Annotated in this window: 49 protein-coding genes and 1 tRNA gene (1 of these 50 cut by a window edge); 34 read left to right on the plus strand and 16 right to left on the minus strand. The window is 63.9% G+C overall.

The window, feature by feature from the left end; all coding sequences use genetic code 11:
• Positions 1-205: 205 nt before the first annotated feature.
• The gene (locus F4827_RS30195) at positions 206-1,399 is read right to left on the minus strand and encodes a M20 aminoacylase family protein (protein WP_183731592.1); all 1,194 of its coding nucleotides are present in this window, start codon (positions 1,397-1,399) and stop codon (positions 206-208) included.
• Positions 1,400-1,589: 190 nt separating this feature from the next.
• Between F4827_RS30195 and F4827_RS30200 the strand changes: the two genes are divergently transcribed.
• Both F4827_RS30200 and F4827_RS30205 read left to right on the plus strand, forming a co-directional pair.
• The gene (locus tag F4827_RS30200; protein ID WP_183731589.1) at positions 1,590-3,668 is read left to right on the plus strand and encodes a molybdopterin-dependent oxidoreductase; all 2,079 of its coding nucleotides are present in this window, start codon (positions 1,590-1,592) and stop codon (positions 3,666-3,668) included.
• A 149-nt stretch (positions 3,669-3,817) separates the two neighbouring features.
• A complete protein-coding gene (locus F4827_RS30205; RefSeq protein WP_183731585.1) occupies positions 3,818-5,491 on the plus strand; it encodes a long-chain fatty acid--CoA ligase in 1,674 nt (557 codons plus the stop codon).
• A 169-nt stretch (positions 5,492-5,660) separates the two neighbouring features.
• Here the strand turns inward: F4827_RS30205 and F4827_RS30210 are convergent, their stop codons facing one another.
• Complete coding sequence (locus tag F4827_RS30210; RefSeq protein ID WP_183731582.1) at positions 5,661-6,836, minus strand: porin; 1,176 nt, start codon at positions 6,834-6,836, stop codon at positions 5,661-5,663.
• A gap of 361 nt (positions 6,837-7,197) precedes the next feature.
• Between F4827_RS30210 and coq7 the strand changes: the two genes are divergently transcribed.
• The 18 genes from coq7 to lpxC all read left to right on the plus strand — a co-directional run bounded on the left by coq7 (position 7,198) and on the right by lpxC (position 27,794).
• Positions 7,198-7,890: a 2-polyprenyl-3-methyl-6-methoxy-1,4-benzoquinone monooxygenase gene (gene coq7 / locus F4827_RS30215; RefSeq protein ID WP_183731595.1), complete on the plus strand. Its 693-nt coding sequence runs from the start codon at positions 7,198-7,200 to the stop codon at positions 7,888-7,890.
• 377 nt (positions 7,891-8,267) lie between these two features.
• On the plus strand, positions 8,268-8,696 hold the full coding sequence (gene mraZ / locus F4827_RS30220) for a division/cell wall cluster transcriptional repressor MraZ (RefSeq protein WP_028214080.1): 429 nt from the start codon (positions 8,268-8,270) through the stop codon (positions 8,694-8,696).
• A gap of 18 nt (positions 8,697-8,714) precedes the next feature.
• Complete coding sequence (rsmH, locus tag F4827_RS30225; RefSeq protein WP_183731579.1) at positions 8,715-9,668, plus strand: 16S rRNA (cytosine(1402)-N(4))-methyltransferase RsmH; 954 nt, start codon at positions 8,715-8,717, stop codon at positions 9,666-9,668.
• On the plus strand, positions 9,665-10,027 hold the full coding sequence (gene ftsL / locus F4827_RS30230; protein WP_167069465.1) for a cell division protein FtsL: 363 nt from the start codon (positions 9,665-9,667) through the stop codon (positions 10,025-10,027). Before rsmH ends, ftsL begins: the two co-directional genes overlap by 4 nt.
• A complete protein-coding gene (locus tag F4827_RS30235; RefSeq protein ID WP_183731576.1) occupies positions 10,024-11,937 on the plus strand; it encodes a penicillin-binding protein 2 in 1,914 nt (637 codons plus the stop codon). The genes ftsL and F4827_RS30235 overlap by 4 nt, the downstream gene beginning before the upstream one ends.
• Positions 11,934-13,508: a UDP-N-acetylmuramoyl-L-alanyl-D-glutamate--2,6-diaminopimelate ligase gene (locus F4827_RS30240; protein ID WP_183731574.1), complete on the plus strand. Its 1,575-nt coding sequence runs from the start codon at positions 11,934-11,936 to the stop codon at positions 13,506-13,508. The genes F4827_RS30235 and F4827_RS30240 overlap by 4 nt, the downstream gene beginning before the upstream one ends.
• Positions 13,505-14,917: a UDP-N-acetylmuramoyl-tripeptide--D-alanyl-D-alanine ligase gene (gene murF, locus F4827_RS30245; RefSeq protein ID WP_183731570.1), complete on the plus strand. Its 1,413-nt coding sequence runs from the start codon at positions 13,505-13,507 to the stop codon at positions 14,915-14,917. The genes F4827_RS30240 and murF overlap by 4 nt, the downstream gene beginning before the upstream one ends.
• Positions 14,918-14,936: 19 nt before the next feature.
• Positions 14,937-16,106 (plus strand): phospho-N-acetylmuramoyl-pentapeptide-transferase, encoded by a 1,170-nt coding sequence (mraY, locus tag F4827_RS30250; RefSeq protein ID WP_183731567.1) that lies wholly within the window; start codon positions 14,937-14,939, stop codon positions 16,104-16,106.
• A 76-nt stretch (positions 16,107-16,182) separates the two neighbouring features.
• Positions 16,183-17,703, plus strand: coding sequence for a UDP-N-acetylmuramoyl-L-alanine--D-glutamate ligase (gene murD / locus F4827_RS30255; protein ID WP_183731564.1), 1,521 nt, complete (start codon positions 16,183-16,185; stop codon positions 17,701-17,703).
• A complete protein-coding gene (gene ftsW / locus F4827_RS30260; RefSeq protein WP_183731562.1) occupies positions 17,700-18,980 on the plus strand; it encodes a putative lipid II flippase FtsW in 1,281 nt (426 codons plus the stop codon). The genes murD and ftsW overlap by 4 nt, the downstream gene beginning before the upstream one ends.
• Positions 18,977-20,083 (plus strand): undecaprenyldiphospho-muramoylpentapeptide beta-N-acetylglucosaminyltransferase, encoded by a 1,107-nt coding sequence (gene murG, locus F4827_RS30265; RefSeq protein ID WP_183731559.1) that lies wholly within the window; start codon positions 18,977-18,979, stop codon positions 20,081-20,083. Before ftsW ends, murG begins: the two co-directional genes overlap by 4 nt.
• Positions 20,080-21,474 (plus strand): UDP-N-acetylmuramate--L-alanine ligase, encoded by a 1,395-nt coding sequence (murC, locus tag F4827_RS30270; RefSeq protein WP_183731556.1) that lies wholly within the window; start codon positions 20,080-20,082, stop codon positions 21,472-21,474. The genes murG and murC overlap by 4 nt, the downstream gene beginning before the upstream one ends.
• 5 nt (positions 21,475-21,479) lie before the next feature.
• A complete protein-coding gene (locus F4827_RS30275) occupies positions 21,480-22,433 on the plus strand; it encodes a D-alanine--D-alanine ligase (protein ID WP_183731554.1) in 954 nt (317 codons plus the stop codon).
• A 43-nt stretch (positions 22,434-22,476) separates the two neighbouring features.
• Positions 22,477-23,232, plus strand: coding sequence for a cell division protein FtsQ/DivIB (locus F4827_RS30280; RefSeq protein WP_183731551.1), 756 nt, complete (start codon positions 22,477-22,479; stop codon positions 23,230-23,232).
• Between the two features lie 27 nt (positions 23,233-23,259).
• Entirely contained in the window at positions 23,260-24,492 is a 1,233-nt protein-coding gene (gene ftsA, locus F4827_RS30285) for a cell division protein FtsA (protein WP_027817993.1), read from the plus strand.
• 156 nt (positions 24,493-24,648) lie between these two features.
• A complete protein-coding gene (gene ftsZ / locus F4827_RS30290; RefSeq protein ID WP_103707223.1) occupies positions 24,649-25,845 on the plus strand; it encodes a cell division protein FtsZ in 1,197 nt (398 codons plus the stop codon).
• 266 nt (positions 25,846-26,111) lie between these two features.
• Positions 26,112-26,621 carry a peroxiredoxin gene (locus F4827_RS30295; RefSeq protein WP_183731548.1) on the plus strand — a complete coding sequence of 170 codons (510 nt, stop codon included), beginning with the start codon at positions 26,112-26,114 and terminating at the stop codon, positions 26,619-26,621.
• Between the two features lie 255 nt (positions 26,622-26,876).
• Positions 26,877-27,794 (plus strand): UDP-3-O-acyl-N-acetylglucosamine deacetylase, encoded by a 918-nt coding sequence (gene lpxC, locus F4827_RS30300; RefSeq protein ID WP_183731545.1) that lies wholly within the window; start codon positions 26,877-26,879, stop codon positions 27,792-27,794.
• Between the two features lie 79 nt (positions 27,795-27,873).
• Here the strand turns inward: lpxC and F4827_RS30305 are convergent, their stop codons facing one another.
• Positions 27,874-28,392 (minus strand): DUF721 domain-containing protein, encoded by a 519-nt coding sequence (locus F4827_RS30305; RefSeq protein ID WP_183731542.1) that lies wholly within the window; start codon positions 28,390-28,392, stop codon positions 27,874-27,876.
• Between the two features lie 406 nt (positions 28,393-28,798).
• On the opposite strand from F4827_RS30305, the gene secA reads away from it, so the two are divergent.
• From secA to F4827_RS30325, 4 genes are all read left to right on the plus strand, one after another.
• Positions 28,799-31,603 (plus strand): preprotein translocase subunit SecA, encoded by a 2,805-nt coding sequence (gene secA, locus F4827_RS30310; RefSeq protein ID WP_183731539.1) that lies wholly within the window; start codon positions 28,799-28,801, stop codon positions 31,601-31,603.
• A 183-nt stretch (positions 31,604-31,786) separates the two neighbouring features.
• Complete coding sequence (gene argJ / locus F4827_RS30315; RefSeq protein ID WP_183731535.1) at positions 31,787-33,037, plus strand: bifunctional glutamate N-acetyltransferase/amino-acid acetyltransferase ArgJ; 1,251 nt, start codon at positions 31,787-31,789, stop codon at positions 33,035-33,037.
• Between the two features lie 31 nt (positions 33,038-33,068).
• The gene (locus tag F4827_RS30320; RefSeq protein ID WP_183731532.1) at positions 33,069-33,941 is read left to right on the plus strand and encodes an ATP-binding protein; all 873 of its coding nucleotides are present in this window, start codon (positions 33,069-33,071) and stop codon (positions 33,939-33,941) included.
• Positions 33,938-34,366 (plus strand): NUDIX domain-containing protein, encoded by a 429-nt coding sequence (locus F4827_RS30325; protein WP_183731530.1) that lies wholly within the window; start codon positions 33,938-33,940, stop codon positions 34,364-34,366. The genes F4827_RS30320 and F4827_RS30325 overlap by 4 nt, the downstream gene beginning before the upstream one ends.
• 76 nt (positions 34,367-34,442) lie before the next feature.
• Here F4827_RS30325 and F4827_RS30330 read toward each other — a convergent pair whose 3' ends face one another.
• From F4827_RS30330 to F4827_RS30370, 9 genes are all read right to left on the minus strand, one after another.
• Positions 34,443-34,640 (minus strand): DNA gyrase inhibitor YacG, encoded by a 198-nt coding sequence (locus F4827_RS30330; protein ID WP_027817984.1) that lies wholly within the window; start codon positions 34,638-34,640, stop codon positions 34,443-34,445.
• Between the two features lie 72 nt (positions 34,641-34,712).
• Entirely contained in the window at positions 34,713-35,468 is a 756-nt protein-coding gene (gene zapD / locus F4827_RS30335) for a cell division protein ZapD (protein ID WP_027817983.1), read from the minus strand.
• Positions 35,469-35,641: 173 nt separating this feature from the next.
• Positions 35,642-36,244 (minus strand): dephospho-CoA kinase, encoded by a 603-nt coding sequence (gene coaE, locus F4827_RS30340; protein ID WP_183731528.1) that lies wholly within the window; start codon positions 36,242-36,244, stop codon positions 35,642-35,644.
• A gap of 12 nt (positions 36,245-36,256) precedes the next feature.
• The gene (locus F4827_RS30345; RefSeq protein ID WP_183731526.1) at positions 36,257-37,234 is read right to left on the minus strand and encodes an A24 family peptidase; all 978 of its coding nucleotides are present in this window, start codon (positions 37,232-37,234) and stop codon (positions 36,257-36,259) included.
• Positions 37,235-37,262: 28 nt separating this feature from the next.
• Positions 37,263-38,477, minus strand: a complete 1,215-nt coding sequence (locus F4827_RS30350) for a type II secretion system F family protein (RefSeq protein ID WP_183731524.1) — start codon at positions 38,475-38,477, stop codon at positions 37,263-37,265.
• Positions 38,474-39,769 carry a GspE/PulE family protein gene (locus F4827_RS30355; RefSeq protein WP_183731522.1) on the minus strand — a complete coding sequence of 432 codons (1,296 nt, stop codon included), beginning with the start codon at positions 39,767-39,769 and terminating at the stop codon, positions 38,474-38,476. Before F4827_RS30355 ends, F4827_RS30350 begins: the two co-directional genes overlap by 4 nt.
• Before the next feature lie 120 nt (positions 39,770-39,889).
• The gene (locus F4827_RS30360; protein ID WP_183731520.1) at positions 39,890-41,215 is read right to left on the minus strand and encodes an HlyC/CorC family transporter; all 1,326 of its coding nucleotides are present in this window, start codon (positions 41,213-41,215) and stop codon (positions 39,890-39,892) included.
• A 176-nt stretch (positions 41,216-41,391) separates the two neighbouring features.
• A tRNA-Pro gene (locus F4827_RS30365) sits at positions 41,392-41,468 on the minus strand.
• A 39-nt stretch (positions 41,469-41,507) separates the two neighbouring features.
• Positions 41,508-42,500 (minus strand): polyprenyl synthetase family protein, encoded by a 993-nt coding sequence (locus F4827_RS30370; protein ID WP_167069421.1) that lies wholly within the window; start codon positions 42,498-42,500, stop codon positions 41,508-41,510.
• Between the two features lie 264 nt (positions 42,501-42,764).
• Between F4827_RS30370 and rplU the strand changes: the two genes are divergently transcribed.
• The 4 genes from rplU (at position 42,765) to proB (ending at position 45,881) form a co-directional block, all read left to right on the plus strand.
• Complete coding sequence (gene rplU / locus F4827_RS30375) at positions 42,765-43,076, plus strand: 50S ribosomal protein L21 (protein ID WP_007180329.1); 312 nt, start codon at positions 42,765-42,767, stop codon at positions 43,074-43,076.
• A 26-nt stretch (positions 43,077-43,102) separates the two neighbouring features.
• Entirely contained in the window at positions 43,103-43,366 is a 264-nt protein-coding gene (gene rpmA / locus F4827_RS30380; RefSeq protein WP_183731518.1) for a 50S ribosomal protein L27, read from the plus strand.
• Positions 43,367-43,562: 196 nt separating this feature from the next.
• Positions 43,563-44,681 carry an Obg family GTPase CgtA gene (gene cgtA / locus F4827_RS30385; RefSeq protein WP_183731516.1) on the plus strand — a complete coding sequence of 373 codons (1,119 nt, stop codon included), beginning with the start codon at positions 43,563-43,565 and terminating at the stop codon, positions 44,679-44,681.
• 81 nt (positions 44,682-44,762) lie between these two features.
• Positions 44,763-45,881, plus strand: coding sequence for a glutamate 5-kinase (proB, locus tag F4827_RS30390; RefSeq protein WP_183731514.1), 1,119 nt, complete (start codon positions 44,763-44,765; stop codon positions 45,879-45,881).
• Positions 45,882-45,959: 78 nt separating this feature from the next.
• Here proB and F4827_RS30395 read toward each other — a convergent pair whose 3' ends face one another.
• The gene (locus F4827_RS30395; RefSeq protein WP_183731512.1) at positions 45,960-46,523 is read right to left on the minus strand and encodes a CNP1-like family protein; all 564 of its coding nucleotides are present in this window, start codon (positions 46,521-46,523) and stop codon (positions 45,960-45,962) included.
• Between the two features lie 161 nt (positions 46,524-46,684).
• A complete protein-coding gene (locus F4827_RS30400) occupies positions 46,685-47,359 on the minus strand; it encodes an RNA pyrophosphohydrolase (RefSeq protein ID WP_183731510.1) in 675 nt (224 codons plus the stop codon).
• Between the two features lie 240 nt (positions 47,360-47,599).
• On the opposite strand from F4827_RS30400, the gene F4827_RS30405 reads away from it, so the two are divergent.
• Both F4827_RS30405 and F4827_RS30410 read left to right on the plus strand, forming a co-directional pair.
• Positions 47,600-49,342, plus strand: coding sequence for a proline--tRNA ligase (locus tag F4827_RS30405; protein ID WP_183731508.1), 1,743 nt, complete (start codon positions 47,600-47,602; stop codon positions 49,340-49,342).
• Positions 49,343-49,386: 44 nt separating this feature from the next.
• Positions 49,387-49,986: a MarC family protein gene (locus tag F4827_RS30410; RefSeq protein WP_027817971.1), complete on the plus strand. Its 600-nt coding sequence runs from the start codon at positions 49,387-49,389 to the stop codon at positions 49,984-49,986.
• Between the two features lie 106 nt (positions 49,987-50,092).
• Here the strand turns inward: F4827_RS30410 and F4827_RS30415 are convergent, their stop codons facing one another.
• Entirely contained in the window at positions 50,093-50,644 is a 552-nt protein-coding gene (locus F4827_RS30415; RefSeq protein WP_183731506.1) for a hypoxanthine-guanine phosphoribosyltransferase, read from the minus strand.
• A gap of 148 nt (positions 50,645-50,792) precedes the next feature.
• Complete coding sequence (gene ffh / locus F4827_RS30420; protein ID WP_027817969.1) at positions 50,793-52,160, minus strand: signal recognition particle protein; 1,368 nt, start codon at positions 52,158-52,160, stop codon at positions 50,793-50,795.
• A 99-nt stretch (positions 52,161-52,259) separates the two neighbouring features.
• Between ffh and F4827_RS30425 the strand changes: the two genes are divergently transcribed.
• The 4 genes from F4827_RS30425 to F4827_RS30440 form a co-directional block, all read left to right on the plus strand.
• Positions 52,260-53,207 carry an inner membrane protein YpjD gene (locus F4827_RS30425; protein ID WP_183731503.1) on the plus strand — a complete coding sequence of 316 codons (948 nt, stop codon included), beginning with the start codon at positions 52,260-52,262 and terminating at the stop codon, positions 53,205-53,207.
• A gap of 35 nt (positions 53,208-53,242) precedes the next feature.
• Positions 53,243-53,581 carry a PP0621 family protein gene (locus F4827_RS30430; RefSeq protein ID WP_183731501.1) on the plus strand — a complete coding sequence of 113 codons (339 nt, stop codon included), beginning with the start codon at positions 53,243-53,245 and terminating at the stop codon, positions 53,579-53,581.
• Entirely contained in the window at positions 53,578-54,201 is a 624-nt protein-coding gene (gene ampD / locus F4827_RS30435) for a 1,6-anhydro-N-acetylmuramyl-L-alanine amidase AmpD (RefSeq protein WP_183731499.1), read from the plus strand. Before F4827_RS30430 ends, ampD begins: the two co-directional genes overlap by 4 nt.
• Positions 54,202-54,724: 523 nt before the next feature.
• A protein-coding gene (locus F4827_RS30440; RefSeq protein ID WP_183731495.1) for a ribonucleoside-diphosphate reductase subunit alpha crosses the window boundary here: on the plus strand, positions 54,725-57,463 show its 5' portion. The gene runs 276 nt beyond the window's last position; the window shows 2,739 of its 3,015 coding nt (coding positions 1-2,739); it begins with the start codon at positions 54,725-54,727; its stop codon lies off the right edge, out of view.

A 57,463-nucleotide genomic window follows, 5' to 3' on the forward strand; every position in this document is an offset into this window, starting at 1 on the left:
CCACGCCGATGATAGTGCGGATTGCCCGTGTGAAAGTAGGTAATCGTCAGGCTCCTTATGCAGTACGTCCAGAACCCCGGTGTCTCCGAAAGAGAACCGGGGTTCTGGCGTTTACGCGCGTGGAAAAATACGCGCTAAAAGAAGCGCAAACGAAAAAAGCCGTCCACAAGGGACGGCTTTTTGCATTTAAACAACCACGCAATACTCACTGCTGCGAGAGAAACTTCGTCGCCAATTGGACCCAGTACGAAGAACCAACCGGCAGTAGTTGGTCGTTGAAGTCATAACTGGCGTTGTGCAACATGCAAGGGCCGACGCCGTGCCCAGCATCACGATGCCCGCCGTCACCGTTGCCGAGAAACGCGTAGCAGCCCGGTTTCTCCAGCAGCATGAACGAAAAGTCTTCGGCGCCCATGGTCGGTTCGACTTTGTCGTCGACACGATCGTCGCCCACGACTTCGCGCATTACCTCTGCTGCAAACTGCGCTTCCGCACTGCTATTCACCGTCGGCGGATAGTTGCGCAGGAAACTCACTTCGACGGAACAGTCATACGCCTCGGCGGTGCTCTCGGCGATCTTGCGCAGGCGCGCCTCGATCAGATCGAGCGTTTGCGTCGTAAACGTGCGCACCGTGCCAGCAAGCCACGCTGTATTCGGCACCACGTTGACGGCATCGCCAGCATGAATCTGTGTAATCGACAGCACCGCGGTATCGAGCGGCTTCTTGTTGCGCGTGATGATGCTCTGCAACCCATTCGCGATCTGCACCGCCGTAAAGACCGGATCACGCCCGTTATGCGGCAGCGCGGCATGCGAGCCGATACCGCTAATATCGATACGAAACTCGTTGCTCGAAGCCATGATCGGCCCTTCGGTCACGCCAAAGAAGCCGGCCGGCATGCCGGGCCAGTTGTGAATCCCGAATATCGCGTCGACCGGAAAGCGCTCGAACAGGCCATCCTTGATCATTGCCTTGGCGCCCGCACCGCCTTCCTCGGCGGGCTGGAAAATGAAGACGATCGTCCCGTCGAACTGCCCATGTTGCGCAAGATATTGCGCAGCGCCCAGCAGCATCGCCGTATGACCGTCGTGTCCGCACGCGTGCATCTTGCCGTCGTTATGCGAGCGATGATCGAAGGTGTTGAGTTCCTGAATGGGTAGCGCATCCATATCGGCGCGCAGTCCGATCGAGCGTGTACCGTTGCCGCGTTTGAGCACGCCGACGACGCCGGTTTTGCCCAGCCCCCGATGCACTTCGATACCCCATTCGGCGAGCTTCGAGGCAACCAGCTCGGAGGTTCGGGTCTCTTCGTATCGCAATTCGGGATGGGCGTGGATCGTTCGTCGCAGGCCCTGGATTTCGCTCTGGGCGGCCTGGATTTCCGGGATCAGTTTCATGGCTGACTCGTGGCTGGCGTATTGCACAATATGCGCAGAATAGGAGTGCCCGCCACTTCTGACGGCGGGCATCGTCAGGCCATTTTACGCCCAAGCCTTTTTTTCGCGGCAAGCGCCCAGGCACGCAGCGGTGGCGCACGCCGAACATAATAAAATCACGCTATCGATAGCCCCTAGCCACACGAATCCCATGAACGCCCGAGCCGAATATGCCCGCGCAGCCTGTCCCCACGACTGCCCCGACACCTGCGCAATGCGCGTCACCGTCGAAAATGGCCGGGCGATCAAAGTGAGTGGCGATCCCGACCACCCGCCCACCCAAGGCGTGCTGTGCACGAAGGTCAGCCGCTACGCCGAACGTGTGCACCATCCCAAGCGCCTGACACAGCCGATGAAGCGCGTCGGCGCCAAGGGCGAAGGGCGTTTTGAGCCGATCAGCTGGGACGAGGCCTGCGAAATCGCAGCCACGCGTCTCGGGGAAATCGCGCAGCGCGCGCCTGAAGCGATCCTGCCGTACAGCTACGCGGGCACCATGGGGCTCGTGCAGGGCGACAGCATCGCGCAGCGTTTCTTCCACAAGCTCGGCGCGTCGCGGCTCGATCGCACGATCTGCGCGGCGGCGGGCGCGGCGGGCCTGCGCTACACCTATGGCGCTAGCCTCGGCATGCTCACCGAGTATTTCGCCGAAAGCGAAGTGATCCTGATCTGGGGGGCGAATCCGATCGCCTCGAATCTGCACTTCTGGACCCGTGCGCAGGAAGCGAAGCGCAACGGCGCCAAGCTGATCGCCATCGACCCCTATCGTTCGCTGACGGCCGAGAAGTGCCATCAGCACATCGCGCCCAAGCCCGGCACCGATGGCGCGCTCGCACTCGGCATGATGCACGTGCTGATCACCGAAGACAGGCTCGATCACGATTACATCGCCGCCTATACACATGGCTACGAGCAACTGAAAGCGCGCGCGCTCACCTACACGCCTGCGCGTGTGGCGCGGATCTGCGGCATCGAAGAGGCGACCATCGTCGATCTCGCGCGCCTCTACGGGTCCACGCGCAAGGCGTCGATCCGCATGAATTACGGCCTGCAGCGCGTGCGCGGCGGCGGCAACGCGGTGCGCGCGATCGCCTGCCTGCCCGCGCTGACGGGTGCATGGCGCGAGCGCGCGGGCGGCGTGCTGCTGTCGTCGTCGGGCTGGGCGCCGGTCGACGCGAACGCGCTGCAGCGTCCCGACCTGATTCCTGGCTGGCCCAAGCATCAGCCGCGCATCGTCAACATGAACCAGATTGGCGACGCGCTCACGAACATGGGCGACGCTGAATTCGGCTCGAAAATAGAAGCGATCGTCGTCTACAACTCGAACCCGGTGGCGGTTGCGCCCGATTCGGCAAAAGTGGCGGCGGGCTTCGCGCGCGCGGACCTCTTCACGATCGTGCTGGAGCAGTTCCAGACCGACACCGCCGATTACGCCGATCTGCTGCTGCCCGCCACGACCCAGCTCGAACATCTGGACGTTCACAAGTCCTACGGACACACGTACGTCATGGCGAATCTGCCGGCCATCGCGCCGGTGGGCGAAGCGCGTCCGAACACGGAAATCTTCCGTTCGATCGCGCGCGCCATGGGGCTGACCGAGCCGGCGCTGTTCGAGAGCGACGAAGAAGTGGCCGCGCAGGCCTTCGACTGGAGCGATCCCGCTTTCAACGGGGCGGGATGGTCGACGCTCAAGGACAAAGCGTGGATCAAGCTCGACATCGCCGATGCGCCGTTCGCCAACGGCGGCTTTCGCACGCCCACGGGCAAGTGCGAGTTCTACAGCGAGGCGCTCGCGCAAGCTGGTCTCGATCCGCTGCCCGACTATCTGCCGCCGTACGAATCGGCCGAACACGCGCCCGAACTGGCCGCGCGTTATCCGCTCGCGATGATCTCGCCGCCCGCGCGCAACTTCCTGAACAGCACGTTCGTGAATGTCGAAAGCCTGCGCGCAACCGAAGGCGAACCGCACGTCGATCTCAATCCTGCCGACGCCGCCCTCCGCAACATCGCCGATGGCGATCAGGTGCGCGTTTTCAACGATCGCGGCTCGATGCGTGCGCGTGCGCGCGTCTCCGAACGCGCGCGTGAAGGTCTGGTGGTTGGACTGTCGATCTGGTGGAAAAAGCTCGCGCCGGATGGCCGCAACGCCAACGAAGTGACGAGCCAGGCGCTCACCGATCTGGGCGGCTCGGCGACGTTCTATGACTGCCTCGTCGAAGTCGAGCGCGCGTAAACCCTTAACCTGTCAAAGAAAAATCGTCCCCCTGCGTATTTCGAGGGGGCTTTCTAACTCGCTGATTCGCGGCAGAAAAGCGCAGGGCGCATGCTACGATCGGCGTTTTAGCACGACCATTCGAAAAATACCTGAGGAGGAGACGCCGCATGGATAAAGTCTGGCTGAAATCGTACCCGCCCGGCGTGCCCGCGGAAATCGACGCGAGCCAATACGCGTCCATCACGGCGCTGCTCACGGAGAGCTTCAACGCCAATCGCTCGAAGCCCGCGTTCGCGTGCATGGGCAAGTCGATCACTTACGGCCAGCTCGACGATCTATCGAAACGGCTTGCTGCGTGGTTCCAGTCGCGCGGCATCGAACGCGGCGCGCGCATCGCCATCATGATGCCGAACGTGCTGCAGTACCCGGTTGCGCTGGCTGCGATCCTGCGTGCGGGCTACGTGGTCGTCAACGTGAACCCGCTCTACACGCCGCGCGAGCTTGAGCATCAACTCAAGGACAGCGGCGCGGAAGCCATCATCATTCTCGAAAACTTCGCGAATACGCTTGAGGCCGTGATCGCACAGACGCGCGTGAAGCACGTCGTGGTGGCGGCGATGGGCGATCTGCTGGGCGCGAAGGGCTTGATCGTCAATTTCGTCGTGCGCCGCGTGAAGAAGATGGTGCCGGCGTGGAGCCTGCCGGGCCACGTGAAATTCAACGATGCGCTGGCGAGCGGCGCGCGCGCCAGCTTCAAACCCGTCGAACAGAAGCCCAGCGACGTCGCCTTCCTCCAGTACACGGGCGGCACGACCGGCGTCTCAAAGGGCGCGACGCTGCTGCATAGCAACCTGATCGCCAACGTCCTGCAATCGGCAGCGTGGACCGAGCCCGCGCTCGCCCGCCTGCCCGAGGGCAAGCAGGCGGTGACGGTGGCGGCGTTGCCGCTTTATCACGTGTTTGCGCTGACCGTCTGCGGGCTGCTGACGATGCGCACGGGCGGCCTCGCCGTGCTGATTCCGAACCCGCGCGACATCGCCGGCATGATCAAGGAACTGCACGGTTATTCGATCACGACATTCCCGGCCGTCAACACGCTCTACAACGCGATCCTCAATCATCCCGACTTCGACAAGCTCGACTTCTCGCATCTGCTGGTCGCCAATGGGGGGGGCATGGCGGTACAGGAAGCTGTCGCCAAACGCTGGTACGAGCGCACCCAGACGCCGATCGTCGAAGGCTACGGTCTGTCCGAAACTTCGCCGAGCGTGACCTGCAATCCGACCACGGCGACCGAGTACACGGGCACTATCGGCCTGCCGCTGCCGTCCACGGAAATTTCGATCCGCGACGATAGCGGCAACGAACTGCCGGTGGGCGAAGCGGGCGAGATCTGCATTCGCGGCCCGCAGGTGATGGCGGGCTACTGGCAGCGTCCGGAAGAAACGGCGAAGGTCATGACCGCCGACGGCTTCTTCAAGTCCGGCGACGTGGGCGTGATGAACACCCGCGGCTATGTGAAGCTCGTCGACCGCAAGAAGGACATGATTCTGGTGTCGGGCTTCAACGTCTATCCGAACGAAGTCGAAGACGTGGTCGCGAAACTGCCGGGCGTGTTCGAAGTGGCGGCGGTCGGCGTGCCCGACCAGCACTCGGGCGAGGCAGTGAAGCTCTATATCGTGCGCAAGGACCCGGCGCTCACCGACAAGGACGTGTTCGACTATTGCAAGACGCAGCTGACCGGCTACAAGCGTCCGAAGCTCATCGAATTCCGCAACGACCTGCCGAAGAGCAACGTCGGCAAGATCCTGCGCCGCGAACTGCGCGACGGTCGCGTATAAGCCGCCCGGCGCGAAGGCGTCTCGCCCAGCAAGAGCCAAGGCCTGCCCGTGAGGGTGGGCCTTTCTTTTTCTTTCTTTTGGCGGCTTTGTTGCTCCACGCCGACAACTCGCCCGCAGAAAAGAAAAAAGGCGCCCGAAGGCGCCCCTGAGACTGAAACGGCTGTTTTTCTTAGAACTTGTGGCGGATGCCAACGCGCGCCGTGAACTGGTTCTGGTTCGACGAACCGGTCAGGCCGTTGATGCCGGCCGTCGCTGGAACGGTTTCGCCAAGGGCGTTGATCGTGTCGCCCAGAGCGTGCTGGTAGACGCCCGTGATGTAGACGTCGGTGCGCTTCGACAGGAAGTAGTCGACGCCGACTGCACCCTGGTGATACTGGGCGCGCGAGCCGCCGTTGATCGACACGCCGCGCGTGTAGTCGTAGGCAGCGCCGACCAGCAGGGCCGGGGTCAGCTGATACTTGAAGTTGACTTCGGCGTTGTTGAACGTTGCCGACTGGCCCTTGTAAGCGGCGAGCGCGTAGGTCGAGCCCAGGTTCGCGAAGCGGATGTTCGAGTACGTGACGCCGAACGTCGCTGCGCCGAACGTGTAGGCGCCGCCTGCGCCGATCACCTGGTAGGTGTTGGCCGACGTGAAGCCTGAGTAGACCGGCGAGGCCACAGCCGCATTGGCCGCAGCAGCCGTGCCGCCGTCGTTGAACAGGCCGCCCGATGCTGCCGGCGTACGTGCGTTCAGGTAACCGAGGCCGAGGGACAGCGGGCCGTTGTTGTAGCCTGCGCCAACCGAGAAGATCTGGTTGTGCGAGAAGTCGCCCGCCGTGCCGCCGAAGCTGTACGTGCCGCCAAACGTCAGGCCAGCGTAGTTGGCGCTGGTGTACTTGACCGTGTTGTTGGTGCGGTACGCATTGTTGAAGTTGTCGATGTCGCCCGGGTGAGCGGCGATGTAGCCGCCCCATTGGTCGCCGGCTTCGAGCGGGCCAACGTAGTCGACCACGGAGTCGTACTGGCGACCCAGCGTGACCGAGCCGAACTGCGAGCTGTTCAGGCCCACATAGGCTTGACGACCGAACATCAGACCGCCCTGACCGAGCTTGCCGTTGTTGACGTCAAAACCGTTTTCGAGCACGAAGATCGCCTTCAGACCGCCGCCCAGGTCTTCAGCACCGCGCAGACCCCAGCGGCTGCCTTGCAGGACGCCGCTCGACAGGTTGTACAGGTGCTTGCCGCCCGAGTTCGTGTTGATGTTGAAACCTTCGTCGATGATGCCGTACAGCGTGACGCTGCTCTGAGCGTGGGCGACGCCCGCAAACGCACCCATCGCGGCGAGCGCGAGAAGCGACTTCTTCATTGAATGATCTCCAGTGTTTTACTGCTCTTATGCATCTTTTTAACAAGGCCTATTTATTTGTCTTGCGGTGGCCTTGCCTGCTAACTTCGCGAGAAGTTGGCATGTAATGTAACAAAAGGGTTAGGGGCGACAAAGGAAAAGCCTGGTGCACCTAAGTACCTGTTTCGTTTACACAACATGGTCTAGAATATGCACCTGGATATCGGCGCAGCCCCTTATTGACGGGCCTGCGCGTGTTCCTGTAGCGACTTTGAACGGCCGGTCGGTCGGCCTTTGAGCGGCGCTTCAGGCGGTCCATTCGAGCGGGCCATTCATGTGGCCCGTTTCGACCCGTTTCGCCGTGCGCATGGAGGAAGGCTGGATGACGTTTGACGATTTGATTACCGAATTCGATCGCGGTCTGCGCTCGATTACTGGCGTGTCGCGCATGTCGCGGCCGATGCCGCAACCTTCTCCCGACGCGCTGTCCGCGCAGGTCGCAACCGCCGACGCTGCCGCCGCCACCGGCGGTTCGGTCGCGGCGTCGCCGCCCGGCGAACTCACGCCCGCCGAGCGCTCGCATGCCGCCGGTCTCATGCGCGTGAATCATGTTGGGGAAGTCTGCGCGCAGGCGCTTTATCAGGCGCAGAAACTCGCGACGCGTTCGCCCACGCTCAAGGCTTCGTTCGAGCAGGCCGCGCGCGAGGAAGAAGACCATCTCGCGTGGACCGCGCGTCGGCTCCAGGCGCTCGATTCGCGCCCGAGCCTGCTCAACCCGCTCTGGTACGCCGGCGCGCTGGCAATCGGTCTCGCGGCCGGGCGTCTGGGCGACAAGGTGAGCCTGGGCTTCATGGCCGAAACCGAGCGCCAGGTCGAACACCACCTCGATAGCCACCTCGACGCGCTGCCGCCCGCCGACCTCGAATCGCGAGCGATCGTCGAACAGATGCGCACCGACGAGATCGCTCACGCGAAGTCGGCCACGGACCTCGGCGGTATCGAATTGCCGTTGCCGGTGCGCTCGCTGATGCGCGCGGCATCGAAAGTGATGACCCGAACTGCCTACTATATTTAAGCTTCAATTTGAGATGCTCACGCGGACCGGTATGCTTCGCCGGTCTGCGATTTCCCCCTCTCTTAATCCCTCCCAAGCCCCCGCACCATCGCGCTTTTCACCGCGCATTTCACGTATCACCTTCACAACCTTCGTTAGCTCGTTCATTCATAACGTTTTTTGGTTTTAGCGCCGACTTGAACAGGTGCCGCTAAGTCCTTGTTCTAGCGGATAAATTTCGTCAAAAAACGTGCGGCCCACCTTGACCCTCGAAAGGCCTTCCTCTAAAGTGGGAGACAGTGTGAGAAAGTGTATTTTTGTGTGATTTCAAAGATGTATTCGGGTAAATTTCCTGAGATTTAGACGGGCGGCGAACGACGCCGCGAGAGGGGAGCAAATTGTTCCAGGGGGCGTCGGCGCTGACACTCGATGCGAAAGGACGGATGTCGATTCCGTCGCGCTATCGGGACGCGCTACAACAACAGGCAGAAGGCCGGGTGACGATCACCAAGCACCCGGACGGCTGCCTGTTGCTATTTCCGCGCCCCGAATGGGAAGTGTTCCGTGCCAAAGTCGCCGCCTTGCCGATGGACGCGCACTGGTGGCGTCGCATCTTTCTCGGCAACGCCTCCGATGTCGATGTCGACAGCGCGGGCCGCGTGCTCGTCTCACCTGAATTACGTCTTGCAGCGGGAATGGAAAAGGAAGTCATGCTGCTTGGCATGGGTAGTCATTTTGAGTTGTGGGATGCGCAGACCTACGCCGCGAAGGAACAGGCGGCGATGGCTCAGGGCATGCCCGACGCCTTGAAGAATTTCACGTTCTGATCGCGGGTTAAAAACGCTATGGCATCTGCGATGGGACAAGGATTGCAGCATCGCACGGTGCTGCTCGATGAAGCGGTCGATGCGCTCGTGACGCGCGCGGACGGCGTCTACGTGGACGGCACGTTCGGGCGCGGCGGCCACAGCCGCGCCGTGCTTGGCCGGCTTGCGGAAGGCGGCCGGCTGATCGCGTTCGACAAGGACCCGCTGGCGATCGCCACTGCCGAACAGGTGGGCGACGCGCGGTTCTCGATCGTGCACGAAAGTTTTGCTTCACTGCGCGACGCCATGGCGCAGCGCGGGGTAGGGCGTGTGTCGGGGATTTTGCTGGACCTGGGCGTGTCGTCGCCGCAAATCGACGACCCGGAGCGCGGCTTCAGCTTCCGCGCCAATGGTCCGCTCGACATGCGGATGGACCCGACGCGCGGCGAGTCCGCAGCCGACTGGCTCGCGCGGGCCACGTTGCAGGAACTGACGGAGGTGATTCGAGATTATGGGGAAGAACGGTTTGCTTTTCAGATTGCAAAGGCGCTTGTTGCTCGCCGGGCAGAGTCCGACCGTCTCGGGCCTCTCGACAGCACGGGCGAGCTTGCCCAAATCGTGGCTAACGCCGTCAAAACCCGTGAGAAGGGTAAGGACCCGGCAACCCGCACCTTTCAAGCTATACGGATTCACGTCAATCAAGAGCTTGCGGAGCTGCAGGTCGTTCTAGAAGCAGCACTGTCGTTGCTGGAACAGGGGGGGCGGCTCGTGGTCATCAGCTTTCATTCGCTGGAAGACCGTATCGTCAAGCGGTTCATGCAGGCTAACGCCACGACGCCGGCAATCGACCGCCGTTTGCCGATTCGTGCCGTCGATCTGCCCAGTCCGCCCCTGAAGCTGCTCGGCCGCGTGTTCGCCAGCGACGAAGAAGTCGCCGCGAACCCGCGCGCCCGTTCGGCCGTGATGCGCATTGCGGAGCGCATCACGCCATGAATCGCCTGAACATCTTCCTGCTGATCGTCGTCATGGGCTGCGCGTTGTCGGTCGTGAACGCCACCAATCAGCAGCGGCAGATCTTCATCCAGTTGCAACGCGCGCAGTCGCAGGAGCGTCAGCTCCAGCAGGACTACGCGCAGCTTCAATATCAGCAGAGCGCGCTGTCACGGACGTCGCGCGTTGAACAGCTCGCTACCGATTCGCTCAAGATGCAGCCCGTGACGACCGGACGCACGCAATATCTGACGCTCGCACCTGGCGCGGCCACCGCAGTGGACGCGCCTGTGCCTGTTTCCGCGCCTGCAACGGCGTCGGCCCCGGCCAGCGCCAACGGCCGCCGTGGAGGCACGCGATGAAAAAGGGCAACAGCCGCAAGAGCGTCGCCTTCAGCGCCAATCCGATCCTCTCCGTGCGCCTGCCGATGTGGCGCTCGAAGCTCGTCGTCTTCATGCTGTTCATGGCGTTCGTCGCGCTGGCTGCGCGCGCGTTCTGGATTCAGGGACCGGGCAACGCCTTCTATCAGAAGCAGGGCGAAAGCCGCTATCAGCGCACTATCGAACTGCCCGCCACGCGCGGCAAGATTCTCGACCGTAACGGCCTCGTGCTCGCGACGAGTTTGCCCGTGCGCGCGATCTGGGCGATTCCCGAAGCCGTGCCCGACGATCTCGGCGCGGACAAGCTCAATCAGCTCGGCAAGCTGCTCGATATGTCGAACAAGGACCTGCGCGCAAAGCTCTCGGAAGACAAGACCTTTGTCTACGTGAAGCGTCAGGTGCCGCTCGACGTCGCTCAGCAAATCACTGCGCTCGACATTCCGGGAATCTATCAGCGCAACGAATACAAACGTTTCTATCCGGAAGGTGACGTCACTGCCCACCTGATCGGCTTCACCAATGTAGAAGACGAGGGCCAGGAAGGTGTCGAACTCTCGGACCAGAAGATTCTGGCGGGCGTGCCGGGCATTCGCCACGTCATCAAGGACCGTATCGGGCACATCATCGAAGATGTGGATGAAACCGTCGTGCCGCACGATGGCAAGGACGTCGAACTGTCGATCGACAGCAAGATTCAATACATCGCGTATTCAAACCTGAAGGCCGCGGTTGAAAAGTTCAAGGCCAAGGCGGGCGCGGCGATGGTGGTGGACGTGCGCACGGGCGAAGTGCTCGCGCTCGTGAACTATCCCACCTACAACCCGAACGACCGCTCGCACCTCACCGGCGAGCAGCTGCGCAACCGCATCCTGACGGACGTGTTCGAGCCGGGCTCGATCATGAAGCCGTTCACGGTGTCGCTGGCCCTCGATTTGCACCGCGTCTCGCCGACTACACTGGTGGATACGGGCGCGGGCCATTTCACCCTCGACGGCGCGACGATCACCGACGACGCCGGTTTCGGCGTGCTCACCGTGGGCGGCGTGATCCAGAAGTCGTCGAACATCGGCGCGACCAAGATCGCGATGACGCTCCGGCCCGAAGAAATGTGGAACATGTACACCAGCATCGGTCTCGGGCAAGCGCCGAAGGTCGGGTTCCCCGGCGCGGCGCCCGGGCGCCTGCGTCCGTGGAAAAGCTGGCGCCGCATCGAGCAGGCGACCATGTCGTACGGCTATGGCCTGTCGGTGTCGCTGTTCCAGCTTGCGCGCGCCTACACGGCCATCGCGCATGACGGCCAGATCCTGCCGGTGTCGATCTTCCGTCATCCGGGCGACGATCAACCCGTGGTCGGCACCCAGGTGTTCGCGCCCAACACCGCGCGCGAAGTGCGCACGATGCTGGAGAGCGTGGTGTCGAAGCAGGGCACTTCGCCCGACGCCGCGGTGCCCGGTTACCGCGTGGGCGGCAAGTCCGGTACGGCGTACAAGCACGGCCCGCACGGCTACGACCGCTCGAAGTACCGCGCCTCGTTCGTCGGCATGGCGCCGATGCCGAATCCGCGCATCGTTGTCGCCGTGACGGTGGATGAACCGACCGCCGGCAGCCACTTTGGCGGCGCGGTGTCGGGCCCGGTGTTCTCGGGCATCGTCGGCGATACGCTGCGCTCGCTCAACGTTCCGCCCGATATGCCGGTCAAGCAGCTCGTCGTGTCCGACGACAGCGCTTCCGCGCCTGTCGTCGCCAATGCGCCCTCGAATGCAAGCTCGAATGCGCCGAAAGCCGCGCCCGCGAAGCGGGTCGCCAACGCCGGCGCCGTCAAGGCCCCGGCCGGCGCGCACCACATGACCGTGGCCGATAACGCCAAAACCCGACCCGGAGTCGTCCGATGAGCGCCACGCGCACCCAGCATCCCGCGCAACGGCAGATCGCGGACGCACTCGCGTGGCTGCGCGCGCGCGTTTCGCCGACCTCGCCCGCAGCCAATCTGCACGCCGATACCCGCTCGCTCCAGCCGGGCGATGTATTTCTCGCCTACGCCGTGGAAGGCGCGGATAACCGCTCGCATATCGAAAGCGCGCTCGCGCGCGGCGCGGCGGCGGTGCTGTATCAGCCGGAAGGCTATGCCGGCTCGTTTGATTTCAGCCAGGCGCAGAACGCGCTGGCCGTGCCGCAACTCGACGTGCTCGCAGGCGAAATTGCCAGCGGATGGTACGGCGATCCGAGCGACGCGATGCTCGTGGTCGGCGTGACCGGCACGAATGGCAAGACTTCGTGCAGCCAGTGGATTGCGGCGGCGCTCTCGGCCATTGGCCAGAAGTGCGCGATCGTCGGCACGCTGGGCAGTGGCTTTGTCGGCCAGCTCGTTCATACCGGCTTCACCACGCCCGACGCGCCGCAACTACAACGCTCGCTCGCGCAACTGCGCCAGCAGGGCGCGCAGGCGGTGGCGATGGAAGTGTCGTCGCACGCGCTGCATCAGGGCCGCGTCAACGGCACCTCGTTCGACGTCGCGGTCTTCACGAATCTCACGCAGGACCACCTCGACTATCACCGCACCTTCGAAGCCTACGAGGCCGCGAAGGCTCGTCTGTTCGCGTGGCCGGGCCTGCGCGCCGCCGTCATCAATGCCGATGACGCAGCGGGTCGCCGCCTGATCGCAGCCACGCGCGGCGCGGCGCGAACGATTGCGTATTGCATCGAGACGCCCGCCGCCGACGCGCCGGTCGCCGACGCCTGGCTGCGCGCGAAGGACGTGCGCGCTACCGCAACCGGCACCGCGTTCCATCTGGAAACGTCGGACTGGGGCGAAGCGAATATCGAAGTGCAGACGCTCGGCCTCTTCAACGTCAGCAATCTGCTCGGCGTACTGGGCGCGCTGCTGGCGGCGAACGTGCCGCTTCTCGCCGCGCTCAACGAAATCGCCAAACTGCAGCCGGTCAACGGCCGCATGGAGCGTCTGGGCGGCCGCGTCGATCAGGACGAACCGCTCGTCGTGATCGATTATGCGCACACGCCCGACGCGCTCGAAAAGACCCTCGACGCACTGCGCCCGATCGCGGCGGCGCGCGGCGGCCGCCTGATCTGCATGTTCGGCTGCGGCGGCGACCGTGACGCCACCAAGCGCCCGCTGATGGGCGCGATCGCCGAGCGTCTGGCCGATCAAACCGTCGTGACGAGCGACAACCCGCGCAGCGAAGCGCCGGCCGCGATCATCGACCAGATCGTCGGCGGCATGCGCGAGCCGGACAAGGCGCGCCGCATCGAGGACCGCGCCAGCGCGATCCTGCAGGCCGTGCGCGGCGCGGCCAAAGAAGACGTCATCGTGCTGGCCGGCAAGGGGCACGAGGCAACCCAGGAAATCATGGGCAAGAAGCGCGCATTCTCCGATCAGGACCACGCGCGCCTTGCCCTCGCAGCCCGTCCGACTTCCGATCGGCATGGGCGCGGAGGCGGTGAATGACAATGCTTTCCCTGCGCGAAGCGGCAGCGCTGATTCCCGGCGCAAGCGTACTCGGCGACGAGAACGCGACCTTCGAGCGCATCTCCACCGATAGCCGTACGACCGGCCCCGGCGACCTGTTCGTCGCGCTCAAGGGCGAGCGTTTCGACGCGCACGACTTCCTGCCCGAAGTGGCGGCCCGTCACGTGAGCGCGGCGCTCGTCTCGCGCAGCCCCGGCGACTGGCGCGTTCCCGCGCTGCGCGTGGACGACACGCGCATGGCGCTGGGTGCGCTCGCGCTCGGCTGGCGGCGTCGTTTTGCGATGCCGCTCGTGGCCGTCACCGGCAGCAACGGCAAGACCACGGTCAAGGAAATGATCGCGTCGATCTTCGCTGCTGCGGTGGGTGAGCACGCGCGTCTGGCGACGGCTGGCAATCTGAACAACGACATCGGCGTGCCGCTGACGTTGCTGCGCTTGAGCGCGGCGCATCAGTTGGCCGTCGTCGAACTCGGCATGAATCATCCCGGCGAAACCGAACTGCTCGCGAAATTCGCTGAGCCGACCGTGGCCGTGGTGAACAACGCGCAGCGCGAACACCAGGAATTCATGGCGACGGTGGAAGCCGTCGCGCTCGAACACGCGAGCGTGATTCACGCGCTCAAGCCCGAAGGCACGGCCGTGTTTCCCGCCGACGACGCTTACGCGGGCATCTGGCGCGTGGCCGCAACCGGCTCGCAGATTCTCGACTTCGCGCTGCACACCGATGAACGCGCAGTCGATGCGGCGGTGACGGGCAAGCTCATCGGCTCGCGTCTGGCTGTCGCCACGCCCGAAGGCCACCTCGAAATCGAACTCAAGGTGCTCGGCGCACACAACGCACACAACGCACTCGCGGCAACGGCTGCGGCGCTTGCGTCCGGCGTATCGCTCGAAGCGATCCGTCGCGGTCTCGAAGCATTCGAACCGGTAAAGGGCCGTTTGCAGGTAAAACGCGCGGCGCTTGCGGAACTTGCAGGCGCTACGGTGATCGATGACACCTACAACGCGAACCCCGATTCCGTGCGCGCGGCCATCGACGTGCTCGCTTCGCACGATTCGCCGCGCGTGCTGGTGCTCGGCGACATGGGCGAAGTCGGCGACGACGGCCCCGCGTTCCACCGCGAGGTGGGTGCTTATGCGAAGGAGCGCGGCATCGACGCGCTGTACACGCTTGGCGCGGCAGCACGCGACATCTCGGCGGCATTCGGCGCAAACGCGTTGCATGCCGCCGATGTCAGCGAGCTGGTTCGCGCACTCGCCGGCGCCGGTTACGGCTCTGGCGCCACGATTCTCGTGAAAGGCTCGCGCTTCATGCAGATGGAGCGAGTTGTCGCCGCTCTCACGAACCCGCAACCCACGGCACCGGACGCAGCGTCCGGCGCACACTGAATTTCCAAGGAATCAAGGCATGCTACTGGCGCTGGCGCAATGGCTGCAGAATGACGCAAGCTTCTTGCGCGTGTTCAGTTATCTGACGTTTCGTGCGGTGATGGCCACCATCACCGCGATGGCGATCGGGCTCTTTCTCGGGCCCTGGGTCATTCGCAAGCTCACCGAAATGAAGGTCGGGCAGGCCGTGCGCACGGACGGCCCGCAGACCCACCTCGTGAAATCCGGCACGCCCACCATGGGCGGCGTGCTGATCCTGCTGGGCATCGCCGTGGCCACGCTGCTGTGGGGCGATCTCTCGAACCGTTTCATCTGGATCGTGATGCTGGTCACGTTCGGTTTCGGCGCGATCGGCTGGGTCGACGATTACCGCAAGGTGGTCTACAAGGACCCGCGCGGGATGTCGTCGCGTGAGAAGTATTTCTGGCAGTCGGTGATCGGTCTGTTCGCGGCGGTGTATCTCGCCTTTAGCGTGTCCGAAGCGAATAACGTGCGCGTGTTCGACCTCTTCATGGCCTGGGTGCGCAGCGGTCTGTCCATGGGCCTGCCCGCGCGCGCCGACCTGTTGCTGCCGTTCCTCAAGTCGATGACGTATCCGCTGGGCGTGTGGGGCTTCATCGCGCTCACGTATTTCGTGATCGTCGGCGCAAGCAACGCCGTGAATCTCACCGATGGCCTAGACGGTCTCGTGATCATGCCGGTCGTGCTGGTGGGCGCGTCGCTGGGCGTGTTCGCCTATGTGATGGGCAGCTCGGTCTATTCGAAATATCTGCTGTTTCCGCACATTCCCGGCGCGGGCGAATTGCTGATCTTCTGCTCGGCGATGGGCGGGGCGGGGCTGGCGTTCCTCTGGTTCAACACCTATCCCGCGCAGGTGTTCATGGGCGACGTGGGCGCGCTGGCGCTCGGCGGGGCGCTTGGCACCATCGCCGTGATCGTGCGTCAGGAAATCGTGCTCTTCATCATGGGCGGCATTTTCGTGGCGGAAACGCTCTCCGTGATGCTGCAGGTCACCTGGTTCAAGTACACAAAAAAACGCTTTGGCGAAGGCCGGCGCATCTTCAAGATGGCGCCGCTGCATCACCATTTCGAGCTGTCGGGCTGGAAGGAAACGCAGGTGGTCGTGCGCTTCTGGGTCATCACGCTGATGCTGTGCCTGATCGGTCTGTCGACGCTGAAGTTGCGTTGATGTTGCGTCGAATTTGCGTTGAATTTGTGTTGATCGACGCGCCGTTTTTCACTTTGCCTCTTTAGGAAAGCAAGCAATGTTTGGCGAGAAGTTTCGGGATCGGCAAAAGCCGATGGTGCTCGTGCTGGGACTCGGTGAATCGGGTCTCGCGATGGCGCGTTGGTGCGCGCGGCAAGGTTGCCGCCTGCGTATCGCCGACACGCGCGCGACGCCGCCGGGTCTTGCCGAACTCGCCAAACATGGCATCGATCCCGCGCATTTCGTCGGCGGCGCGTTTTCGACAGCGCTGCTCGAAGGCGTGGAAATCGTCGCGATCAGCCCGGGGCTGTCGCCGCTGGCCGACGATCTCGTGCCGCTGATCGCCGCCGCGCGCGAACAGGGCATCGAAGTCTGGGGCGAACTCGAACTGTTCGCTCAGGCGCTGCGTCATCTGGGCGAAAGCGGCTACGCTCCGAAGGTGCTGGCGATCACCGGCACCAACGGCAAGACCACCACCACGAGCCTTACCGGCATGCTCTGCGAGCGCGCGGGCAAGACCGTCGCGGTGGCGGGCAACATCAGCCCGGCGATGCTCGACAAACTCGCCGAAGCGATCGACAACACCGCGCTGCCCGACGTCTGGGTGCTCGAACTCTCCAGCTTCCAGCTTGAAACGGCGCACACCTTCGCGCCCGACGCGGCGACGGTGCTCAACATCACCCAGGATCACCTCGACTGGCACGGCGGTCTGGACGCTTACGCCGCCGCGAAGGGCCGCATTTTCGGCGCGCAGACCGTGCGCGTGCTCAACCGCGACGACGCGCGCGTGATGTCGCTCGCGCGCGTGAAGGACAGCGGCGAGGCGCGCGTGGTGACGTTCGGCGTCAACGAGCCGCAGCGCGATGGCGATTACGGTGTTTCGCGCGACAACGGCATGCAGTGGCTGGTGCAGGCGCACGACCGCGACGCCGTCGACGAACCGGTTTCCGCGCGCCGGCGCAAGCAGCTCGACGCCGCGCCGGTCAATCTCGGCATGAAGCGCCTGATGCCGGTCGACGCGCTGCGCATTCGCGGCCTGCACAACGCGGCCAATGCGCTGGCGGCCTTCGCGCTCGCGCGCGCGATCGACCTGTCGCCCGCCGCGCTGCTGCATGGCCTGCGCGACTATCGCGGCGAGCCGCATCGCGTCGAACTGATCGCCACGATCGACGGCATCGATTTCGTGGACGACAGCAAGGGCACCAATGTAGGCGCGACGGTGGCGGCGCTCGACGGCCTCGCGCAGCGCGCGGTGCTGATCGCGGGCGGCGACGGCAAGGGCCAGGATTTCGATCCGCTGACCGCACCCGTGGCGCGCTGGTGCCGTGCGGTCATGCTGATTGGCCGCGACGCACCGAAGATTCGCGCCGCGCTCGAAAGCACGGGCATCGCGCTCACCGATCACGCCACGCTCGAAGAAGCCACGCACGCGGCCGCCACGCTCGCCGAACCCGGCGACGTCGTGCTGCTTTCGCCCGCGTGCGCGAGCCTCGACATGTTCAAGAACTACGCACACCGCGCGGCCATGTTCCGCGACACGGTCGAGGCCATCGCCGCAGAACGGGGGACGACGATATGAGCTGGTCCGAACGATTCGGCGCGCGTCTGTCTCGCGAAGCGAGCGGTGGATCTGCTGATCACGGCACCTCGCTGGGTTCGTCCAGCGCGCGCGTGGGCGGCATTTCGAGCGCGGTCAACGGCGCGCGCCCCGGGCGCTCGCGCATGCTCGATTACGACTACTCGCTGCTGTGGGCCGTGATCGCGCTGCTGGGCCTGGGCGTGGTGATGGTCTATTCGGCCTCGATCGCGATGCCCGATTCGCCCAAGTACGCCGCGTACCGCGACTGGGCCTTCCTCGCGCGCCACCTCGTATCGCTCGTGGTCGCAGCGGTTGCCGCCGTAATCGCGTTCCGCATTCCGGTGTCGGTGTGGGAGCGTTACGCGCCCAAGCTCTTTCTGATCGCGCTGGCGATGCTCGTCGTGGTGCTGATTCCGCACATCGGCAAGGGCGTGAACGGCGCGCGCCGCTGGATTCCGCTCGGCATCACGAATATGCAGCCGTCGGAAATCATGAAGCTCGCCGTGACGATCTACGCGGCGAACTACACGGTGCGCAAGCAGGAATACATGCACAGCTTCGCCAAGGGCTTCCTGCCGATGGCCTTTGCCGTGGGTGTGGTGGGCGCGCTGCTGCTGCTCGAACCGGACATGGGCGCGTTCATGGTGATCGCCGCGATCGCGATGGGCGTGCTGTTCCTCGGCGGTGTGAACGGCAAGCTGTTCGGCGGGCTCGTGCTCACCGCAGTGGGCACCTTCACGATGCTGGTGTGGCTCTCGCCGTGGCGTCGCGAGCGGATCTTCGCCTACCTCGATCCGTGGGACGACCGCTATGCGCAGGGCAAGGCCTATCAGCTCACGCACTCGCTGATCGCGTTCGGGCGCGGCGAATGGTTCGGTGTGGGTCTGGGCGGCAGCGTGGAAAAGCTCAACTACCTGCCCGAAGCGCACACCGACTTCATCCTGGCCGTGATCGGCGAGGAACTCGGCTTTGTGGGCGTGATGGTCGTGATCCTGCTGTTCTACTGGATCGTGCGCCGCGCGTTCGAGATCGGCCGTCAGGCGCTCGCACTCGACCGCACCTTCGCGGGGCTGGTCGCCAAGGGGCTAGGCGTGTGGTTCGGCGCGCAGGCCTTCATCAACATGGGCGTGAACCTCGGCCTGTTGCCGACCAAGGGCCTGACGCTGCCGCTCGTGAGCTACGGGGGCTCGGGCATTTTGCTGAACTGTGTTGCGGTGGCGCTGTTGCTGCGTGTGGATTATGAAAATCGTGTGCTGATGCGCGGGGGCAAGGTATGACCGCTTCGCAAACCCGCACGCTCATGGTGATGGCCGGCGGTACCGGGGGACATGTGTTTCCGGGGCTCGCCGTGGCGCATCGCATGCAGGAGTGGGGCTGGCGCGTGGTGTGGCTCGGCAACGCCGCGGGCATGGAGGCGACGCTCGTGCCGAAGCACGGCATCGCGATGGAATACGTGCGTTTTGGCGGTGTGCGCGGCAAAGGCCTCAAGACCAAGCTGATGTTGCCCGTTAACCTCCTGCGTGCGTGTACGCAGAGCCTCGCGGCGCTGCGTCGCGTAAAGCCCGATGTGGTGCTTGGCATGGGCGGTTACATCACGTTCCCGGCGGGCGTGATGAGCGCGCTGTCGGGCCGCCCGCTGGTGCTGCACGAACAGAATTCGATCGCGGGTCTGGCGAACAAGGTGCTCGCGAAACTCGCGAAGCGCGTGCTGGTGGCGTTCCCCGGCGCACTGCCCAACGGCGAGTGGACCGGCAATCCGATCCGCGCCGAACTCGAACACGTTGTCTCGCCCAGGGATCGCTACGCGCAGCGCAGCGGTCCGTTGCGCGTGCTGGTGGTGGGCGGAAGCCTGGGCGCGGCGGCGCTCAACGAAGTCGTGCCGCGCGCGCTCGCGAAGCTCGCACCGGGCGAGCGTCCGCACGTCGTGCATCAGGCGGGCGCGAAGCATATCGACGCGCTGCGTCAGAACTATCAGGAAGCCGGTATCGAGCCGGGTGAAGCGGCAGAACTCGTGCCCTTCATCGACGATATGGCGAGCGCCTACGAAAACGCGGATCTCGTGATCTGCCGCTCGGGCGCGATGACGGTGGCGGAAATCGCGGCGGTGGGCGTGGCGGCGCTGTTCGTGCCGTTCCCCTACGCGGTGGACGACCACCAGACGACCAACGCGGCGTTCCTCGCGCAAGCGGGCGCGGCGCGCGTGGTACAGCAGCGCGAGTTGTCGGCAGACGTGCTCGCAGACTGGCTCAGGCAGCAAACCCGGCAATCGCTGGCAGAAATGGCAGAGCGCGCCCGCGCGCTCGCAAAACCCGACGCCGCCGAACAGGTCGCGCGCATCTGCGCGGCCGCGGCGGGCGTAGCAGCGGGAGGAAAGCAATGAAACACATCGTCAAACATATCCATTTCGTCGGCATCGGCGGCGCGGGCATGAGCGGCATCGCCGAAGTGCTCGTCAATCTCGGTTATCACGTGAGCGGCTCGGACCTCGCGAAGAACGCGGTCACCGACCGCCTCGCCGCGCTTGGCGCGTGCATCGCGATCGGCCATGCCGAAGAGAACATCGAAGGCGCGAATGCCGTGGTCGTGTCCACGGCCGTACGCAGCGACAACCCCGAAGTGCTGGCCGCGCGCCATCGCCGCATTCCCATCGTGCCGCGCGCCGTGATGCTCGCGGAGCTGATGCGCCTGAAGCAAGGCATCGCCATCGCGGGCACGCACGGCAAGACCACGACCACCTCGCTGGTGGCAAGCGTGCTGGCGGCGGGCGGGCTCGATCCGACTTTCGTGATTGGCGGGCGTCTGATCAGCGCGGGCGCGAACGCGCGTCTGGGCACGGGCGACTTCATCGTCGCGGAAGCCGACGAATCGGACGCCTCGTTCCTCAATCTGTTCCCGGTGATCGAAGTCATCACGAACATCGACGCCGATCACATGGACACCTACGGGCACGATTTCGCGCGCCTGAAGCAGGCGTTCATCGAATTCACGCATCGTCTGCCGTTCTACGGCATCGCCGTGCTCTGCGTCGACGATCCGAACGTGAAGGAAATCCTGCCATTCGTCTCGAAGCCGATCATCCGCTACGGCTTCGCGCCCGACGCGCAGGTGCGCGCCGTCAACGCCGTCGCGCGCGACGGAAAGATGTATTTCACGGTGATGCGCGAAGATGCAGCACCGCTCGATATCGTGCTGAACCTGCCGGGCGATCACAACGTCCAGAACGCGCTCGCGGCGATCGCGATTGCGACTGAACTCGAAGTGAAGGACGAGGATATCCAGCGCGCACTGGCCGAATTCAACGGCGTGGGCCGTCGATTCCAGCGTTATGGCGAAGTTCCGGTCAACGGCGGTGGTACCTACACGTTGATCGACGACTATGGCCACCATCCGGTGGAAATGGCGGCGACGATTGCCGCGGCGCGCGGCGCATTCCCGGACCGCCGTCTCGTGCTGGCGTTCCAGCCGCACCGCTACACGCGCACGCGCGATTGCTTCGAGGATTTCGTTCGCGTGCTGTCGACGACCGATGCGTTGGTGCTGACCGATGTGTATTCGGCCGGCGAAGCGCCGATCGTCGCAGCGGACGGCCGTGCACTGGCGCGCGCGATTCGCGTAGCGGGCAAGGTCGAGCCGGTGTTTATCGAGACAGTGGATGAGATGCCGGACGCGCTGGCCGCAGTGGTTCGCGACGGCGACGTGGTGATTACGATGGGCGCGGGTTCGATCGGCGGTGTGCCGGGGCGGATCGCGCAACAGGAACAAAAGGCGTGAGTGACATGAGCAGCATCGATCCGAAATTCGATCCGAAGCAGTTTGGCAAGGTGGCGGTTCTGCTGGGCGGCGTGTCCGCCGAGCGCGAAGTGTCGCTCAAGTCCGGCTCGCTGGTGCTTCAGGCGCTGCAGAGCGCGGGCATCGACGCACATGCGTTCGATCCGTCCGAGCGGCCGCTGTCGGCGCTCAAGGACGAGGGATTCGTGCGCGCGTTCAACGCGCTGCATGGCGGCTATGGCGAGAACGGCCAGATCCAGGGCGCGCTCGACTTCTACGGCATCCGTTATACGGGTACCGGCGTGCTGGGCTCGGCGCTCGGTCTGGACAAGTTCCGCAGCAAGCTGGTGTGGCAGCAACTCGGCATTCCCACGCCGCCGTTCGTCGCGGTGCTGCGCGGCGACGACTACGCTGCAGCCGCGCCTGGCATCATCGCCAAGCTCGGTCTGCCGCTCTTTGTCAAGCCCGCGAGCGAAGGTTCGAGCGTGGCGGTCATCAAGGTGAAGACCGAAGCCGAACTCGTGCCGGCAATTGAAGAAGCCGCAAAGCACGACAAGATCGTGCTGGTGGAAAAGAGCATCGAAGGCGGCGGCGAATACACGGCCTGCGTGGCGGGCGATCTCGACCTGCCGATCATCAAGATCGTGCCGGCGGGCGAGTTCTACGACTACGACGCCAAGTACATCCTCGACACGACGCAATACCTGATTCCCTGCGGCGTCGCGCCCGAGAAAGAAGTGGAACTGAAGAAGCTCGCGCGCCGCGCGTTCGACGTGCTCGGCTGCACCGACTGGGGCCGCGCCGATTTCATGATGGACGCAGCGGGCAACCCGTATTTCCTCGAAGTGAACACGGCGCCTGGCATGACCGATCACTCGCTGCCGCCGAAGGCCGCGCGCTCGGTGGGCATCGAGTATCGCGACCTGGTGGTGCGCGTGCTGGCACTGACGCTGAAAGACTGAACTCGCCGTAAAGATCGAACCGACGGATTGAACCAACGCCGACATGTGGAATAACGTACGCCAGCTCAACCTCGCCGCCAACGCGCTGCACACGCTGCTCGTGCTCGCGCTGCTCGTGGCCGGCTGCTACTGGCTAGTGCAGCGGCCGAATTTCGCGCTGCGCGAGATCCGCATCGAGGGCGACACCGAGCACATCAACGCGCCCACGGTGCGCGCGAGCGTGGTCGGCCGGCTGAAGGGCAACTTCTTCACCGTCGATCTCGATGCGGCGCGCGCGGCGTTCGAGCAGATGCCGTGGGTGCGCCACGCGAGCGTGCGGCGCGTCTGGCCGAATGCGCTGGCGGTGTCGCTCGAAGAGTACAAGCCGCTTGGCACCTGGGGCAGCGATCAGCTCGTCAGTACGGACGGCGAACTGTTCACGGCGAACCAGGGCGAACTGGATGAAGATCTGCCCGCCTTCGATGGCCCGGACGGCACCGCGCCCGAAGTGGTCGCGCGTTATCGCGACTTCGTGAAGTGGTTCGCGCCGCTCGGTCTGGAGCCGGACGAGGTGACGCTCACGCCGCGCTATGCGTGGACGGTGAAGCTCTCGAACGGCATGCAGGTGGAACTCGGTCGCGAGCGCAACGCTGACACGCTCGCTGAACGCACGCATCGCCTCACTGCCGCGTGGTCGGCGCTCACGCAACGTTGGGGGAAAGACATCGAATATGCGGATCTGCGCTATCCGAACGGTTTTGCGATTCGGGCGGCGGGCATGCGCTTCATTAGCGATACGCCCGGCCCGGGCAAGAAGTAACAGCACATCACACGCAACGAGCACGATATGAGTAAAGACTATAAGGATCTGCTGGTCAGCCTCGACATCGGGACGTCGAAGGTGGTGGCCGTCGTCGCCGAAATGAAGAGCGATGGCCACTACGAGGTGATCGGCCTCGGCCAGGCCGAATCGAAAGGTCTCAAGAAGGGCGTGGTGGTGAACATCGAGGCCACGGTGCAGTCTATCCAGCGTGCGCTCGAAGAAGCGGAACTCATGGCCGACTGCAAGATCACTAACGTGTTCACCGGCATCGCAGGCAGCCATATCCGCAGCTTCAATTCGAGCGGCATGGTCGCCATCAAGGAGAAGGAAGTCACGCAGACCGATGTGGCGCGCGTGATCGAAACGGCCAAGGCGATCAACATCCCGACCGATCAACAGGTGCTGCATATCCTCACGCAGGAATTCATCATCGACGGTCAGGAAGATGTGCGCGAGCCGATCGGCATGAGCGGCATCCGCCTCGAAGTGAAGGTGCATATCGTTACCGGCGCGGTGAGCGCGGCGCAGAACATCGTGAAGTGCGTGCGCCGCTGCGGCCTCGAAGTCAACGATCTGATCCTGCAGCCGCTGGCTTCGTCGCTGGCGGTGCTCACCGACGACGAGAAGGAACTCGGCGTGGTGCTGGTGGATGTGGGCGGCGGCACGACCGACATCGCGATCTTCAGCGAAGGCGCGATCCGTCACACGGCCGTGATTCCCATCGCCGGCGACCAGGTGACGAGCGACATCGCCATGGCGCTGCGCACGCCCACGCCGGACGCGGAAGACATCAAGGTGAGCTACGGCATCGCCAAGCAGGCGCTGGCCGATCCGGACGAAATGATCGAAGTGCCCGGCCTTGGCGAGCGCGGTCCGCGCACGCTGTCGCGCCAGGCGCTGGCTGCGGTGATCGAGCCGCGCGTGGAAGAGTTGTTCTCGCTCGTGCAGCAGGTGGTGCGCGAGTCGGGCTATGAGGAATTGCTCAGTTCGGGCGTCGTGCTGACGGGCGGCGCCGCGATGATGCCGGGCATGGTGGAGCTTGGCGAAGACATCTTCCTCAAGCCGGTGCGCATTGGCGTGCCGGAGTACGCGGGCGGTCTCGCCGATGTCGTGCGCAATCCGCGCTATTCGACAGCGATGGGTCTGCTCGTGGAGGGCCGCGCGCAGCGTATGCGCGGCCGCAAGGTCGCAGTGCAGTCGGGGTCGATGGGCCAGGTCTTCACACGCATGAAGGACTGGTTCCTCGGCAACTTCTGACGGGATCAAAACGCGTTATCGAAAGATCGACGCGCGAAGGAAAAACGCAGGGACCGAAGAAGCGCTGGTGACGGCGGCTGGCGCGCAGGAAAGGGTTGCCCGACTCATTCCTGAATAACGCCGAGGAGCGGAAATCTTTTTCTTGACGGAGGCAACATGGAATTCCAGATGCTGGAAACGGAAACCAACGGCACCATCATCAAGGTGGTGGGCGTAGGTGGCGCTGGCGGCAATGCCGTGCAGCACATGATCAATCGTGGCGTGCAGGGCGTCGACTTCATCGTGATGAACACGGATGCGCAGGCGCTGTCGCGTTCGCGCGCACCGGCCGTGATCCAGCTCGGCAACACGGGTCTGGGCGCAGGCGCCAAGCCCGAAATGGGCCGCGCGGCTGCTGAAGAGGCACGCGAGCGCATCGCCGACTCGCTGCGCGGCGCGCACATGGTGTTCATCACCGCCGGCATGGGCGGCGGCACGGGTACGGGCGCAGCGCCCGTGGTCGCGCAGATCGCCAAGGAAATGGGCATTCTCACCGTTGGCGTGGTGAGCAAGCCGTTTGAATTCGAAGGTGGCAAGCGCATGCGCGTGGCGGAAGCCGGCTCGCAGCAACTGGAGGATCACGTCGACTCGCTGATCGTCGTCCTGAACGACAAGCTGTTCGACGTGATGGGCGATGACGCCGAGATGGACAAGTGCTTCCAGTGCGCGGACGACGTTCTGAACAACGCAGTCGCAGGCATCGCCGAAATCATCAACGTCGATGGCCTCGTGAACGTCGACTTCGAAGACGTGAAGACGGTGATGGGCGAGCAGGGCAAGGCGATGATGGGCACGGCGACGGTTGCCGGCGTCGATCGCGCACGTCTGGCAGCCGAGCAGGCGGTTGCGAGCCCGCTGCTCGAAGGCGTCGATCTGTCGGGCGCGCGCGGCGTGCTGGTCAACATCACGTCGAGCCGTTCGCTGCGTCTGTCGGAAACGCGTGAAGTCATGAACACCATCAAGAGCTACGCTGCGGAAGACGCCACGGTGATCTTCGGTGCCGTGTACGACGACGCGATGGGCGACGCTCTGCGCGTGACGGTGGTGGCAACGGGCCTGGGCCGCGCGGCAGCAACGCGCCAACAGGCTGCGCCGATGACGCTGCTGCGCACGGGTACGGACAACCACCCGGTTGCCGCTGCCCAGCACTCCTACGCACCGCAGCACGCACAGGCCGCTGACTATGGCGCGCTCGACACGCCGGCCGTGTGGCGCACGTCGCGCGACACCGCGGCCTCGCATGTGCAGGCGCTGCAGGAAAAGGGCGTCGATACGTACGACATCCCGGCGTTCCTGCGCAAGCAGGCCGACTAAAGGTCTGCGCGACGAGCGAGTTCTGACTGCGGCGCCGGGCACAGCGGTTTCGTGCCCGTCCGCGGACGGACGGTTCGGCATGATGTCGCGATGATTGCTAACGAGACCCGCAAGGCCGCATCCGCGAGGATGCCGGGCTTTGGATGCGTGCCCGCTGTGTTTGATGCGCGGCACGGCGTATGCGCGCATTTGCCGTCAGGGTTTCACTGCAATCGAAGCGCCGCATGGCGAACGCACGCTTTGCGCATCGATGTGAAGGACGAGTGATGATCAAACAGGGTGATACGCTGCCCGACGCCACGCTCTTCGAATTTGTCGAAGACGAGCGCGCGGGCTGCACGCTGGGGCCGAACAGCTTCAGCGTGCGCGAGCAAACGGCGGGCAAGCGCGTGGTGATCTTCGGATTGCCGGGCGCGTTCACGCCAACGTGCTCCGCGAAACACGTCCCGGGTTATGTCGAGCAGTACGAAGCGTTCCGCGCGGCGGGGATCGACGAAATCTGGTGCGTGTCCGTCAACGATGCGTTCGTGATGGGCGCGTGGGGGCGAGATCAGCGGACCTCGGGCAAGGTACGCATGATGGCCGACGGCAGTGCGGCGTTCACCCGTGCACTCGGTCTGGAACAGGATTTGTCGGCGCGTGGCATGGGCATCCGGTCCCAGCGCTACGCCATGGTGATCGACGGCGGCGTGGTCAAGACGCTGAACGTCGAGGCACCCGGCAAATTCGAAGTCAGCGATGCCGCGAGCGTGCTCGCCACGTTGAGTCCGGCATGAGCACTCGTGCCGCGCTTGCGTTGCCGCAATGCAACGGGCCGGCAGGATAAATGTGACGGGCTATTACGTCCAGCCGTGCGGGCCGATGGCCGGGAACGCCTCCGTTCCGGCCATCGGCCCGTCGTCCATTTCAGCGAGGTAACGTGAGGAAACGATTTGTCACGTCCGGGACGACGACGCACTTGCGATACTTGGAGTATAATTCGTCCTATGAGTTAAAAAGTCCCGATTGGGATTTTCAATGAGTAGAACACTATGTTGAAGCAGCGAACCATCAAATCGATCGTGAAGACGGTTGGCATCGGCCTGCATTCGGGCCGCAAAGTCAATCTGACGCTCCGCCCGGCGGCGCCGGACACGGGCATCGTGTTTTCGCGCGTGGATTTGCCGACCCCGGTGGACATCCCCGCGTCGGCGATGGCGATTGGCGATACGCGCCTCGCCTCGGTGCTGCAGAAAGACGGTGCGCGCGTCTCGACCATCGAACATCTGATGTCGGCATGCGCGGGTCTGGGCATCGACAACCTGTATATCGACGTGACCGCGGAAGAGATCCCGATCATGGACGGCAGCGCATCGTCGTTCGTGTTCCTGATCCAGTCGGCGGGCATCGAAGAGCAGAACGCAGCGAAGAAGTTCATCAAGGTGAAGAAGACCGTGGAAGTGCGCGATGGCGACAAATTCGCGCGCCTCGATCCGTTCTTTGGCTTCAAGCTCAAGTTCACCATCGATTTCCGCCATCCGGCTGTCGACAAGACGGGCCAGGCGCTCGAAGTCGACTTCGCGAATACCTCGTACGTGCGCGAAATCGCGCGTGCGCGCACCTTCGGCTTCGCGCACGAGGTCGAAATGATGCGCGAGCTGGGTCTGGCGCGCGGCGGCAGCATGGATAACGCGATCGTGCTGGACGAGTACCGCATCCTGAACAACGACGGCCTGCGTTACGACGACGAGTTCGTGAAGCACAAGATGCTGGACGCGATCGGCGACCTTTACGTGATCGGTCATCCGCTGCTGGCTTCGTACGATGCATACAAATCGGGTCACGGCCTGAACAACGCGCTGCTGCACGAGTTGCTTGCGCACGAAGACGCGTATGAAATCGTCACGTTCGACGACACGCAGAAAGCGCCGCGCGGCTTCGCTTATGAGGCACAGACGGCGTTTGCCTGACTCGCATAAAAAGCGAAATCCAATGAAAAAAGGGTGGCTTATGCCACCCTTTTTGTTTTCCGTCAGTTATGCGCCGGTTTCAGCGGCGCTTCAGATGTCGCGCCGCCATCTTCGCGAGCGCCTCCTGTAGCGGCGAAGGCGGCAGACTTTCGCTGAGTGTCGCCAGTGCGGCCGCTCCGGCGGGCGTCATACGCGCCTGTTTGGGTTGCGGAGGTTCTTTCACGGCCTGCGGCCGCACACGGATACGCACGCTGTTCAACGCCCAGCCGCGCGCCTGCAATTCGGTCACGAGCCGCGGTTCCAGATGGCGCAGCCGCGCGGCCAACGCATTGTGCGCGGCGAACAGCGCCAGCGTGCCCTCCTTGATGAAGCCTGGTTCCACGCTCGCGGCCAGATAGTCGGGCAGCAGTGCGTTGAGATCGCGCTGGATCGCCGCGATCTGCTCGACGCCTGCGCGCAGCGGTGCGAACGCGTCGGTTCGGCTGAGGACTTCGGCGAGCGGCTGGGGCGCGCGCGGCTTGCCCGGCGCGCGCGAATTGCGCTGCGCACGCGGCGCGGCGGGAGCGCCCGGCCTTGAAAACGGCGAAAAACGGCTCATTTGTCGAGTAGAGGAGCGCGCGCAGGCTGCGCAGCGGTGATGTGGCCGAACTGTGGCGATACTGTCATTGTAGCCTGCGCGTTTTGCCTTCACGCGCCGTGCCGTATCGTCCGACCCTGATGGTGCTGTCCGAAAAACGGGCCGCGCGCAGGGGCTGCGAGAACGGCTCGCGAAGCGCGTCGGCGCGGGTTTTTTGCGCTGCACCCCGCACTGCACCCAACGAGGCGTTGACACGGGCGGTGCCCAGGGTGCGTGCTAAAATGCCCGATTCGAATCCACCAATTTGGGCTTAAGCCGCCGAGGTCCTTCCGATCCGGGCGCGTGGCGCAAAACGTATGCAAACCAGTCTGTTTGCAACACGCCATGCAGCAATCCCGGCTGAAGCCGCGACGCAGACACCGATCCGATGACCACCGGTTTCTTACAGAAAATCTTTGGCAGCCGCAATCAGCGCCTGATCAAGCAATATCAGAAGACGGTCGCGGCGATTAACGCGCTCGAACCGACCATCGAGCAGTACACCGATCAGCAACTCACCGCCAAAACGGCTGAGTTCCGGGAGCGCGTGGCCAATGGCACATCGCTCGACGAGCTGCTGCCCGAAGCGTTTGCCGTTTGCCGCGAGGCCAGCAAGCGCGTGCTCAAGATGCGTCACTTCGACGTGCAGCTGATCGGCGGCATGGTGCTGCATTACGGCAAGATCGCCGAAATGCGCACCGGCGAAGGCAAGACGCTCGTCGCCACGTTGCCGGTGTACCTGAACGCGCTCTCGGGCCGTGGCGTGCACGTGGTCACGGTGAACGACTACCTCGCCCAGCGCGACGCCGAATGGATGGCGCGTCTGTATAACTTCCTCGGTCTGTCCGTCGGCATCAATCTGTCGCAGATGGACCACGGCATGAAGCAGGAAGCCTACGCGTCGGACATCACCTACGGCACGAATAACGAGTTCGGCTTCGACTACCTGCGCGACAACATGGTCTACGAGACCGAAGCGCGCGTGCAGCGGGCGCTGAACTTCGCCGTGGTCGACGAAGTGGACTCGATCCTGATCGACGAAGCGCGTACTCCGCTCATCATCTCGGGCCAGGCCGAAGATCACACCGAACTCTACGTGCGCATGAATGCGCTGCCGCCGCTGCTCGAACGCCAGATCGGCGAAGAGAAGGCCGACGGCACCGGCGTGGAAAAGCCGGGCGACTACACGCTCGACGAGAAGGCGCGTCAGGTGTTCCTGACCGAAGCGGGCCACGAAAAGGCCGAGCGCATGCTCGCCGAGTGGGGCCTGATCGGCCAGGGCGAAAGCCTCTACGCGCCGCAGAACATCACGCTGATGCACCACGTGTACGCCGCCCTGCGCGCGCACACGCTGTTCTTCAAGGATCAGCATTACGTGGTGCAGAACGGCGAAGTCGTGATCGTCGACGAGTTCACCGGTCGTCTGATGGCTGGCCGCCGCTGGTCGGATGGCTTGCACCAGGCCGTCGAAGCGAAGGAACACGTCAAGATCCAGAGCGAAAACCAGACGCTCGCCTCGATCACGTTCCAGAACTACTTCCGCATGTACGCCAAGCTCTCGGGCATGACGGGTACGGCGGATACCGAAGCGTACGAATTCAACGAGATCTACGGCCTGGAAACGGTGGTGATCCCGACCAACCGGGTTCCGAAGCGTATCGACAAGCAGGACCAGATCTACAAGACCGCGAAGGAACGCTATGACGCGGTGATCCGCGACATTCGCGACTGCCACGAGCGCGGTCAGCCAGTGCTGGTCGGTACCACGTCGATCGAGAACTCGGAGCTGCTCTCGCATCTGCTCACGCAGGCGGGTCTGCCGCACGACGTGCTCAACGCCAAGCAGCACGGCCGCGAAGCCGCGATCGTCGCTGAAGCCGGTCGTCCGAAGCGCATCACCATCGCCACCAACATGGCCGGTCGCGGTACCGACATCGTGCTGGGCGGCAATGCGGAAAAGCAGGCGGCCTTCATCGAAGCCGACGAAACCATTCCCGCCGACGAAAAGGCGCGTCGCATCAAGCAACTGCACGACGAATGGCAGACACTGCACGATCAGGTGAAGGCCGCGGGCGGTCTGCACATCATCGGCACGGAACGCCACGAATCGCGCCGTATCGACAACCAGCTGCGCGGCCGGGCAGGCCGTCAGGGCGATCCGGGTTCGTCGCGCTTCTATCTGTCGCTCGAAGATCCGCTGCTGCGCATTTTCGCGGGCGACCGCGTGCGCGCCATCATGGACCGCCTGAAGATGCCGGAAGGCGAGGCGATCGAAGCGGGCATCGTCACGCGTTCGATCGAGTCGGCGCAGCGCAAGGTCGAAGCGCGCAACTTCGACATCCGCAAGCAGTTGCTCGAATACGACGACGTCTCGAACGACCAGCGCAAGGTGATCTACCAGCAGCGCAACGAACTGCTCGAAGCGCATGACATCACCGAAACCATCGGCGCGATGCGTCACGGTGTGGTCACGGATATCGTGCGTCAATATGTACCGCACGGCAGCATCGAAGAGCAGTGGGACGTGCCTGAGCTGGAAGAAATCCTGCGCAACGAATGGCAGCTCGACCTCGCGATCCAGGAAATGATCAATGAGTCGTCGTCGATCGATGCGGACGAGATTCTCGAAGCCGTGCTCGCCGCCGCCGATGAAGCCTACGAGCAGAAGGTGGCGCTCGTGGGCCGCGAATCGTTCAGTGCGTTCGAGCGTTCGGTCATGCTGCAGACGCTCGACCGCAGCTGGCGCGAACACCTTGCCGCGCTCGATCACCTGCGTCAGGGCATCCATCTGCGCGGTTATGCGCAGAAGAATCCCAAGCAGGAATACAAGCGCGAGGCGTTCGAACTGTTTGCCGCGATGCTCGACGCCGTGAAGCAGGAAGTCACGCGCATCGTCATGAACGTGCAGATCCAGTCGCCGCAGCAGCTTGAAGAAGCCGCCGAGCAGATGGAAGAGCAGGGCGGTCATCTTGAGAACGTCGAATTCCGTCACGCCGAATTCGCGGAAACGGGTGCCGAAGCCGCGCCGGTTGGAGCTGCCGCGCCGGTGGCCGATGCGGCCGCCGCCATGGTCGGCGCCGCAATGAGCCACGAAGCGCTGGGCGCCGACGGCGTGCCGAAGGTCGGCCGCAACGACCCGTGCCCGTGCGGCAGCGGCAAGAAGTACAAGCAGTGCCACGGCAAGATCGCTTGATGGGGCGCGGCGGTGCAACGGTATCGGCAGATCCTGTCCGCCGCCCGCGCCGCCCGCTTTGTGATGCGCTTGCGCGTTGATTCCGGTGGCCCGCTCTCCATGGCGGGCCTTGCGTTTTGAATCCCAATGCCGGCCAGGCTGACAGACGTCGTGGCCGGCATTGCCTTTTCGACAGGTCGCCACATGGCTGTCAATTTCCCCTCGATCGATCCCGCGCAACTTCATCCGGTCGCCGGCGTGACGCTAGGCTGGGCGGAAGCCCACATCCGCAAGCCCAACCGCAAGGACGTGCTGGTGATTTCCGTCGAGGAAAGCGCGAGCGTCGCGGGCGTGTTCACGCTCAACCGTTTCTGCGCCGCGCCGGTCACTGTCTGCCGCGAGCATCTCGCGAAGGTGCGAGATGCTGGCCAAGGCGGCAAGGGTATCCGCGCGCTCGTCATCAACACGGGTAACGCCAACGCGGGCACGGGCGAGCCGGGCATGAAGCACGCGCTTGAAACCTGCGACGAACTCGCGCGCCTCGCAGGCATCGAGCCCTCGCAAGTGCTGCCGTTCTCGACCGGCGTGATTCTCGAACCGCTGCCGATCGATCGTCTCAAGGCCGGTCTGCCCGCCGCTCTCGCGAACCGCAAGGAAGCGAACTGGTACGACGCCGCCCAGGCGATCATGACGACGGACACGCTGCCGAAGGCCGTGTCGCGCCAGATCAACATCGAAGGTCACACCATCACCTTCACCGGCATCAGCAAGGGCGCCGGCATGATCAAGCCGAACATGGCGACCATGCTGGGCTTCCTCGCGTTCGACGCGAACGTGGCGCAGCCGGTGCTCGACGAGCTGGTCAAGTACGTGGCCGACCGCTCGTTCAACTGCATCACGATCGACGGCGACACCTCGACCAACGACTCGTTCATCCTGATCGCCTCGGGCAAGTCCAGCCTGCCCGCGATCACCTCGACGGATTCGCCCGCCTACGTCGCGCTGCGCGACGCCGTCACGGAAGTGGCGCAGACGCTCTCGCAGCTGATCGTGCGCGACGGCGAAGGTGCGACCAAGTTCATGACGATCCAGGTGGAAGGCGCCAGGGACGTTGCCGAAGCCCGCCAGATCGCCTACGCAATCGGCCATTCGCCGCTCGTGAAGACGGCGTTTTACGCATCGGACCCCAATCTTGGCCGTATCCTCGCGGCCATCGGCTATGCGGGCGTGACGGATCTCGATGTGGGCAAGATCGACCTGTATCTGGACGACGTGCTCGTCGCCAAGGCTGGCGGCCGCAATCCCGAGTACAAGGAAGAGGACGGCCAGCGCGTGATGAAGAAGAGCGAGATCCTGATCCGTGTGGTGCTTGGCCGCGGCAACGCCGAAGCCACGGTCTGGACCTGCGACCTCTCGCACGACTACGTGAGCATCAACGCCGACTATCGTTCTTGATCCGGCTACCGAACTTTCTCAGCACCACGCAATGGATAAGCTCGAACAGTTTCTGACCCGCGCCGAAGCGCTGCTCGGCCGCCTTGAAGCCGTGCTGCCGCCGGCCGCGCCCGATGTCGACTGGAATGCGGCTGTGGCGTTCCGCTGGCGCAAGCGCCAGGGGCGGGGCTTCCTGCAGCCCGTGCCGTCGATTTCGCTGATCTCGCTCGACGATCTGCAGAATATCGACCGCCAGAAGGACCTCATCGACCGCAACACGCGCCAGTTCGTGCAGAAGAAGCCTGCGAACAACGTGCTGCTGACGGGCGCGCGCGGCACCGGCAAGTCGTCGCTGATCAAGGCCTGCCTGAATGCCTATGCGCAGGACGGCCTGCGCCTGATCGAAGTCGACAAGGACGATCTGCACGATCTGGGCGATATCGTCGATCTGATCTCGACGCGCCCGGAGCGCTTCATCGTGTTCTGCGACGATCTCTCGTTCGAGGACGGCGAATCGGGCTACAAGGCGCTCAAGGTGGCGCTCGACGGCTCGGTGGCCGCGCAGTCGGACAACGTGCTGATCTACGCGACCTCGAACCGTCGCCATCTGTTGCCTGAATACATGAGCGACAACGAGTCCTACAAACACATGCCCGACGGTGAGATTCATCCGGGCGAAGTGGTCGAGGAGAAGATCTCGCTGTCCGAACGCTTCGGTCTGTGGGTGAGCTTCTATCCGTTCAAGCAGGACGACTATCTGACGATCGTCGGACACTGGCTTCGTCACTTCGAATGCAGCGACGCCGAAGTCGAAGCCGCACGCGGCGACGCGCTGGTCTGGGCGCTGGAGCGTGGTTCGCGTTCGGGCCGGGTGGCGTGGCAGTTCGCACGCGACTGGTCGGGCAAGAAGGCGCAACAGGTATGAGCGGCATGAGTGGGCAAGCCACGGAAACGGTACAGCCGCGCCCCGTCACGGAAGTGGCGGTGGGCGTGCTGGTGCAGCCCGACGGCCGCTATCTGCTGGCGCAGCGCCCCGAAGGCAAACCCTATGCGGGCTACTGGGAGTTTCCGGGCGGCAAGCTGGAGAAGGGCGAGTCGGTCGAAGCGGCGCTGGCGCGCGAACTGCACGAGGAACTGGGTATCGACGTGAAGGCGTGCCATCGCTGGCATACGCTCGAACACGATTACCCGCACGCCTATGTGCGGCTCTACTTCTGCAAGGTGACCGACTGGACCGGCGAGCCGCACGGCCGTGAAGGTCAGGCGCTGGCGTGGCAGGCGCTGCCCGCAAGCGTCGAGCCGCTGCTGCCTGCGACGATTCCGGTGCTGGAATGGCTGGCGGCGGAATAAGCGGCACTTGAGCCGAAGCCAAAAATACAAAAGCCGCTGCGCGTTCGACGTGCAGCGGCCTTTTTTATCTGGGTGCTTATTGACGCGTATCCGTGGGCGGCGCCTCGTCATCGGGCGGCGTGTCTTCCTCGTTGCCGCCGATCCGGTACTTTTCAGCAGCCCAGGCGCCCAGATCCATCTGCTTGCAGCGTTCCGAGCAGAACGGGCGGAAACGGTTTTCCGGTACCCAGCGGACATCTTTGCCGCAGGTTGGACATTTGACGACGGTGGTCATTCGGTCGACTGATCAATAGCTGGGCGGCGCCGCTTCAATGACGCCGCGGTTGGCAAAAGCGCAGTTGCTGGATTACAGACTGCAGAGCGTGAGCTGGAACGGCACGTCCTGATCGACGGCGCGCGGGCGCAGATCGCCATCCTGAACAGTGAAGCGTACCCACAGCATGTACTTGTTGGCGCTCGCTTCGGGGATCACGCGCAAATCCGGTGCCACACGCACCTGCATCAGCTGGTAAGTACGGCCCGAGAGCATTTGCTGATAGCTGCCCTGCATGGCCATCACCTTTGACGCCTGGCCGGATTCGCGCGCGAGACGCAGCACGATACTGGCGGCGTCGCGCAGCGGCAGCAGCGGCGTGACCCACTTGGCGATGTCCTGACGGCGTTGATCCGCGTGCAACTGCTGCCATGCGTAATACGAGGGCAGATCGAACTTGCAGGTGCCACCCGGAATGATCGCGCGGCTGCGGATGCTGGTGAGCCATTCGTTGTCCGCAAGATGCTGGCCGGTTTTGCCTTGCATCTGCGTGAGACCCGCAAGCGTCTGCTCGATTTCGCCGAGCACGCTTTCCAGCGCATTCTGCTCTATGCCGGGATTGCCGCGGAACGGCGCGAGCGTCTGACGCTGCCTTTCGAGTTCCTTCATGAGGTCCGACTTGAGGTCGGCGCGGCCTGCAACTTCCGCGATTTCGAAGAGCGTCGTGAGCGCAACGTGATGTTCCCTCGGATCCTCCTGGGTCAGGAAAAACGTGAAGCGCTCGAACAGGTCTTCGAGGCGCAGCAGCGTCCGGATTCGCTCGTTGAAGGGATACTCGTAAAGAATCAAGCGCGCTCGCCTCGGGCGTGGTCGGTGAAGGATTGCAGGACATTCTAATGCCGTGGGACTACGGTCGCAATCGCACACACCGGCGCAAGGTCGTTACATCAGTGTTTTCCAGCAGATTCCTGCAATTTTCCGCTCGACAAGCGTGAAGCGCGCTGTGAAAACAACCGGGAAGGTTACATGCGTGCAAGCGCCAGGTAACGTTGATGCAGTACTTCGACGTCCTGTGCGAGCGCGTCGAGCGTGACGCCATCGTTGACGATCACATCGTCGGCGGCGGCCAGACGCGCTTCGCGCGTGGCCTGGCGAGCGATGATCGCGAGCACCTGTTCGCGTGTGAAGCCGTTGCGCGACATCACGCGCGCGATCTGCGTTTCGACGCTGCAATCCACGCCTAGCACGCGATTCACGCGTGTTTTCCACGCACCCGATTCGATCAGCAGCGGCACGACCAGCATCACGTACGGTCCGTTCGCCTCGCGTGTCTCGCGCTCGGTTTCGGCGCGGATCAGCGGATGCGTGATTGCTTCGAGCCGCTTGCGTGCAGCCTCGTCGCCGAATACGAGCGCACGCATGCGCGCGCGGTCCATCGAGCCATCGGCGGCGATGAATTCAGGGCCGAATTGCGCGGCGATTTGCGGCATGGCGATGCCATGCGGGGCGGTGACGCGATGCGCTATCAGATCCGTATCCACGAGCGGCACGCCGCGCGCCGCAAACAGATCCGCCACGGTGGACTTGCCGCTGCCGATACCTCCAGTCAATCCGACTGCATACATCGATTCATTTCCTCACGCAAAAACTCGATAAAGCGGCGTGCCCGCAAACAGCGTGATAAACGCGCCGGCAGCCAGGTAAGGGCCGAACGGCAGGGGTTCTTCGAAACGCATGCGACCGCTCAGGGTTGCTGCGAGGCCGACCACCGCGCCGGCCACCGCACTGATCACGACGATCTGCGGCAGCGCGGCCCAGCCGAGCCACGCACCGAGGGCGGCGAGTAGCTTGAAGTCGCCATGACCCATGCCTTCGACGCCACGCAGCAGGCGGAAAATCCAGTACACGCTCCAGAGTACGAGATAACCCGCGACTGCGCCGATCAAGGCGCTCCGCAGATCGGTGAAGGTGTCGGCGAGATTGACGAGCAGCCCGGCCCAGACGAGCGGCAGCGTGATCGCATCGGGCAGCAGGTGATGTTCGAGATCGATCATGCTCGCGGCAATAAGCGCGGCGCTCAGTGCGAATGCGGCGAGTGCTTTGACCGAGGGGCCGAATGCGAGCAGTGCGCCGGCTGCGCATAGTGCGCTGGCGATTTCGACGGCTGGGTAACGCAGGCTCACGCGTGTTCCGCACTGCGAGCAGCGTCCGCGCAGCAACAACCAGCTGACGAGCGGGATGTTTTCCCACGCGCGCAGTACGTGGCCGCAATGCGGGCAGGCGCTGCGGGGCAGCCACAGGTTGTAGCGTGCGGGCAGACCGTCGTTCAAGAGATCGCCGCTGCAGGGCGTATCGCTGAAGAGTTCGGCGGCGTCAGCGCGCCATGCGCGCTCCAGCATGATCGGCAATCGATGCACGACCACGTTGAGAAAACTGCCGATCACCAGGCCGATCACGATCGCGAATCCCATCAGCACGCCAGGCGGCAATGCCGCGAGCGCGAGCGAAAACGATGAGGGCGCATCGACAGGCGCGAGCGGCGTGCCGTTGAACGACGATGCGAACGGCGTGGACACAGCGGTGGGCGCGGCAGCGGACGATAAAAGGACGGACATGTGCGGGAACCGTAATCTGGCAGCGATGCTACACCACGTTGCCCAGTTGAATGATGGGAAGATACATCGCGACCACCAGGCCGCCGACCAGCGCGCCCAGCACGACGATGATGAGCGGCTCGCACAGACTCGCGACGAGTGCGATCTTTTCGTCCACCTGACGGTCGGCGAGCGCCGCGACGTCGAGCAGCATCGCATCGAGCGCGCCTGATTCTTCTGCGACCGCCACCGGCTGGATCACGTCGTCGGGGAAACAGTTGGCCTTGCGCATCGCCGATGCGAGCCGTTCGCCGTGGCGCAGCCGTGCGCTGATGCTCGCGCTCGCGTGGTCGAAGAACGCGTTGCCGCTTGCGTGCGTGAGCGAATCGAAGGCGTCGGTGAGCGGCGTGCCCGCACCCAGCAACGTGCCGAGCGCGCGGCTCCAGCGCGCGGCGCACAGCGTTGTCAGCAGCGCGCCGACCAGCGGCAGCGCCAGCGTGATACGGCCGAACGAGATACGTGCGCCCACCGAGCGCCGCAGCAGCGTATGCAGCGCGAACACGCCACCCGTGCAGGTGATGGCAACGGGCACGCACCAGCGCGCCGCCCCCGCCGACAGCATCAATACGAACTGCGTGGGCGCGGGTAGCGCAGCGCCGAAGCCATCGAAGATCTGCTTGAATGTGGGCACCACCCAGACGAGCAGGGAAGTGGTGATCGCCAGCGCGAGCAGCAGCACCGCGACGGGATAGGTGAGCGCCGCCCGCACCTTGGCGCGTTGAGCGGCGGCGCGCTCGCGATCGTCGGCGATGCGCGCAAGGACGTTGGCGAGCGCACCCGATGCTTCGCCCACCGCCACGAGCTGACAGTAGAGCAGGCCGAAGCGCGCGGGATGCTGCGCGAGGGCTTCGGCGAAACGCTTGCCCGCTGTGATTTCGCGCGCGAGTGAGGCGGCAATGCGCGGAAGCCCCTGCGGGCCCGGCGCCTGGGCCAGCAGATCGAGCGCACCGGCAAGCGGCAATCCCGCGCGCAACAGACTCGCGAGCTGACGGGTGAAGCGCGTGACGTCGGCCGGCCTGGCGCGCGGCGGCGCAGCCGGGCCGCGTCGTTCGAGCAGCGTGGCAGTGATGCGATCGCGCTTGAGCGCAACACGTGCCGCCGAGGCATCGAAGGCGATCAGCGTGCCGCGACGCGCGACGCCTGCAGCGTCGAGGCCGCGCCATGCGAAGCGCGAGTCAGGCGCGGCGATTACGGGCTTCGTCACGACGCGTCCGTTGCGGCGAGGGCTTCGGCGAGGCTCGTCGTGCCGTCGGCCACGCGGGCCAATGCGGCGTCGCGCAAGGTGGCCACGCCTTCCTTGCGCGCCTGGCGCGCGATGTCCTGCGCACTGCGCCGCGCGACGATCATGTCGCGCATTGCGGCGCTCACGGGCATCACTTCGTGAATGCCCACACGCCCGCGATAGCCGATGCCATGACATGCTTCGCAGCCGCAGGCGATGAAGGGTTGGGCATCGGACAGTCCCGCCGCGCGCAAGCTGGCAGCCGATTCGCCCGAGGGCTGGCGGCACTGCGGACATAGCCGCCGCACGAGCCGCTGCGCCGTGACGAGTCGCAGCGCGGCCGCGAGGTTATAGGGCTCGACGCCGATGTCGATGAGGCGCGCAACCGCCGCCGGCGCATCGTTGGTGTGCAGCGTGGAGAGTACCAGATGGCCGGTCTGCGCAGCCTTCACTGCGACACCGGCGGTTTCCTCGTCGCGGATTTCGCCGATCATGATCACGTCCGGATCCTGACGCAGCAGCGCACGCAGCGCGAGCGCGAAGGTGAGGCCGGCCTTCTCGCGCACATTGACCTGATTGATGCCGGCGAGCTGGATTTCAGCGGGGTCTTCGACCGAGCAGAGATTGCGCGAGGCGTCGTTGAGCTTTTGCAGGAAGCAGTAGAGCGAGAGCGTTTTGCCGCTGCCGGTTGGACCGGTAACCAGAGCGAGGCCGTGAGGCGCGCCGATTGCAGCGCTCAGCGCCTCGCGCTGCACGGCGTCCAGACCCAGCGCGGTCAGCGAAAGATCGGCGGGCAACGCTTCCAGCCGCCGCAACACGAGCTTTTCGCCGTGGATGGTCGGCAGCGAGTTCACGCGATAGTCCTCTTGCGGCTGGGCTTCGCCACGCGGGGCGAGGCGCAGTCGCCCATCCTGGGGAATGCGGCGCTCGGCGATGTCCATGCGCGCGAGCACCTTGATGCGGGTGATGAACGCGTCGCGCAGATGGGCGGGCGGTCGCGCGATCTCATGCAGCACGCCGTCGATGCGCAGGCGCACGCGCCAGCCCTGTTCGAGCGGCTCGACGTGGAGATCGGAGGCGTTGCGCCGGGCGGCTTCGCGCAGCGTATCGGCGAGCAGGCGCACCGAGGGCGCGTCGTCCGATGCAGGCGAGGGCGCAGCGGGTGCAGAGGGTGCGGTAAAGCTGCCGCTTGCCGCCCCCTGCGCTACACGCACGGCAATAGCCGGTATGCGACGAATGCCGTGAGCGCCAAAACGATCAGGAATGGAAAACATCGATTGCCGGCCCGAAGCCGCCGTGTGCGAATGACGGCTTCATGATCGGCTGACGCGGTTGTGCGCGCCAGTCAGCCAAATGGCTAACGCCACCTATGAGCTGCGGGCGAGCGCCCCGGATCAATGCCCCGGCAGCAGCTTCTTCGCCTTCTGCAGCGCGCGTGCGGAAATGCCCGGCGTCGTGCCCGGTTTGAAAAGCTTCACGGTGCGCACGGCCTGATCGTCGGCGCGCATGACTTCGAGTTTCACATCGCCGATCTGCACGCACACATCGCCTTCGGGAATCTCTTCGAGCACTTCGAGGATCAGGCCGTTGAGCGTCTTCGGCCCGTCGGTCGGCAGCGTCAGATGCAGCCAGCGATTGAGCTCGCGCAAGGGCATGCTGCCCGGCACGATGCATTCGCCCTGATCGTTCCAGCCGCCGCGCCCGGTGCCGCTGCGCGGCATGGTAGTGGTGAATTCGCCGATCAGTTCTTCGATGATGTCTTCCGGTGTGACGAGGCCTTCCATTTCACCGTATTCGTTCACGACGAGCGCGATGCGATGGCGACTTTCCTGGAAGTACTGAAGTTGCTGGAACACGGGCGTGCCGGTGGGCACGAAATACGGCTCCGCAAGCAGTTCGCGCAGCGTCTCGCGCTCGAATTCCTGGTTGTGCAGGGCGGCCAGCGTCTTGCGTACATGCAGCACGCCAAGCACACGATCGATATCGCCCTGATACACGATCAGCTTGTTGTGATAGCAGGTTTCGAGCTGATGCAGGATGTCTTCGAGCGGCGCGTCGTAGTCGAGCGCTTCGATGCGGCGGCGCGGAATCATCACGTCATCGACGGTGATGTTTTCCAGGTCGAACAGGTTCAGCAGGATGCTGCGGTGCTTGGTCGGCATGAAGCTGCCGGATTCCAGCACGATGGTGCGTAGTTCCTCGGTCGAGAGACGCTGGTCGTGGGCCTTGCTCGTGTTGATGTGCAGCACGCGCAGGATCGTGTTCGCAAACATGTTGACGAACCAGATGATGGGCTTCGTCACGCGCATGAGCGGTGCGATCAGGAGGCTTGCGGGCAGCGCTATCTTTTCCGGGAAGGTGGCGCCCACGATCTTCGGCGTGATTTCCGCAAACACGATAATGAGGAACGCGACGATGCCGGTCGCGACCGACAGGACGACGTTGTTATGTCCGAAGGTGTGCAGCGCGATCGAGGTGGTGAGCACCGGAATGATCGTGTTGAACAGATTGTTGCCGATCAGGATGACGGACAGCAGCAGGTCGGTGCGCGCGAGCAGTTTCTGCGTGGTCTTCGCGCCGAGCGCGTTGTGGCTCGCGAGGTATTTCAGCCGATGGCGGTTGAGCGCCATCATCGCCGTTTCGGAGATGGAGAAGAAGCTGGAGCAGATAAGCAGGACAAAGACGGCGCAAATCTGCGCCCATAAGGGAAGGTGGTCCACGCTAGGAGATAGTGAGGGGAGCGGATGGGGAAACTATAACAGAGGGGTGCGGCGCGACCGCCGTGGCACGGAGTGCGTTGGCCTTTCGGCCAGGGGCAGGCCCGATGCGTCTGCAGCAAACGAAACCAATGGACGAAAAAAAACCGCACAACATGTGTGCGGTTTTTTTTGAATTCTGGTCGGGGTGAGAGGATTCGAACCTCCGGCCTCTACGTCCCGAACGTAGCGCTCTACCAGGCTAAGCTACACCCCGAATTTTACTGCTTTACTCTCTCAACCTGCTTCGCCTTCTTCAAGACTGGCGCGTCGTCGAGTAAGAACATAATTCTAGCAGGCTCTCTTTGTATTGGGAAGAGGGAAATGAAGAAATTGCATCGGCGGCTGCCTGAGCCTCCGCCTTCGCGCATTGGAGCGTGTGATCGAGTGCGCCCGAACGCGTGATGGCCGCGAAGATTTCGTCGAAGCGCGTGGTGCCGCCTTGCTCGATCGCCTCGCGTGCGAGCGCCGCTTCTTCTGCCGTGCCGTGCTCGATCAGCCAGATCAGCGGCAGGGTGGGCTTGCCTTCGCGCAGGTCGTCGCCGGCGTTCTTGCCCATCGATTCGGCCGTGCCGGTGTAGTCGAGCCAATCGTCCATGATCTGGAACGCCGTGCCCATACGCCGGCCGTATTCCGCCGCGGCTTCTTCGGTGCGCGCATCCGCCCCCGAAAGCACCGCGCCCAGTTGCGCCGCCGCTTCGAACAGTTTGGCCGTCTTGTAGCGGATGACCTGCATGTAACGTTCGGTATCGACGTCCGCATCATGCATGTTCAGCAGCTGCAGCACTTCCCCTTCGGAAATGATCGTGGTGGCCTGCGAGAGGATTTCCATCACGCGCATCTTGCCGACGCCGACCATCATTTCGAACGAACGCGAATACAGATAATCGCCCACCAGCACGCTGGCGGCATTGCCGAACAGCGCGTTGGCCGTCTGGCGGCCGCGCCGCAGATCGGATTCGTCGACGACATCGTCGTGCAGCAACGTGGCGGTGTGGATGAACTCGACGACGGCCGCGAGCGTGTGCCGATGCGTGCTGCGGTCGCCGAGCGCGCCGGCCACGAGCAGCAGCAGCGCCGGGCGCAGCCGCTTGCCGCCCGCGCTGATGATGTACTCGGAGATCTGGTTGATCAGCATCACCTCGGACGCCAGGCTCTGCCGGATGACACGATTCACCTGCTCCATGTCGCTGGCGATGGGCGCAAGCAGGGTCGCTGCGCTGGGGGTAGGGGTGGCGGTGGACGACATGATGGCAAATATAGGTAGTGCCGCGGATTATAAGGCGAATCGGCCGCGGGCCGGACGCAGCTCTGCCGTCCGGCTGATGGTCCCCTCTATTTTGAGTGTATGCGGTGGGGCTCGCGCACCGGTCGGAAACCCTTGCTGCGTCTGGTGCTGGAACACGGGATGCGTGCTTGTCAATACCTTTTGACCTCGCAGCTAACTCTATGTATAATCTAAGGTTTCGGGCGCGCAGTGCGTCTGAAAAGATATTTTAGAGTGAGGTTCTCAATGTACGCGGTCATAAAAACCGGCGGCAAGCAGTACAAAGTTGCCGTTGGCGAAAAACTCAAAGTAGAACAGATACCGGCTGACATTGACGCAGAAATCACGCTCGACCAGGTTCTCGCAGTGGGCGAAGGCGAATCGATTAAGTTCGGTACGCCGCTGGTCAGTGGGGCTTCCGTCAAGGCCACCGTCGTGTCGCAAGGTCGTCACGCAAAAGTGACCATCTTCAAGATGCGTCGCCGGAAGCACTACCAGAAGCATGGCGGCCACCGCCAGAACTACACCGAACTGCGCATCGACGCGATCAACGCGTAAGCGCACGACGGTAAAGGAGCAAACAAATGGCACACAAAAAGGCAGGCGGGTCGTCACGTAACGGCCGCGACTCAGAGTCGAAACGACTTGGCGTGAAGGTGTTCGGCGGTCAGGCTATCCTCGCAGGCGGCATCATCGTTCGCCAGCGCGGTACGCGCATGCACCCGGGCCTGAACGTCGGCATTGGCAAGGACCACACGCTGTACGCGCTGGTCGACGGCCACGTCTCGTTCGCGGTCAAGGGCGCAGCCAACAAGCACATGGTCAACGTCGTTCCGGTAGCAGCTTAAGTTTTTGCTGCTAGCAATCGACGCAAGGAAGGCCCCGCGAAGTTTGCGGGGCTTTTTTTATCTGCGCAGCGGCTCACGCGCTCGCGCAGTGTCGCTAGCCGTTCGGCCAGGTGCGCAAGCATGGCCCCGATGAGCACAATACGTGGGCACAATAACGATTCACCGACGATTCACCGATTACGGGACGGAGTAACGCATGAAGTTCATTGACGAAGCGAAGATTGAAGTCATTGCCGGCGATGGGGGCGATGGCAGCGCGTCGATGCGACGCGAGAAGTTCGTCCCGTTCGGCGGTCCGGACGGCGGCGACGGCGGGCGGGGCGGCAGCGTCTACGTGATCGCCGACCGCAACATCAACACGCTGATCGACTACCGCTATACCAAGAAGCATCTGGCGCGTAACGGCGAAAACGGCCGCGGCTCGGACTGTTATGGCAAGGGTGGCGACGACATCACGCTGCGCATGCCGGTGGGCACGACCATCACCGACATGGAAACCGGCGAATTCATCGCCGACCTGACCGAGCACGACCAGCGCGTGATCGTGGCGCAAGGCGGCGCGGGCGGCCTCGGCAACCTGCACTTCAAGTCGTCCACCAACCGCGCGCCGCGTCAGAAGACCGACGGCAAGCCGGGCGAGCGCCGCATGCTGCGCCTGGAACTGAAGGTGCTGGCCGACGTCGGCCTGCTGGGCATGCCCAACGCCGGCAAGTCCACCTTCATTTCGTCGGTCTCGAACGCGAAGCCCAAGATTGCCGACTACCCGTTCACGACGCTCGCGCCGAATCTGGGCGTGGTGCGCGTGGGTCCGAGCAAGAGCTTCGTGATCGCCGATATCCCGGGGCTGATCGAAGGCGCTGCTGAAGGCGCGGGCCTTGGCCACCAGTTTCTGCGTCACCTGCAGCGCACCAACGTGCTGCTGCATCTGGTCGACCTCGCGCCGTTCGACGACGCCGTCGATCCGGTGGCGGAAGCAAAAGCCATCGTCGGCGAATTGCGCAAGTACGACGAAACGCTCTATGAGAAGCCGCGCTGGCTGGTGCTGAACAAGCTCGACATGGTGCCGGAAGAGGAGCGCGCAGCGCGCATCGCCGACTTCGTCGAGCGCTTCGAATGGGACGGTCCGGTGTTCGAGATCTCGGCGCTCACGGGGCAAGGTTGCGAGAATCTCTGTTACGCGATCTACGACTACGTGTCCGCGCATTCGGACGCGCGTCGCGCAGAGGAAGCGGAAGATCTGGCCTCCGACGTGCGATTCCGCGAAGGCGTGCCGGGACAAAACGGCAGCGGCGTTGCGCAGGAGCCGCAGGAGTAATTCACCGTTCGTGCCGGTTAGCGGTCCGCGGGCCGCACCGGCCGCTTCACGCGTCATCAGTCATTTGGGAGACCGCGCAGCATGCGTTCCGTCATCGCCGATTCCCGGCGTCTGGTAGTGAAAGTCGGTTCGAGCCTCGTCACGAACGATGGTCGCGGGCTCGATCATGTGGCCATCGGCCGATGGGCCGCGCAGATCGCGGCGCTGCGTGCGCAGGGCAAGGAAGTCGTGCTCGTGAGTTCGGGCGCGATTGCCGAAGGCATGCAACGTCTGGGCTGGACGAAGCGCCCACGCGAAATCGACGAACTGCAGGCGGCGGCGGCCGTCGGCCAGATGGGACTTGCGCAGGTCTATGAAAGCCGCTTTGCGGAACACAACATCCGCACCGCGCAGATCCTGTTGACGCACGCCGACCTGGCCGATCGCGAACGCTATCTGAACGCGCGCTCGACGCTGCTCACGCTGCTGCGTCTGGGCGTGGTGCCTATCATCAACGAGAACGACACGGTCGTCACCGACGAAATCAAGTTCGGCGACAACGATACGCTCGGCGCCCTCGTCGCCAACCTGATCGAAGGCGACGCGCTCGTCATCCTCACCGATCAAAGCGGCCTTTACACCGCCGATCCGCGCAAGGACCCGGCCGCCACGCTCGTGCAGGAAGCCGACGCCGGCAAGCCAGAGCTCGAAGCGATGGCGGGTGGCGCGGGGTCGAGCATCGGCCGTGGCGGGATGCTCACCAAGATTCTCGCGGCCAAGCGCGCGGCGCATAGCGGCGCGAACACCGTGATCGCCAGCGGTCGCGAAGAGGCGGTGCTGGTGCGGCTCGCGCGAGGTGAAGCGATCGGCACGCAACTGATCGCGCGCACGGCGCGCATAGCGGCGCGCAAGCAATGGATGGCCGATCACCTGCAGGTGCGCGGCCATGTGGTGATCGACGACGGTGCGGTGCAGAAGCTCACGGCGGACGGCAAGAGTCTCCTGCCGATCGGCGTAGTGGGCGTCCAGGGCGCGTTTGCGCGCGGCGAAGTGATCGCCTGCCTGAATGCGTCGGGCCAGGAGGTCGCGCGCGGCCTTACGAACTACAGCAGCGCGGAAACCCGGCTGATCCAGCGTCATCCGAGCGGCGAGATCGAAGGCGTGCTCGGCTATATGCTGGAGCCGGAGCTGATCCACCGCGACAACCTCGTGCTGGTCTAAGGCGCGCCACGGTGCAAGGAAAAAAGCCGCAACAGTCGATGGCTGCTGCGGCCTTTTCGTATCCGGCTCGCGTGGAAATCAGCGCACGAGCGTCGATTGCGTACGCCCGAAGCGCAGGTTCTCGCTGATCACCGGCGCCTTGCCGATCGGCATCTTGTTGGCGCAGAAGTAGTCCTGATACAGGCGCGACTGGTAGGCGTTGAGTTCGCCGTTCTCGATGCGCGACCAGTTGTTCGCCACGGTCTGGTCCCAGCCGTTGTGGTCGGCGTTCAGGCTCGCGTAGAGACGCCACTCGTAGGTGTCGCAGCGGATGCCTTCGTAATTGATGTTGCGTGCGCCGCTCGGGCTGGTGATGACGATCACATAACGCACCACGCCGTCTGTGCCGACGGTGAGCGACGCCGGATCGACGGAGAACTTCAGCGGCGTGTTGTTCGAGACGTCGAAGCCGTACAGCGTCGTGTTCGGGCCGGGCAGCGCCGGCAGGCTTTCGAGTTTGTTTTCCGTCCACTCGCCCTTGCGGTCGAGCAGATAGGTGAACGCGCTGTCGTCCTTGTTGGTGGGGCCGGAACTGCCGCAAGCGGACAGCAGGACGCTACTAGCGGCCGCGGCGCACACCGCAGCAAGAGCCAATCGTTTCAAGTGATATTCCTTCGATGCACCGGCGCTGCGCGCACGAATGCGCGGCGCCGCGAATGCGGACCGCCGTGCGCCACGCAGGCTACTGCGCAGCGCCCGCCTGGCCGGTCCGGGCGTTGGGTGCGACGTGGCGAGCCTGCGGGCGCAGAACCCAGAAAGCTGGATTACCCGTGCTCGTCCGGCGCAGGCTCGATCATACTCCCCGCCGGGTCGCAGTCGCGTTCCAGTGGGGAATGATCGGCGGCATCCATGAGCGTCGGCTCGAATTCCACCGCCTCGGCGTGCGCGGTTGCGATGAGGCGCGGGTAGCGCACCTCATGGCCATGCGCGCTATGCACATGAACGCGTTCCACACGCGCCATCGCCGGGCGTCGCAAAAATCGCGACAGCTCGGTTAGCGCCAGTTGATAGACGTCGCGCTTGAACTCGATGACCGCGTCGAGCGGCACCCAGTATTCGTTCCAGCGCCACGCATCGAACTCGGGATGCTCCGTTGCCCTCAGGCAGATATCGCAGTCGCGCCCGACCATGCGCAGCAGAAACCAGATCTGTTTCTGACCGCGATAATGGCCGCGCACTTCGCGCTTGATGAACTTGTCCGGCACCTCATAACGCAGCCAGTCGCGCGTGCGACCGACGATCTTGACGTGCTCCGGATGCAGACCGGTTTCTTCGTGCAACTCCCGATACATTGCCTGCATGGGGGTCTCACCATATTTGATGCCCCCTTGCGGAAACTGCCAGGAATGTTCGCGAACCCGTTTGCCCCAAAACACCTCGTTTCGCGCGTTCAAGAGGATGATGCCGACGTTCGGGCGAAACCCCTCACGATCCAGCATACAACCACCTTCGAATCCTTTAAAATTGCTTTGATTATAAACAGATAACGGTCCTCACGCACCCGGCGGCCAGAAGTTTGAAGCGTTTTGTCACGAAGGTGCAAAAACCGTTCGGGGCGCCCTGCGCGGGCCTAACCTGCGCGGCGCCCGGCGCGTTGTCATAATGTCGGGTCTGTGAATTCCACCGTTGGACTCTTTCGGGCGGCCTCCTGTTGCCGCCGCTTTTGGAAAAAACTCTGAATGAAAGCCTCCCGTTTCTTTATCGGCACCCTCAAGGAAGCGCCGGCTGACGCCGAAATCGTCAGCCACAAGTTGATGATCCGCGCGGGCATGATCCGTCGCGTTGCGGGCGGCATCTACAACTATCTGCCGGTTGGTCTGCGTTCGATCCGCAAGGTCGAGCAGATCGTGCGCGAGGAAATGAACCGCGCGGGCGCCATCGAACTGCTGATGCCGGCGGTGCAGCCGGCCGAACTCTGGCAGGAATCGGGGCGCTGGGAGCAATACGGGCCGGAACTGCTGCGTTTCAAGGACCGCAAGCAGACCGATTTCGTGATGGGTCCGACGCACGAAGAAGTCGTCACCGACATCGCGCGCAACCAGATCAAGAGCTACCGTCAGATGCCGGTGAACTTCTACCAGGTGCAGACGAAGTTCCGAGACGAAATCCGTCCCCGTTTTGGCGTGATGCGCGGCCGCGAATTCATCATGAAGGACGCGTACTCGTTCGATAAGGATGTCGACGGTCTGAAGCTGTCGTACCAGAAGATGTACGACGCCTATGTGCGCATCTTCACGCGCCTGGGTCTGAATTTCCGCGCGGTCGTGGCCGACAACGGCTCGATCGGCGGCAGCGGCTCGCACGAATTCCACGTGATCGCCGAAACGGGCGAGGACGACATCGCGTACTGCCCGGATTCGGATTTCGCCGCCAACGTCGAAGCGACCGAAGCGCTGCCGCTGATCGCCGAACGCGCAGCGCCCGCCGAAGCGCTCACCAAGACCTCGACGCCAGGCGCTGCGAAGTGCGAAGCCGTTGCGAAGCTGCTCGATATTCCGCTCGAAAAGACCATCAAGTCGATCATCCTTGCGACCGACAACGAAGGCGAAGGCGCTGAACCCACCATCTGGCTGCTGATGCTGCGCGGCGACCACGATCTGAACGAGATCAAGGCCGGCAAGATCGAAGGCCTCAAGGGCTTCCGCATGGCGACCGAAGCGGAAATCATCGAATGGTTCGGCACGCCGCCGGGCTACCTCGGCCCGCTCAACACGAAGAAGCCGGTCAAGGTGATCGCGGACCTTACGGTCGCGAACATGAGCGACTTCGTGGTCGGTTCGAACGAGGTGGACTTCCACACCACGGGCGTGAACTGGGGCCGCGATCTGCCGGAACCGGTCGTCGCGGATATTCGCAACGTCAAGAAGGGCGATCCGTCGCCGGACGGCAAGGGTGTGATCGACATCTGCCGCGGCATCGAAGTGGGCCACGTGTTCCAGCTCGGCACCAAGTACTCGGACGCAATGGGCGCGACCTTCCTCGCGGAAAACGGCAAGCCCGCGCCGATGCAGATGGGTTGCTACGGCATTGGCGTCACGCGTATCCTGGGTGCGGCGATCGAGCAGAACTTCGACGACAAGGGCATCATCTGGCCGGAATCGATCGCGCCGTTCCAGGTGGTCGTGTGCCCGATGGGTCTGGACCGCAGCGAACTCGTGCGCGAGCACGCCGAACGTGTGTACAACGAACTGGTCGAAGCCGGCATCGACGTGATCCTCGATGATCGCGGCGAGCGCCCGGGCGTGATGTTCGCCGACTGGGAACTGATCGGCGTGCCGCATCGTCTGGTGATCGGCGATCGTGGCCTGAAGGAAGGCAAGATCGAGTACCAGGGCCGCCGCGACACCGAAGCCACGCTGCTGCCGGCGGAAGAGGCCGCAGCCACGGTCGCGCAGAAGGTCAAGGCTGCGCTGCAGGCCTGATGCATCTCACGACAATTCACCCCAGCTAAAGGAGCGTTGCGAACGTGGAGTACAGTTTCCTGTCCGCGACGATCCTGCTGCTGCTCATCACCGATCCGCTCGGCAATATTCCGCTCTTCATCGGCTGCCTGCATCATGTGGCGCGCGAGCGCAGGGCGATCGTGATCCTGCGCGAGGTGGCGATTGCGTTCGTGATCCTGCTCATCTTCATGGTGGCCGGCAACGGCTTCCTGCGCATGATGGGGCTCACGGATACCTCGCTGCGCATCGGCGGCGGCATCGTGCTGTTTCTGATCGCGCTGCGCATGATCTTTCCGCATCCGGGCGGTCCGTTCGGCGGCGGCGACAAGGGCGGCGAGCCGCTCATCGTGCCGCTCGCGATTCCCGCACTGGCGGGGCCGTCGGCGCTGGCCACGGTCATGCTGCTCACGTCGCAGGCGCCGGGCAAGCTGTTCGAATGGATCGGCGCGCTGATCGTGACGATGGCGATCTGCGCGATCGTGCTGGTGTTGGCTGAGCGTATCCAGCAATGGCTCGGCGAGCGCGTGGTGACGGCCTTCGAGCGGCTGATGGGTTTGGTGCTGGTGGCGATTTCGGTGGAGATGATACTCGCGGGCATTGCCGCTTTCGTGCATCACCTTTGATGCACGCCTTTGATGCGCGTCTGCGCTCTCGAATTGCATCCCCCAAGCAAAACGGCTCTTCAATATTGAAGAGCCGTTTTTTTATGGTGCGTAACCCGGGCGAGTATCAGGCGCCCTCGGTCAGCGCACGAATGGTCGGCAGGTTGCGCCAGTAACCCTTCGCGTCCATGCCGCAGCCAAACACATAGCGGTCCGGCACCGAAAAACCGCAGTAATCCGGATGCAGCGGCTTGGCCTTCGGGATGATCTTCTCGCACAGCACGGCCGAGAGGAAACGCTTCGCGCCCATGTCCATGATGCGGTCGCGGATCGCGGCCATGGTCTCGCCTTCATCAAGGATGTCGTCGAGCACGATCACGACGCGGTCCTTCACCGATTCGCGCGGCGCGACGCGCCATTGCATCTCCGCGCTGCCCTTGATGGCGTTGCGGTAGCGCGTGAGGTGGATGTAGTCGAATTCGAGCGGGAAATCGAGGTGCGGCAGCAGCATGCCGGTGAACACGGCCGCGCCGCCCATCACCGACAGCACGAGCGGGAAGTCCTCGCTGATATCGGCGCGAATGGCTTCGGCCATCCGGCCGATCGACGCATTGACCTCGCTTACCGAAACGATTTCTTCGGAGTGGCGGAAAATATGGAGGGCTTCTTCGCGATTCATGACTCTGGCGGGGCGGTGGCTGTAGCTATTCAGTGTGGAAAATAACGACGGCGCGCGCTACAGCAAAAACCCGCGCTTCATGGTCCAGCTCGCGCGCCGCGTCGGTTCGGGCCGTTGCGCGGCCCGCATCAAACTATAAGAGTGTCGATCAGCGCATGCCGGGCATCATGCCCTTCATGCCGCGCATCATCTTCTGCAGATTGCCGCCCTTGAGCTTCTTCATCATGGTGCGCATCTGGTCGTACTGATTGAGCAGACGGTTCACTTCCTGCACCTGCACGCCCGCGCCCGCCGCGATGCGGCGCTTGCGCGTGGCCTTGATGAGATCGGGCTTGGCGCGCTCCTGGGCGGTCATCGAATTGATGATGCCTTCCATGCGGCGCATCTGCTTTTCGGCCTGGCCCATGTTGGCGCCCGAGGCGGCCTGCTGGAACTGCGCGGGCAGCTTGTCCATCAGCGACGACAGGCCGCCCATGCTCTTCATCTGCGTGAGCTGCGCGCGGAAATCGTTGAGGTCGAAGTCGCCGCCTTTCTTGACCTTGTCGGCGAGCTTCTGGGCAGCTTGAACGTCAACGCCGCGCTGCGCCTCTTCGACGAGGGCGAGAATGTCGCCCATGCCGAGAATACGGTTGGCCATGCGGTCCGGGTGGAACACTTCCAGACCGTCGAGCTTTTCCGCGACGCCGACGAACTTGATCGGCTTGCCGGTGATGTGGCGCACGGAGAGCGCCGCGCCGCCGCGCGAATCGCCGTCGAGCTTGGTGAGCACGACGCCAGTGAGCGGCAGGGCGTCGTTGAACGCCTTGGCGGTATTAACCGCGTCCTGACCGAGCATCGCATCGACCACGAACAGCGTTTCCGCCGGCTTGAGCGAGGCGTGCAGCGCGGTGATCTCGTTCATCATCGCCTCGTCGATACCGAGGCGGCCGGCCGTGTCGACGAGCAGCACGTCATGGTAGTGACGCTTGGCCCAGTCGACTGCGGCGGCGGCGATATCCACCGGCTTCTGATCGGGCTGCGACGGGAAGAAGTCTGCGCCGACCTGTTCCGTCACCGTCTTCAACTGCGCGATAGCGGCAGGGCGGTAGACGTCACAGGAAACGGTCAGGACCTTCTTCTTGTACTTTTCGCGCAGGAGTTTGGCGAGCTTGCCGACGGTCGTCGTTTTACCCGCGCCCTGCAGACCGGCCATGAGGATGACGGCGGGCGGCGTGACGGCGAGATTCAGCTCGACCGCCTTACCTTCGTAGTCGCCGCCGATCACGGCCGTCAGCTCGCGCTGCACCACGCCGACGAGCGCCTGGCCCGGCGACAGGCTGCTGATGACTTCTTCGCCCAGCGCCTTTTCCTTGACCTTGGCGATGAACTCGCGCACGACGGGCAGCGCCACGTCCGCTTCGAGCAGCGCGAGACGGACCTCGCGCAGCATTTCCTGCGTATTGGCTTCGGTCAGCCGGGCTTCGCCGCGCAGCGTCTTGACGACGCGCGCCATCCGTTGAGTGAGATTGTCGAGCATGGGGAGGCGGTGAGCAGTGCGGCCCGGTGCGTGTAGCGGGAGAGCGGCGCGTTTCGTCGCGATCCCGCGCGGCCAGGGGGCCTATAGTAAACTTCGAACATGGATATTGTACTGTATGCCCTCACCGTACTCTTGTACGGCAGTCTGTGCGCAGCCGACTGGCGCGCATTGCGCCGCGCCAGCGTCGAGCCGCTCTTTGGCAGCGTGCCGCCGGTGCCGCTGGCGGTTGGTCCGGCAGGCCCCACTGGCGCGGGCGCCGAAGCTTCGCGCGCGCGCAGCTTTGGCATGCTTTCGCGTGCGTTGCTGTTCGTCGCGCTCGCGGCGCACGGGCTGCTGCTGCACATGACGATCTTCCCCGCCAACGAGATGATCTTCGGCTTCGCTTTCGCGTTGTCAGCGATGTTCTGGCTTGGCGCGGTGATCTACTGGATCGAGAGCTTTTTCTTTTCGCTCGACGGATTGCGCCTGCTGCTGCTTCCGCTCGCCGCTATCGCGTCGATTCTGCCGCTCGTGTTCGGCGGCGTGCGCGTGCTGCCGTATGCGGCCGCGCCGCTCTTCAAGCTGCATTTCGTGATCGCCAACGTGGCCTATGGCCTGTTCGCCATCGCCGCGCTGCATGCGGTGCTGATGCTCGCCGTCGAGCGCCGTCTGCATGCGCTCAAGGGGGCAGGCTTCCAGCGCAACGCCGGCAACAAGGGCGGCGGCTGGCTGTCGAACTGGATCGAAACGCTGCCGCCGCTGCTGACGATGGAAAAGCTGTTGTTCCGTCTGATCGGCGCGGGCTTCGTGCTGCTCACCGCCACGCTGGTGACGGGCATCGTGTTCAGCGAGCAACTGATCGACCGTCCGCTTTCGCTCGACCACAAGACCGTGTTCGCGATCCTCTCGTGGCTGATGTTCGGCACGCTGCTCACGGCGCGCAAGATTTCGGGCTGGCGTGGCCGCTCGGCGCTGCGCTGGGTGATCGCGTCGTTTGTCGCGCTGCTGCTGGCCTATGTCGGCAGCCGCTTCGTGTTCGAGGTGCTGCTGCATCGTCCCGTGGTCTGATGCGCGCCTTCATCGTCTGATTTCCGCTTAATTTCATGCGACAGATTCTTCTCCTGATTCTGCTGTTCTTCGTCGGGCAGTGGTTCGTCAAAACGCTGCGCCGCGCGCAGCCGCAAGCGCGTCCCGGCGCGGATCCGCGTCAGCAGGGGCAGGGCGCATCGCGCGCGAACGGCGATGCGCAGAGTGCCAGCGGCGCAGGCAACAGTACTGGCAGTGGCGGCGCACTCGCCGAGCCGATGGTGCGTTGCGCCGAGTGCGGCGTGCACGCGCCGCGCAGCGACTCGGTGAGCGTGGGCACGCAGCACTTCTGCAGTTCTGCGCACGCGCGCGCTTACGACGCGCGCAAGACCCGCCAGGATCGTCCCGCACGATGAGTCACGAGGTAGCGCCGCCTGCGTACACGGTCGATGCGCAGGGCTGGGTTTCTCCCGCGCAGCGTCTGCCGTCACCGAATTTCGAAGCGCGTCCCGATGGTGCGGTGCCGACGCTCATCGTCGTGCACAACATCAGCCTGCCGCCCGATACCTTCGGCGGTCCCGAGATCGCCGATCTTTTTCTCAATCGCCTCGATTGCGACGCGCACCCGTACTTCGATGCGCATCTGCGCGGCGTGCGCGTGTCGGCGCATTTCGTGATCCATCGCGACGGCGCGCTCGAACAGTTCGTATCGTGTGATGAGCGCGCCTGGCATGCGGGACTGTCGAGCTTCTTCGGACGCGAGCGCTGCAACGACTTTTCGATCGGCATCGAGCTGGAGGGCAGCGATACGAAGCCCTTCGAAGCCGCGCAATATGCGACACTCGCGCCGCTCGTGCGCGCGTTGTGCGCGCACTATCCGATCGACTCGCTGGCCGGGCACTCGGATATCGCGCCAGGTCGCAAGACCGATCCGGGGCCGCACTTCGACTGGGCGCGTCTGCAGCAACGGACGCAACTCGGCGATGTGTTCTTTCCCTATCTTTTTCCGCGCGATGGATCGCCAGCGTCGTCTTGACGCAGTGAAGCGCAACTAAACGGAAGGCTTTCGGCGCGCTAACCATAGCGTGGCGTATGGGCTTTTTCGACGCGCCGCGCGCGAATGCCCGCGCCGTCTGGCCTTCGCGCCGCAGGCAATGTTGTCAAGACTTCAGGCAAAAAAATAAGCCGTTGACCCTCCGGCAACTTCCACTATACTTCGTACCCGAAGCACGGCTTTACACCATATGTTGTGTTGTTATGCGGCGCCCCGCTCGGTCGAGCATGGCGCCGCGCGCATTAGCGGCATAGGAAAAATTGTGCGGTGCAGTCGGCCTTGAAGCCGGCGCACCGGCTGGTATCGAGAGAAAAGGGTACAGCCAATGATCGCGGCATCCACGATGAAGACCGAAGCATTGCGTGGTTCATCTGCCTTGCCGCATCCGGCAGCCTCGCCAGGCTGGCCCCCCATCTCCCCCCAATCGTCCGCGCACACGGGGGCGCGGCATCCGTATTAATTCGCGAATTCCCTTCGCACATTTCCAGGACCAGGAGCTTTGCACATGCAAACGACCGATAACGTCTCGACCCGGTATGAAGGCGCGCACGCCGCGCAGCTGGGTGGTCAGCCGCAGGACGGCCAGACCGGCGCAACGCAGTTCGCCGACCACAAGGTGATCCGCCGTAACGGCAGCGTTGTGGGCTTCGAGCCGTCGAAGATCGCCCTCGCCATGACCAAGGCATTCCTGGCCGTCAATGGCGGACAGGGTGCAGCATCGGCGCGCGTTCGCGAACTCGTCGAGCAGTTGACGCAGAACGTGGTGCGCGCGCTGGTGCGCAGCCGCCCGAACGGCGGCACGTTCCACATCGAAGACATCCAGGATCAGGTCGAACTCGCGCTGATGCGCGGCGGCGAGCACAACGTTGCGCGCGCCTACGTGCTGTATCGCGAAAAGCGCAGCCAGGAACGCACGCATGCGCCCGAAGCGGCAGCCGCGCCTGGCATCAACGTGATCGACAACGGCGTCTCGCGTCCGCTCGACATGCAAGCGCTGCGCGCGTTGATCGTGTCGGCAACCGAAGGTCTGGGCGACGCTGTGAGCGCCGACCCGATCGTCGCTGAAACGGTCAAGAACCTGTACGACGGCGTGCCGATGTCGCAGGTCTACGACTCGGCGATCCTCGCCGCACGCACGATGATCGAAAAGGATCCGGCCTACAGCCAGGTCACGTCGCGCATCCTGCTGCACACGATCCGTCGCGAAATTCTGGAAGAAGAAGTCACGCAAGCCGACATGGGCTGGCGCTACGCCGAATACTTCCCGCAGTTCATCAAGCGCGGCGTCGAAGCCGGCCTGCTCGACGACAAACTGCAACAGTTCGACCTCAAGCGTCTGGGCAATGCGCTCGACGCCGGCCGCGACCTGCAGTTCGGCTACCTCGGGCTGCAGACGCTGTACGACCGCTACTTCCTGCACGTCGGCGGCACCCGCATCGAAATGCCGCAGGCATTCTTCATGCGCGTCGCGATGGGCCTGTCGCTCAACGAAATCGACCGCGAAGCGCGTGCGATCGAGTTCTACAACGTGCTCTCGTCGTTCGACTTCATGTCGTCCACGCCCACGCTGTTCAACTCGGGCACGCACCGCTCGCAGCTGTCGTCGTGCTACCTCACGACGGTTGCCGACGACCTCGACGGCATCTACGAAGCGCTCAAGGACAACGCACTGCTGTCGAAGTTCGCCGGCGGTCTGGGCAACGACTGGACGCGCGTGCGCGCACTCGGTTCGCACATCAAGGGCACGAACGGCAAGTCGCAAGGCGTGGTGCCGTTCCTGAAGGTCGTGAACGACACGGCCGTGGCGGTGAACCAGGGCGGCAAGCGCAAGGGCGCGGTCTGCGCATACCTGGAAACCTGGCACCTGGACATCGAAGAATTCCTGGAGCTGCGCAAGAACACGGGCGATGACCGTCGCCGTACGCACGACATGAACACGGCGAACTGGATTCCCGACCTGTTCATGAAGCGCGTGATGGAAGGCGGCGACTGGACGCTGTTCTCGCCGTCGACCTGCCCGGATCTGCACGACCTGTTCGGCGCGGATTTCGAAAAGGCTTACGTCGCTTACGAAGAGAAGGCTGCGCGCGGCGAGATCAAGCTGTTCAAGAAGCTGCCGGCTGCGCAACTGTGGCGCAAGATGCTGGGCATGCTGTTCGAAACGGGCCACCCGTGGATCACGTTCAAGGATCCGTGCAACGTGCGCTCGCCGCAGCAGCACGTCGGCGTCGTCCACTCGTCGAACCTGTGCACGGAAATCACGCTGAACACCAGCGACACGGAAATCGCCGTGTGTAACCTGGGTTCGGTGAACCTCGTCGCGCACATGATCGAACAGGCCGACGGCACGTTCGCGCTCGATCACGAGAAGCTCAAGCGCACCATCAGCGTGGCGATGCGCATGCTCGACAACGTGATCGACATCAACTACTACGCAGTGGCGAAGGCGCGTAACTCGAACCTGAAGCACCGTCCGGTCGGCATGGGCATCATGGGCTTCCAGGACTGCCTGCACGTTCTGCGCACGCCGTTTGCTTCGCAAGAGGCGGTCGAGTTCGCCGATCGTTCGATGGAAGCGGTCTGCTACTACGCTTACTGGGCGTCGACGGAACTGGCAGCCGAGCGCGGCCGTTACTCGACCTACCGCGGCTCGCTGTGGGATCGCGGCATCCTCCCGCAGGACACGATCAAGCTGCTCGAAGAAGCACGCGGCGGTTACGTCGAAGTCGATTCGAGCGAAACGATGGACTGGACCTCGCTGCGCGAGCGCATCGCCACGCACGGCATGCGTAACTCGAACTGCATCGCGATCGCACCGACCGCGACCATCTCGAACATCATCGGCGTGTCGCCGTGTATCGAGCCGACGTTCCAGAACCTCTACGTGAAGTCGAACCTCTCGGGCGAATTCACGGTGGTGAACGACTACCTCGTTCGCGATCTGAAGGCGCGCGGTCTGTGGGACGAAGTCATGGTCGCCGACCTGAAGTACTTCGACGGCATGCTCTCGCGCATCGACCGCGTGCCGGCCGATCTGCGCGCTGTGTACGCAACGGCGTTCGAAGTCGATCCGACGTGGCTGGTCGAAGCGGCCTCGCGTCGCCAGAAGTGGATCGACCAGGCGCAGTCGCTGAACATCTTCATGGCGGGTGCATCGGGCAAGAAGCTCGACGAGATCTACAAGCTCGCATGGGTGCGCGGCCTGAAGACCACCTACTACCTGCGCACGATGGCGGCCACGCAC

This window comes from Paraburkholderia bannensis (assembly GCF_014200455.1).
GTDB lineage: Bacteria > Pseudomonadota > Gammaproteobacteria > Burkholderiales > Burkholderiaceae > Paraburkholderia > Paraburkholderia bannensis_A.

What these genes read in the sequence shown, in the direction of transcription:
- ftsW (WP_183731562.1), top strand. Translation starts at nt 17,700, where the DNA reads ATGAGCTGGTCCGAACGATTCGGCGCGCGTCTGTCTCGCGAAGCGAGC.
- F4827_RS30195 (WP_183731592.1), bottom strand. Translation starts at nt 1,399, where the DNA reads ATGAAACTGATCCCGGAAATCCAGGCCGCCCAGAGCGAAATCCAGGGC.
- cgtA (WP_183731516.1), top strand. Translation starts at nt 43,563, where the DNA reads ATGAAGTTCATTGACGAAGCGAAGATTGAAGTCATTGCCGGCGATGGG.
- F4827_RS30280 (WP_183731551.1), top strand. Translation starts at nt 22,477, where the DNA reads ATGTGGAATAACGTACGCCAGCTCAACCTCGCCGCCAACGCGCTGCAC.
- F4827_RS30240 (WP_183731574.1), top strand. Translation starts at nt 11,934, where the DNA reads ATGAGCGCCACGCGCACCCAGCATCCCGCGCAACGGCAGATCGCGGAC.
- ampD (WP_183731499.1), top strand. Translation starts at nt 53,578, where the DNA reads ATGAGTCACGAGGTAGCGCCGCCTGCGTACACGGTCGATGCGCAGGGC.
- murF (WP_183731570.1), top strand. Translation starts at nt 13,505, where the DNA reads ATGACAATGCTTTCCCTGCGCGAAGCGGCAGCGCTGATTCCCGGCGCA.
- F4827_RS30320 (WP_183731532.1), top strand. Translation starts at nt 33,069, where the DNA reads ATGGATAAGCTCGAACAGTTTCTGACCCGCGCCGAAGCGCTGCTCGGC.
- rsmH (WP_183731579.1), top strand. Translation starts at nt 8,715, where the DNA reads ATGGCATCTGCGATGGGACAAGGATTGCAGCATCGCACGGTGCTGCTC.
- F4827_RS30415 (WP_183731506.1), bottom strand. Translation starts at nt 50,644, where the DNA reads ATGAATCGCGAAGAAGCCCTCCATATTTTCCGCCACTCCGAAGAAATC.
- ftsA (WP_027817993.1), top strand. Translation starts at nt 23,260, where the DNA reads ATGAGTAAAGACTATAAGGATCTGCTGGTCAGCCTCGACATCGGGACG.
- F4827_RS30210 (WP_183731582.1), bottom strand. Translation starts at nt 6,836, where the DNA reads ATGAAGAAGTCGCTTCTCGCGCTCGCCGCGATGGGTGCGTTTGCGGGC.
- F4827_RS30400 (WP_183731510.1), bottom strand. Translation starts at nt 47,359, where the DNA reads ATGCTGGATCGTGAGGGGTTTCGCCCGAACGTCGGCATCATCCTCTTG.
- F4827_RS30275 (WP_183731554.1), top strand. Translation starts at nt 21,480, where the DNA reads ATGAGCAGCATCGATCCGAAATTCGATCCGAAGCAGTTTGGCAAGGTG.
- F4827_RS30200 (WP_183731589.1), top strand. Translation starts at nt 1,590, where the DNA reads ATGAACGCCCGAGCCGAATATGCCCGCGCAGCCTGTCCCCACGACTGC.
- F4827_RS30405 (WP_183731508.1), top strand. Translation starts at nt 47,600, where the DNA reads ATGAAAGCCTCCCGTTTCTTTATCGGCACCCTCAAGGAAGCGCCGGCT.
- proB (WP_183731514.1), top strand. Translation starts at nt 44,763, where the DNA reads ATGCGTTCCGTCATCGCCGATTCCCGGCGTCTGGTAGTGAAAGTCGGT.
- mraY (WP_183731567.1), top strand. Translation starts at nt 14,937, where the DNA reads ATGCTACTGGCGCTGGCGCAATGGCTGCAGAATGACGCAAGCTTCTTG.
- F4827_RS30355 (WP_183731522.1), bottom strand. Translation starts at nt 39,769, where the DNA reads ATGTTTTCCATTCCTGATCGTTTTGGCGCTCACGGCATTCGTCGCATA.
- rplU (WP_007180329.1), top strand. Translation starts at nt 42,765, where the DNA reads ATGTACGCGGTCATAAAAACCGGCGGCAAGCAGTACAAAGTTGCCGTT.
- secA (WP_183731539.1), top strand. Translation starts at nt 28,799, where the DNA reads ATGACCACCGGTTTCTTACAGAAAATCTTTGGCAGCCGCAATCAGCGC.
- F4827_RS30425 (WP_183731503.1), top strand. Translation starts at nt 52,260, where the DNA reads ATGGATATTGTACTGTATGCCCTCACCGTACTCTTGTACGGCAGTCTG.
- coaE (WP_183731528.1), bottom strand. Translation starts at nt 36,244, where the DNA reads ATGTATGCAGTCGGATTGACTGGAGGTATCGGCAGCGGCAAGTCCACC.
- F4827_RS30235 (WP_183731576.1), top strand. Translation starts at nt 10,024, where the DNA reads ATGAAAAAGGGCAACAGCCGCAAGAGCGTCGCCTTCAGCGCCAATCCG.
- F4827_RS30295 (WP_183731548.1), top strand. Translation starts at nt 26,112, where the DNA reads ATGATCAAACAGGGTGATACGCTGCCCGACGCCACGCTCTTCGAATTT.
- murC (WP_183731556.1), top strand. Translation starts at nt 20,080, where the DNA reads ATGAAACACATCGTCAAACATATCCATTTCGTCGGCATCGGCGGCGCG.
- F4827_RS30370 (WP_167069421.1), bottom strand. Translation starts at nt 42,500, where the DNA reads ATGTCGTCCACCGCCACCCCTACCCCCAGCGCAGCGACCCTGCTTGCG.
- F4827_RS30205 (WP_183731585.1), top strand. Translation starts at nt 3,818, where the DNA reads ATGGATAAAGTCTGGCTGAAATCGTACCCGCCCGGCGTGCCCGCGGAA.
- ftsL (WP_167069465.1), top strand. Translation starts at nt 9,665, where the DNA reads ATGAATCGCCTGAACATCTTCCTGCTGATCGTCGTCATGGGCTGCGCG.
- rpmA (WP_183731518.1), top strand. Translation starts at nt 43,103, where the DNA reads ATGGCACACAAAAAGGCAGGCGGGTCGTCACGTAACGGCCGCGACTCA.
- lpxC (WP_183731545.1), top strand. Translation starts at nt 26,877, where the DNA reads ATGTTGAAGCAGCGAACCATCAAATCGATCGTGAAGACGGTTGGCATC.
- F4827_RS30305 (WP_183731542.1), bottom strand. Translation starts at nt 28,392, where the DNA reads ATGAGCCGTTTTTCGCCGTTTTCAAGGCCGGGCGCTCCCGCCGCGCCG.
- murD (WP_183731564.1), top strand. Translation starts at nt 16,183, where the DNA reads ATGTTTGGCGAGAAGTTTCGGGATCGGCAAAAGCCGATGGTGCTCGTG.
- argJ (WP_183731535.1), top strand. Translation starts at nt 31,787, where the DNA reads ATGGCTGTCAATTTCCCCTCGATCGATCCCGCGCAACTTCATCCGGTC.
- F4827_RS30345 (WP_183731526.1), bottom strand. Translation starts at nt 37,234, where the DNA reads ATGTCCGTCCTTTTATCGTCCGCTGCCGCGCCCACCGCTGTGTCCACG.
- coq7 (WP_183731595.1), top strand. Translation starts at nt 7,198, where the DNA reads ATGACGTTTGACGATTTGATTACCGAATTCGATCGCGGTCTGCGCTCG.
- F4827_RS30325 (WP_183731530.1), top strand. Translation starts at nt 33,938, where the DNA reads ATGAGCGGCATGAGTGGGCAAGCCACGGAAACGGTACAGCCGCGCCCC.
- F4827_RS30330 (WP_027817984.1), bottom strand. Translation starts at nt 34,640, where the DNA reads ATGACCACCGTCGTCAAATGTCCAACCTGCGGCAAAGATGTCCGCTGG.
- ffh (WP_027817969.1), bottom strand. Translation starts at nt 52,160, where the DNA reads ATGCTCGACAATCTCACTCAACGGATGGCGCGCGTCGTCAAGACGCTG.
- ftsZ (WP_103707223.1), top strand. Translation starts at nt 24,649, where the DNA reads ATGGAATTCCAGATGCTGGAAACGGAAACCAACGGCACCATCATCAAG.
- F4827_RS30430 (WP_183731501.1), top strand. Translation starts at nt 53,243, where the DNA reads ATGCGACAGATTCTTCTCCTGATTCTGCTGTTCTTCGTCGGGCAGTGG.
- murG (WP_183731559.1), top strand. Translation starts at nt 18,977, where the DNA reads ATGACCGCTTCGCAAACCCGCACGCTCATGGTGATGGCCGGCGGTACC.